Genomic DNA, 40,760 nt, shown 5'->3' with positions numbered 1-40,760 from the left:
GGCCCACCCCCCCCACCCAGCCTCCCATCAAAGGCACACTGAGTGGGAGGCCGGGCGGGGGAGCGGGCCGGTGCTGTACTCAGGCGGAGCTCAGGCCTTGGGCGCTTCGTCCACTTCGTCGGGCAGGTGGAACTCGTGCCACAGCCCGTTGAGGATTCCGAAGCCGACCGCGAGGCCGACGCCGAGCACCCAGCTGAAATACCACATGGCTTGATGCTCCTCAGTAAAAGTCGGGGTTGGTGGTGACTTCGGCGGTGGTCACGCGGCCCCACATCACCTTGTACGCCCAGGCGGTGTAGAGCAGCACGATCGGCAGCAGGATCGCGGTGACGATCAGCATCAGGAACAGGGTTCCGTGGCTCGACGACGCGTTCCAGACGGTCAGGCTGGAATGGGCATCGATGCTGGAAGGCAGGATGTACGGGAACATCGACAGGCCGATCGTCGAGATGATCCCCGCCGCCGCGGCGGATGAACCAGCAAAGGCCATCGCCTCCGAACGGCGCGCGATGCCGAGCAGCGCGAGCCCGGCGCCGAGGAAGCCGAGCGCGGGAGCGATGATCGTCAGCGGATGCGCGGTGAGGTTGGCGCTCCACGCGCCGGCGACGGGCACGCTGAGGCTGCGCAGTGGGTTGGACGGACCGAGCGGATCGACCGGGCCGGAGAGCTGATAGCCATAACCCTGCGCCAGCATCCCGCCGAGCGAGAACAGCACGATCACCGCGATGCCGGCGATCAGGCCGAAGCGCCGGGCGCGCTCGCGCACCACGCCGTCCTCGAGCTTGATCGTCAGCCAGGATGCGCCGTGAAGGACTATCATCGCCACCGACAGCAGGCCGCAGACCAGCGGGAGCGGGGTGAACAGGCCAAGAAGCGTGCCGTCGTAGAAAGCGCGCATGTCGCTGTCGATGCGGAAAGGAATGCCCTTCAGCACGTTGCCGACCGCGACGCCGAACACCAGCGCGGGCACGGAGCCGCCGACGAACAACGCCCAGTCCCACCGCGCGCGCCATGCCGGATCGGGCTTCTTCGAGCGATATTTGAAGCCGACCGGGCGCAGGATGAGCGCGGCCAGAACCAGGAACATCGCGAGATAGAAGCCCGAGAAGCTGACGGCGTAGACATAGGGCCAGGCCGCGAAGATCGCGCCGCCGCCGAGGATGAACCAGACCTGGTTGCCTTCCCACGTCGGGCCGACCGCGTTGATGACCATGCGCCGTTCGACGTCGGTCCTGGCGACGAAGGGCAGCATGGAGGCGACTCCGAGATCGAAGCCGTCGGTGAGGGTGAAGCCGATCAGGAGGACGCCGAGAAGCACCCACCAGATGACCCGCAACACTTCATAGTCGAGAAATTCCATGGCCATCACTCCTTTCAGGCGGCAGCCGCGTGGGTCTGGACGGCGGGCAGATCATCGGGATCGTCGTGATGCTCGGTCGGTCCGTGACGGATCGCGGCGAGGATCAGGCGAACCTCGATCACCGCCAGCGTCCCGTAGAGCAGGGTGAAGCCGACGATCGTGGTGATCAGCGCGGTCGTGGTGAGCGAGGATGCCGCGAGGAAGGTCGGCAGCACGCCGTCGACCGCCCAGGGCTGGCGCCCCATTTCCGCGACGACCCATCCGAGTTCCGCCGCCAGCCAGGGCAGCGGGATCGCGGCGACCGCGATGCGGAGCAGCCAGCGCTGCTGCGGCAGCGTGCTGAGGCTCGCATAGAAGAAAGCGGTGGCGAACAGCGCGATCATCGCGAAGCCGACAAAGGCCATGATGCGGAAGGCCCAGAACATCACCGGCACGTCGGGGACGGTATCCCACGCCGCGGCGACGATCTGGTCAGGCGTGGCCTGGCGTGGATCGGCCATGTAGCGCTTCAGCAGCAGCGCGAAGCCAAGGTCGCGCTTGTGAAGCTCGAACAAGGCACGCTGGGCGGCATCGTTCGGGTTGGTCTTCAGATGCTCGACCGCATTGTAGGCGACGAGGCCCGATTCGATCCGTTCCTGCGCACGCAGGACCAGTTCGGACATGCCCGTCACTTCCTTGTCGATGCTGCGCGTGGCGATCAGGCCGAGCACCCACGGCACGTCGACCGCATAATGGGTGGTCTTGTCCTTCATCGACGGGATGCCGAAGACGGTGATCCCGGCCGGCGCGGGCGCGGTGTGCCAGGCTGCCTCGATCGCCGCGAGCTTCATCTTCTGGTTGTCGGTGAGGGCATAGCCGCTCTCGTCGCCCAGCACGACGACCGACAGCGAGGAGGCGAGGCCGAAGGCCGCCGCGACCGCCATCGAGCGCTTTGCGAAGGCCGGCCAGCGTCCCTTGAGCTGATAATAGGCCGAGACGCCGAGCACGAGCACCGACGCGATGACATAGCCCGCGCTGACGGTGTGGACGAACTTGGCCTGCGCGACGGGATTGAAAAGCACTTCGGCGAAGCTCGACACTTCCATCCGCATCGTATCCGGATTGAAAGTCGCGCCGACCGGGTTCTGCATCCAGCCGTTGGCGATCAGGATCCACAGCGCCGACAGATTGGTGCCGAGCGCGACGAGGAAGGTGACCGCGAGGTGGCCGAGCTTCGACAGCCGATCCCAGCCGAAGAACATGATGCCGACCATCGTCGCTTCGAGGAAGAAGGCCATGAGGCCCTCGATCGCGAGCGGCGCGCCGAAAATGTCGCCGACATAGTGGGAATAGTAGGACCAGTTGGTTCCGAACTGGAACTCCATGGTCAGCCCCGTGGCGACGCCAAGGACGAAGTTGATGCCGAAGATCTTCGCCCAGAAGCGCGTGATCGTCCGCCAGATCGGCCGATCGGTCATCACGTAGATCGACTCCATGATGACCAGCATGAAGCTGAGCCCCAGAGTCAGCGGAACGAACAGAAAATGGTAAAGCGCGGTCAATGCAAATTGCAGCCGCGAAAGGTCGATTACCCCGGCGTCCATATGACGGTCTCCGTTGTGCCGGTCGCCCGGCCCCCTTGCCGCGATCAGCAGCAGTGAGAGTGCATCAACCCGATCGCCGGGGATAGCCATATTAGGGATTCCCCTTATTCTGCCTGCAGGGGCAGCCAAATAGGCATAGGGAATGACCACGCTGGCACTCTCCCGGACCCGCCGGAAGGCGCGCGCGCGGCGCACCGCGCCGATGGGCGGCGGCGCGCGCGGGGCGACCGCGCTGCTGATCGCCGACACGCTGGCCGCGATCGGCTTCGCGGCTGGCATTGCAGGCGCGGTGGTCGCGGTGCCCAAGGGGCTGGGGGCGATCCTGCCCTGGGCCGGGCTGATGCTGCTTTCGGGGGCGGCGCGCGCGCTGTTCTCGATGGCGGTGGCGCGCGCGGGCGCGCGGGCAGGACGGGCGGCAAAGCTCGGGCTGCAGCGCAAGGTGCTGGACGCGATATTGAACCGGTCCACCGGCGGGGCGGCGACGCCGGGCGCGCTCGTCAACGCCGCAGTCGACGAGGTCGAGACGATCGACGCCTATGTCGCGCGCTTCCTGCCCGCGCGCCGTGCGGCGGCTATCGCGCCGCTGATCGTGCTTGCAGCGACGGCGGTGGCGAGCCCGGTTGCGGCGCTGATCCTGCTGGGGACGCTGGTGCCCTTCATCTTCGCGCTGGCGCTGGCGGGCGGCGCGGCGGCGGATGAATCGCGGCGGCAGTTCGATGCGTTGTCGCGGCTTTCGGGCCTGTTCGCCGACCAGATCAGGGCGTTGCCGGTGATCCTCGCCTTCGGCGGGGGCGCACGTGAGGAAGCGCGGCTGGCGACGGCGGCAGGCGATGTGGCGCGGCGGACGTTGAGGGTCCTGCGCGTGGCGTTTCTCTCGTCCGCGTCGCTTGAGTTCTTCGCCGCGCTCTCGGTGGCGCTGGTCGCGGTCTATGCGGGGTTCAACCTGCTCGGGCTGCTGCCCTTTCCCGTTCCCGAGAAGCTCGATCTTGCGCGCGGCTTCTTCGTGCTGGCGCTGGCGCCCGAATATTATGCGCCGATGCGGCGGCTGGCGGCGGCCTATCACGAGCGGCAAGCGGCCGAGACGGCTACCGAGAGGCTGACGCCGCTGGTCGGAGAGACAGTGGCGACCAAGGCGCGGACGCTGGGCGCGCCGCCGGCGATCGGCTTCGTGGGTGTCGACATCCGCTATCCCGGCGCGGAGCGCGACGCGGTTTCGGGCGTGAGCTTCGACGTGGCGGCGGGCGGGATCGTCGCGCTGTTCGGCTCGTCGGGGAGCGGCAAGTCGAGCCTGCTGCGTGCGCTGCTGGGGCTGGCGCCGGTGACGGCGGGCGAGATCAGGGTGGACGGCATCGCGCTGGAACAGGGCGAGACGCTGGCGGGGAATTGCGCCTGGGCGGGGCAGTCGCCGCTGATCCTGCCGCGCAGCATCGCCGACAATATCGCGCTGGCGCGGCCCGATGCCGATCGTGCGGCGGTGGTCGCGGCGGCGAACGCGGCGGGGCTGGGGCCGATGCTGGCACGACGCAACTACGGGATCGACACGATGCTCGACCCGCGCGGTGGCGGGCTATCGGGCGGGGAGCGGCGGCGGATCGGGCTGGCGCGCGCGCTGCTCAGCGATGCGCCGCTGTTGCTGCTCGACGAACCGACCGCGCATCTCGATCCGGAATCGGAGGCGGCGATGATCGAGACGATCAGGCGCGCGGCGCGGGGACGGACGGTGCTGATCGCGACGCACAGCGCGCGGCTTGCCGAGATTGCCTGCAAGGTTGTCAGGGGAAACACAGGTTTATGAGCGGCGGGCTGCTCGACGCGCTGATGGACAGCGCTGGCAGAAGCGAGCGGAGGCGGTTCGCGCGCGCGCGGCTGCTGGCGGCGCTGGTCGCGATCGCATCGGTGCTGCTGCTGGGGCTGTCTGGGTGGTTCCTGACCGCTGCCGCCATTGCCGGGGCGGCGGGCGTCGCCGTCGCGCAGGCCTTCAACTATATGCTGCCGAGCGCGGGGATCAGGCTGCTCGCGATCGTCAGGACCGGCGCGCGCTATGGCGAGCGGCTGATCGGCCATGCCGGTGCGCTGCGGACGACGGCGAGGCTGCGGCCGGCGCTGTTCGGCGCGATCGCGGCGCTGCCTGCGCGCCGCGCGCTGTCGATCGGGCGCGGCGAGGCGGTCGCGCGCATCGTGCAGGATGTGAATGCGATCGAGGCGGGACTCGTGCGCGCATCGGCCCCATGGGGGGCGGTGGCGGGTGTCGGCGCGGGCTGTGCGATGGCGGCGGCGGCGAGCCTGTGGGCGGCGCTGTGGCTCGGGCTGGTCGCAGCCGCCTATCTGCTGGCCGTTCGCCGGCTTGCCGCGCGGCTGGGCGCGCCGGGCGCGGAAGCGCTGGCGGCGACCGGACGGATCAAGGAAAGCATCGCGACCTATGCCGAGGCGGCGCCGGAACTGCGCTGCTATGCGATCGAGACGGCGGCGGCCGGCGAGTTGATGCGGGAGGGGCAGGCGCTGGCTGCGATCCGGCTGCGCGCGGCGGATGCGGCGGCGTGGATCGAGTTTGCCGGGGCGACGGCGCTGGCGCTGGCAGCAGCGGGCGCGCTGCTGATCGCGTCACCGGCGGGCGCTGCGCTGGCAGCGCTTGCGGCGCTGGCGGGCGCGATGACGATCGATGCGCTGGCCCCGCAGGTCCGTGCGATGATCGAGGCCCCGGCCGAGGCGGAAGCGCGCGCGCGGATCGCCGACCTGATCGAGAATGAGGAGAAACCGGGTTTCCCGCTGACGCTGGGGCCGAGGCCGCTGATCGACCTGCCACCGATCGGGCTGGTCGGCGCGCCGCTCGCTACGCGCATTGCGATCAGCGGCGCATCGGGGATCGGCAAGACCAGCCTGATCGAGATGCTCGTCGGGCTGCGCGCCGCGACGCCGGGCCGGGCGCGGCTTGGCGGGGTCGACATCGCCTTCCTCTCGCCCGAGACGCTGCGCAGCCAGTTCGGCTGGATGCCGCAGGATGCGCAGCTGGTGACGGGCACGGTGCGCGACAATCTGCGGCTCGCGGCCCCGGACGCCAATGATGCGCTGCTGTGGGATGCGTTGACCGACGCCGGGCTGGACGGCGTGGTGCGCGCCCTGCCGGGCGGGCTCGACGGCTGGATCGGCGTCGACGGCGAGCGATTGTCCGGCGGCGAGCGGCGGCGGCTTGCCCTGGCGCGGGCCTATTGCTCGGACACACCGATGCTGCTGCTCGACGAGCCGCTGGAAGGGCTGGACGCCGCGTTGCGCGGCTTCGTCGCCGAACGGCTGATCGCGCGGCTCGATCGCACCGGGCAGGGCGTGCTGTGCGTCAGCCATGCCGGCGTGATCGAAGGGCTGGAGGCGCGCAGCTTCGCCCAGTGAGAGTGGCGGACTGTCACCATCGGCGGCGTCCGTCCGAACGAGGGGATGGTATTCATTCCCGAGAGGACTCAACCCATGCACGATTTTCTGCCGACCAGCCGGCGCGCGCTGATCGCGGGGGCGCTGGCCGGCGTGATGACGCGCGCCGCGCCCGCGCCGGCCGCGCCCGAAGAGGCCGTTCGCGCCATCGCCTTCGATGGCTTTCCGATCTTCGATCCGCGCGGCGTCTCCGCCGCCGCGACCGCAAGGCTGGGCGAGCGTGGCGCAACGCTCGCCGCGCAATGGTCCGCCAAGCTGTTCGGCTATAGCTGGCTGGAGACCGCCGCCGGGCAGTATCGCAGCTTCGACCTGCTGGCGGACGACGCCTTGCGCTTTACCGCCGAAGCGATGGGATTGCCGCTTTCGACCGAGGATCGCGCCGCGCTGGTCGGTGCCTATGCGCGGCTCGACATCTGGCCCGATGTGAAGCCGGGGCTCGAGCGGTTGCGCGATGCTGGCGTGCGGCTGGCCTTCCTCTCCAACCTCGGCGCGGCGACGCTGGAGGCGAATATGCGGCGCAACGACATCGCGGCCTATTTCGAGCCGCCGCTGAGTACCGATCGGGTCCGGCGCTTCAAGCCCGCGCCCGAAGCCTACGCCATGGCGATCGACGCCTTCGGCCTGCCGCGCGCGTCGATCGGCTTTGCGGCTTTCGGCGGCTGGGATGCGGCGGGGGCGGGGTGGTTCGGCTATCGCACGGCGTGGATCAACCGGCTGGGCGTGACGGCGGAGACGGTGGGGCCTGCACCCGCAATCGTCAGCCGGGGCATGGACGGCGTGCTCAGGCTGGCGGGGCTGGGCTGACGCGAAAAGGCCGGCGCCCCGCGCGGGACGCCGGCCTTTCGACGATGCTGGCTGGCGGGTTCAGCCGAGCTTGCGGGCCAGGAACTCGCGGATCGTCGCGCCGATTTCGACGGCGTGCGTCTCCAGCGCGAAATGGCCGGTGTCGAACAGGTGGATTTCGGCGTCGGGCACGTCGCGGGCGAAAGCCTGCGCGCCGGCCGGCACGAAGAATGGATCGCCCTGACCCCAGACCGCGAGCAGCGGCGGACGACGATCGCGCAGCGCCTGCTGGAAGGACGGATAGGCTTCGACATTGCCGCGATAATCGAGGAACAGATCGAGCTGGATGTCGGCATTGCCCGGGCGGGCGAGCAACGCGCTGTCGAGCCCATAGCTTTCGGGCGGGACAGTGAGGCCGGCGGGCACGCCATGTTCATATTGGAAGCGCGTCGTTTCGGGCGTCAGCATCTCGCGCAGTGCGTTGCGGTTGGCTTCGCTCGGATCCTGCCAATAGGCGCGGATCGGGTTCCAGGCGTCGCTCAGTCCTTCGACATAGGCATTGCCGTTCTGGCTGATCACCGCGCTGATCCGATCGGGCATGGCCCGCAACAGCCGGAAGCCGACGGGCGCGCCATAATCGAAGACGTAGATGGCGAAACGATCCAGACCGATCACATCGACGAAGCGCGCGATGACGGCCGCCAGCGCATCGAAGCTGTAGGTGAAGCCGGCGCGATCGGGCGCCGCGGAGAAACCGAAACCCGGCAGGTCGGGGGCGACGACATGATAGTCGGCGGCGAGTTCCGGCATGAGATCGCGGAACATGTGGCTGCTGGTCGGGAAGCCGTGGAGCAGCAGGATGGTCGGGCGGGCGGACTCTCCAGCCTCGCGATAGAAGATGTCGAGGCCGTCGACAGCGACATTTTTGGGGGTGGTGCGGATCGTCATGGCAAATCTCCTTGAGGGGGGCAGGAGACAGATAGTCGACACGACGATATGCGATAATCATCTATGATTGTCAGATATTATTGCGTAAATTGAAATAATGGACAGTCTGAACGCGATCCGCATCTTCGTGACGGTCGCCGACGAGGGCAGCTTTGCCGGGGCGGCACGACGGCTGCGCATCACGCCCGCCATGGTCACGCGCGCCGTGGCGGCGCTGGAAGGCAGGCTGGGCGCGGCGTTGCTGCGCCGGACGACGCGCGCGGTGAGCCTGACCGAGGCCGGCGCCGCCTATCTGCTGCGCGCGCGGCATGCGCTCGACGAGCTCGACGACGCGGCGCGCGAGCTTGGCGGCGGCAATGCCGAGCCGCGCGGCGCGCTGGTCATCACCGCACCGGTGCTGTTCGGTCGGCTCCACGTCCTGCCGATCGTCACCGGGCTGCTGCGACGCCACCCCGCGCTCGACATCAGGCTGACGCTCAACGACCGCATCGTCCGGCTGGCCGAGGAGGGCGTGGATATCGCGATCAGGCTCGCGCCCCTGCCCGACAGCGCCCTGCGCGCGGTGCGGCTGGGGACGGTGCGGCGCATCCTGGTGGCGAGCCCCGCCTATGTCGCGCGGCGCGGCACGCCGATGTCGCCGGCGGCGCTGTCCGGGCATGAGGCGATCGGATTCGAGAATGAAGCGCCGGGCAATGAATGGCGTTTCGGCGAGGGCGCGCGGCGTGCGGTGCGGCTGCGGCCGCGATTGACGCTCGACAATGCCGATGCGGCGATCGCGGCGGCGATCGAGGGCATGGGGATTACGCGCGTGCTCGACTATCAGGTGGCGGATGCGCTGCGGGACGGGCGGCTGATCGAGCTGCTGGACGAGCATGCGCCGAGCCCGGTGCCGGCAAGCCTGCTCTATGAGGCGCGGCGGCAGGGCAGCGCCAATGTCCGCGCCTTCGTGGCGGCGGCGCGCGGCTATTTCACTGCGTCGCCGCTGCCGGCGAGATAGGCCGTCCACACGCGCTTGCCGAGGCGGTGGTAGCGGTTCATCGCCGCGATCAGCGTGGCGAGGGGCTGCGAGGGGCAAAGCGCGTCGGGGAGCAGCGGATCGCGCATGATTGCGCGGATCGCCTGACGGCCGAGGAGCAACGTCTCGGCGGCGGCGGTGGCGAGGTTGGCGGTGTCGAGCGCGGCGGCGCTCTGATCGAGCTGGAGGGCGCGGCGGAGGTGCGCGGCGGCGAGCGTTTTGGCCGGCCACAGATCGGGGAAGCGCGATGCGCGATCCTCGTCCAGCCCGTCGGCCTCGACGACGAGCAGCGACGCAGCGCCGCCGAGCATGGCGAGTGCATCGCGCACGCCCGCGACGCCGCCCGTGAGATTGTCCGGGCGCGCCCAGATATTGGTCTCGGCCTCGGCAAAGCCCTCGAGTTCGAGCGCGCGCACCGTGCGGCGCCAGACGGTGCGGTCGGCGCGGTCGTGCGGGCCGGCGACGGCGATCAGCCATTTGCCTTCCCAGGCGCGGCGGCGCGCGAGGGCATCGCGCCAGCCGAGGATGCGGCGGCGCAGCGGCTCGCCCTCCGCACCGATCGCATAGCGGCCGCGCTCGGGCGTGCTGACGCGGCCCTCGGCCTTCAGGCGGGTGAGCGCAGTGCGGATGCCGGTCGGCTCGATCCCGAAGGCCGCGCCGGCGCGGACGAAGTCGCGCGTCGAGAAATCGAGCGGATCGCCGGTATCGAGCAGGTCGACCACCAGCGTGCGGGCGCTGAGCGTGTCGACGGCGTCGTCCAATAATATGTTGCGAATCTCGTCCATATCCGACATCAACTGTAACAAATAACCAAGGAGAGGAAAGATGCTCCCCCTCAAGGGCATCACCGTAATCGATCTGACCAGCGTCGTCGCGGGTCCGCTTGCGACGCAGCTTCTGGCGCAGCAGGGCGCGCGCGTGTGGAAGGTCGAGCCGCGCGAGGGCGACCGGGCGCGGATGCTGGGCGCGATCGCGGCGCCGGGGTTCAGCTCGGCGCATGTCGCGCTCAACGCCGGCAAGAAATCGGTGGGGATCGACCTTTCGACCGAGGCGGGGCGCGACTTGCTCAAGCGGCTGGTTCCCGAGGCCGACGTGCTGATCCATAATTTCCGGCCCGGCGTGATGGAGCGGCTGGGGCTTGGCGAGGATGTGCTCCACGCGATCCGGGGCGATCTGGTGATCGCGCGCATATCGGGCTTCGGGCAGGACGGGCCGATGGCCTCGGCGCGCGCCTATGATCCGATCGTGCAGGCCGAATCCGGGATGCTGAGCTGGGGCAGCGAAGGCCCGCTGCTCGCGCCGCAGTGGATCTGCGACAAGACGGCGGGGCTCTATGCCGCGCAGGCAGTGACGGCGGCGCTGGTCGCGCGCGAACGCGAGGGGCAGGGCTCGGTCATCGACATATCGATGCTCGAGGCGGCGGTGGCCTATGGCTGGATCGACCTGCACGGCGACCAGGCGTTTCCCGACACAAGTTCGCGCATGCCCAATATCGCTTCGGTCTACCGGCCCTGGCAGACGGCCGACGGGTGGATCGTCGTCGTCATGCTCTCCCAGGCCGAGTTCGAGGGGTGGACCAAGGCGATCGGCGCGCCCGAGCTGCTCGACGATCCGCGCTATGCCGACATGACCAAGCGCTTCCTCAACTGGAACGACCTGCGCGCCTTCTCCGCCCCGCGCGTTCAGGCGCTGAGCACGAGCGAAGCCGTGGCGCGGCTCGTCGAGGCCGGCGTGCCATGCGGCGTCGCCAATCCGTCCGATGCGCTGCCGGGCCATGCGCAGTTGGCGCATGACGATTTCATCGCGGTGACCGCGCATCCGCAGGCCGGCGCGGTGCGGCGCGCGCGGCCGGTGGCGCGTTTCGACGGCGCGCGCGCCGGGCTGGACGATCATGCGCCGCGTGTCGGCGAGCACAGTCGCGCGGTGCTGGCCGAAGCGGGGCTGGGCGAGGCCGAGATCGCCGAGGCTTTCGCGAGCGGCGCTGCGCATGCGCCGAAGGAGATGATGCCATGACCTACCGGACGCTGGCCTATGAGACGGGCAATCGCACCGCGACGATCACGCTCAACCGGCCCGACCGTTTCAACGCGATCGCCGACGGGATGCCGCGCGAGATCAGGGCGGCAGTCGAGCGCGCCGAGGCCGATCCCGACGTGCATGTGATCGTCGTGCGCGGGGCGGGGCCGGGCTTTTGCGGCGGATACGACCTGAAACATTATGCCGAGCGCAAGGGCGAGATCAGCGGTTCGCAGGACATGCCCTGGGACCCGACGCTCGATTTCCAGATGATGTGGCGCAACACGCAGGACTTCATGGCGCTGTGGCGTTCGACCAAGCCGACGATCGCGCGCGTCCACGGCGCTGCGGTGGCCGGGGGATCGGACATCGCCTTGTGCTGCGACTTCCTCATCATGGCCGAGGATGCGCGGATCGGCTATCCGCCGGCGCGCGTCTGGGGCGTGCCGACGCCTGCCATGTGGGTCTATCGGCTGGGGCCGCAAATGGCCAAGCGGATGATGATGACAGGTGACCTGATCGACGGGCCGGAGGCGGTGCGGATCGGGCTGGCGCTGGAAGCGGTGCCCGAGTCGGAGCTGGACGATGCGGTCGAGCGGCTGGCGGGGCGGCTGCGCGGGGTGCCGCGCAACCAGTTGATGATGACCAAGACCGTGGTCAATCAGGCCTATGACAATATGGGGCTGAACAATACGCAGATGTTCGCCACTTTCTTCGACGGCGTGTCGCGCCATTCCCCCGAGGGCATGTGGTTCCGCGAGCGCGCGCAGGAAGTGGGCTTCAAGCAGGCGGTGGCCGAGCGCGACAGCGGCGATCCGATCGCCAGCCAGGTCGCCAAGCGCCTGCCCGCCGACGATTGAGGAGATGAGGCGATGACCGCGATCCGCCCGATCGAAAGGCTCGAGACGCACGACGTGTTCAACCAGCCGCCGCCGCTGGAGGACAGCAACCTGTTCAGTGGCGACAAGGCGCTGGCCGATGCGGTGGTGAAGGCGGGCGGCAGCGGCCTCGCCGACCGGCTGTCGGCGCTCGGCGCGCGCTGCGGATCGGCCGAGGTGATCGAATGGGGCGTCGAGGCCAACCGGCAGGTGCCGGTGCTCGACACGTTCGACCGCTTCGGCCGGCGCGTCGACGAGGTGCGTTTCCACCCGGCCTATCATGAGCTGATGAAGCTCGGCCTCGACAGCGGCTTTGCCAGCGTGGCGTGGGACGGGACGCCGGCCGGGCATGTCGGCCACGCGGCGATCCTCTATCTGACCGGGCAGGCGGATTCGGGGACGAGCTGCCCGATGACGATGACCTATGCGGCGGTGCCTGCATTGGCCGCCAACCCGGCGGTCGCGGCCGTCTGGGCACCGCGCATCGCCGCCGGGCGCTATGATCCTGCGGCGCGGCCTGCGAGCGAGAAGGCGGGCGTCACCATCGGCATGGCGATGACCGAGAAGCAGGGCGGATCGGACGTGCGCGCCAACACGACGCGCGCCGAGGCGATCGGCGGGGAAGGCGACTGGTATCGGCTGACGGGGCATAAATGGTTCTGCTCGGCGCCGATGTGCGATGCCTTCCTGACGCTGGCCTATGCCGAGGGCGGGCTGACCTGCTTCCTCGTGCCGCGCTGGCTACCCGACGGCGAGCGCAATGCGGGGTTCCGCGTGATGCGGCTGAAGGACAAGATGGGGGACCGGTCCAACGCGTCGTCCGAGATCGAATATCATGGCGCGCTTGCCCAGCGGCTGGGCGACGAGGGGCGCGGCGTGGCGACGATCATCCAGATGGTCCAGCATACGCGGCTCGACTGCGTCGTCGGATCAGCGCAGCAGATGCGCGGCGCGCTGGCGCAGGCGCTGTGGCACACTGCGCATCGATCGGCCTTCCAGCGACGGCTGGTCGATCAGCCGGCGATGGCGGGCGTGCTGGCTGATCTGGCGGTGGAAAGCGAGGCGGCGACCGCAATCGGCATGAGATTGGCGCAGGCCTTCGACATCGACGATCCCGTGGCGCGGCTGCTGACCCCGCTTGCCAAATATTGGGTGTGCAAGCGGGCGCCGGGCCTCGTCTACGAGGCGATGGAGTGTCATGGCGGCGCGGGCTATATCGAGGCGGGGCCGATGCCGCGCCTGTTCCGCCAGTCGCCGCTCAACGCGATCTGGGAAGGATCGGGCAATGTCATCGCGCTCGACCTGCTGCGCGCGCTGGGGCGCGAACCCGAGGGGGTCGAGGCGCTGCGAGATTTCCTCGCCGCCGCGCGCGGGCGCTTCCATGCCTATGACGACTGGATCGACCGGATCGACCTGCGCACGGCGAGCGAGGCGAATGCGCGGCTGATCGTCGAGCGGCTGGCGCTTGCCGCGCAGGCGGCGGTGCTGATCGGCTGGGACAGCCCGGTTGCCGAGGCCTTCTGCCGGCTGCGGCTCGAGGAGCGCGGTTCGGCCTATGGCGCCTATGACGCGGCGATCGATACGCGCGCGATCATCGAGCGGGCGATGCCGGCATGAGCGTGCGGATCAGCGACGACGGACCGGTGCGCACCGTCACGATCGACCGGCCGCATTGCCGCAACGCCGTGGACCCCGAAACCGCGCTGGCGCTGCGTGCGGCCTTTGCCGCCTTCGACGCCGATGACGATGCGCGGGTGGCGGTGCTGACCGGGGCTGAGGGCAATTTCTGCGCGGGCTTCGACCTCAAGGCGGTCGGTACGGGCAGGGATGTGTATGAGCCCGAGGGCGAGGGGCCGATGGGGCCTTCGCGTATGTTGCTCGGCAAGCCGGTGATCGCGGCGGTCGAGGGCTATGCGGTTGCGGGCGGGCTGGAACTGGCCCTGTGGTGCGACATGCGCGTCGCCTCGGCGACGGCGGTGTTCGGCGTTTTCTGCCGGCGCTGGGGCGTGCCGCTGATCGATGGTGGGACCGTGAGGCTGCCGCGCATCGTGGGGCAGGGGCGCGCGCTCGACATGATCCTGACCGGGCGGCCAGTGGCGGCGGACGAGGCCTTGTCCTTCGGGCTTGCCAACCGCCTGACGCCGGCGGGGGGAGCGCTGGCCGAGGCGCAGGCGATCGCGCGGCAGATCGCCGCCTTCCCGCAACTGTGCATGAGGACCGATCGCATGTCGGCCTATCGCCAGTGGGACAATGAACTGGCCGACGCGCTGCGCTTCGAGGGGCGCGAGGGCGAGAAACCGCTGCGCGCCGAGGCCGAGGCGGGGGCCGGGCGCTTTGCCGACGGCGCGGGGCGCGGCGGAAGCTTCTAGGAGGGTTCGCGCTCGCGGATTTTGTCCGGGAAATGCCTTGTCGCTTCGCAGGAGCGCGGGGGTATGATCAGCACCGACCGGCCTTTGCCGTGCGGCCGGATATTCGGGAGCCCCGCGAGCGGGTTTCCACGTTCGAGCGAAGGGGGTGGGGCGCGCATGCGGAGCCCCTATCTGAACAGGTCGAGCGGGATGGCGTCGCCCATCGCGCGGTAGCCGGCCGGGCCGGGGTGAAGCCCGTCGCCCATGTCGTAGGCCTTCTTCATCCGCGTGGGATCGGCCTGATCGCGGGTGAGCGCGTCGAAATCGATCACTGCGTCGAAATGGCCCGGGGCGCGGATCCATGCGTTGACGGCCTGGCGATCGGCCTCGTTCAGCGCATCGGGATGATAATAGCCCGATCCGCCATCGGGGAGGATCGTCGCGCCATAGACCTTGATGCCGGCGGCATGGGCGCGCGCGACGATCTGGCGATAGGCGCCGGTCATCCGGGCGACGAGCGCATGGTGCGCCTCGGGCGTCGCCGGGGCGTCGCGGGTCAGCGTGCCGAGATCGTTGATGCCTTCCAGAACGATCAGATAGCGCACGCCGGGCTGGGCGAGCACATCGCGATCGAAGCGGGCGAGGGCGTTGGGGCCGATGCCGTCGAGCAGCAGGCGGTTGCCGCCGATGCCCTGGTTGAGCACGCCGACCGCGCGGGTGCGGGGATCGGCCTGGAGGCGTTCGGCGAGGCGATCGGGCCAGCGGTCATTGGCGTTGGTGGTCGCGCCGTGCCCGTCGGTGATCGAATCGCCCAATGCGACGACCGCGCGCGTCGCCGGGGCGGCGGCGACCGAGAGCCCGGCGAGCTGATACCAGTGGTCGACGGCCTTCGCGCCGGGAAGGTCGGCGTCGGCGACATGATTGCCTGCGAGGACATAGCTGGTCGCGCGCGAGCCTGGGTGGCTGGTCTGGCCTGCGGGCGCCGCCGGCAGATGGATGCTGACCGCGACCGAGGTGAGCGGCGCGGCGTCGAGCGCGACGGGATCGGACCAGTAGCTCGCGCCTGCGGGGATGGTGACGGCCGGCTTGCCATCGAAGCTGAGGGCATGGCCGCTGCCGGGGCGGATGCGCGGCGAAGCGGGCGTGTCGGCGAGTGCGACATGCGCGGCGTCGACGACCAGCGGCTGCGTGCCGAAAGCGTTGGTCAGCAGGATGCGGATCTGACCGCCCCCCGTGGACAGGCGGACGATCTGGCGCAGCGTCGCATCGGCGAGATCGGCGTCGGGAAGCGCATTCTGCGCGTCGGGGGCGATTTGCGCGCTGGCCCAGCTTGCGACCCAGCGTTCGCCCGGGCGGCCGGACGCTGGCGGCGACGCCGCGCCGATCGACAGCGCTGCGACGACGACAAGCCAGATCGCGCGAAATTGCCCCACAGCCGATCCCCTCTCCCAAGGTTCTTTATAGCACGCGCCCTTGACAGCGCTACGCCGCTGATATTGGTAGCGCTATCAAAAGCAGATGTCGAGGAGAGGGAAGGAAGCGCGGCGGGCGACAGCCCGGCCTGGACCGCCGATTTCCATTTTCCCGACGATCGGTTCAACAAGGTGTGTCGACATCGCGCGTAGGCAAAGTGCGCGCGGCGGACGAAAGATCGACCCGGCAAGGGCGATCGGGGAAGGAGCGAAGGGTAGGATGGCAACGGCGGCTGAGGCGGGCATGGCCCGCGTCAATATCGGCTTCATCGCCGCGATCGTGGCGGTGGCGACGATCGGCGGATTCATGTTCGGCTATGATTCGGGCGTGATCAACGGCACCCAGAAAGGCCTCGAATCGGCCTTCGACCTGGGCAAGCTGGGCATCGGCATCAATGTGGGCGCGATCCTGGTTGGTTCCTCGATCGGCGCGTTCGGCGCGGGGCGGCTGGCCGACATGATCGGACGGCGCAGCGTGATGATGCTGGCGGCGGCGCTGTTCCTCGTCAGCGCGATCCTGGCGGGCGCGGCGTCCAATTCCGAGATCTTCATCATCGCGCGCATCATCGGCGGCCTCGGCGTCGGCGCGGCGAGCGTGACGTCCCCCGTCTATATCTCCGAGGTGACGCCTGCGGCGATCCGCGGGCGGCTGTCGAGCGTGCAGCAGGTGATGATCATCACCGGCCTGACCGGCGCGTTCGTCGCCAATTTCGTGCTTGCGCGCTATGCCGGCGGATCGACGGCGATCCTGTGGGCGGGCGAGCCGGCCTGGCGCTGGATGTTCTGGCTGCAGGCGATCCCGGCGGCGATCTATTTCTTCGCGCTGCTCGTCATCCCTGAGAGCCCCCGCTACCTGATGGTCAAGGGGCAGGAAGCGCGCGCGCATGCGGTGCTCACCCGTCTGTTCGGCAGCGACGAGGCCGACCGCAAGGTCGCCGAGATCCGCTCGAGCCTTGCCGCCGATCATCACAAGCCCAAGCTCTCCGACCTGATCGACAAGACGACGGGCAAGATCCGCCCGATCCTGTGGGCGGGCATCGGGTTGGCGATCTTCCAGCAGCTCGTGGGCATCAATGTGGTCTTCTACTATGGCGCGACGCTGTGGGAGGCCGTGGGCTTCTCCGAGGATTATGCGCTGCAGACCAACATCCTGTCGGGCGTGCTTTCGATCGGCGCGTGCATCGTGACGATCGCGCTGGTCGACCGGATCGGGCGCAAGCCGCTGCTGCTGATCGGATCGGCGGGCATGGCGGTGACGCTGGCGACGGTGGCCTGGGCTTTCTCGACCGCCGTCACGGGCGCCGACGGCGGCGTCAGCCTGCCGGGCAATAACGGCGTGATCGCGCTGGTCGCGGCCAATCTCTACGTGATCTTCTTCAACATCAGCTGGGGTCCGATCATGTGGGTGATGCTGGGCGAGATGTTCCCCAACCAGATCCGCGGATCGGGGCTGGCGGTGGCCGGCTTCGCCCAGTGGATCGCCAACGCCGCGATCTCGGTCAGCTTCCCGTCGCTGGCGGTCTCGCCGGGGCTGGCGGTGACTTACACCGGCTATGCGCTGTTCGCGGCGATCTCATTCTTCTTCGTGCGCGCGATGGTCACCGAGACCCGCGGGCGCGAGCTGGAGGATATGGAGGGCTGATGACCGCAGCCGCAGGCGCGGCGCGGCGGCTTGCCATCCTGGCGGGGCTTGCCGCGATCGCCCTGCCGGCGCGGGCCGAGCCGCCCGCGCTGAAAAGGCAGGGCAGCGCGACCCAGCTTGTCGTCGGCGGCAAGCCGATGCTCATCATCGGCGGCGAGCTGGGCAATTCGAGCGCGTCGAGCGCGGCCTATATGGAGCCGCACTGGGCAAGGCTGGCCGCCATGCATCTGAACACGGTGCTGGCGCCGGTTTCATGGGAGCTGATCGAGCCTGCGGAAGGGCGCTTCGACTGGTCGTCGGTCGACGCCATGCTGAGCGCGGCGCGGGCGCATCGGCTAAAGCTGGTCATCCTGTGGTTCGGGGCGTGGAAGAACTCCATGTCCACCTATGCGCCCGCCTGGGTGAAGCGCGATCAGGCGCGCTTCCCGCGCGCCGAGACGCCCGACGGGCTGGGCGTCGACATATTGTCGGCCTTCGCGCCCGGGACGCTGAAAGCCGATCAGCGCGCCTTCGCGGCCCTGCTCGCGCACCTGAAGGCCGTGGACGGCAAGGACTCCACCGTGCTGATGGTGCAGGTGGAGAATGAGATCGGCATGCTGCCGGTCGCGCGCGACCATGGCCCGCTGGCCGATGCGGCCTTCCGCCAGCCGGTGCCGCAGGCGCTGATCGACTATCTGGCGGCGCATCGCGACACGCTGGTCCCCGCCATGCGCGACATGTGGGTGGCGCGCGGCGCGAAGAGTGCAGGATCGTGGGAAGAGCTGTTCGGCCCCGGCGACGCGGCGGCCGAAGTTTTCACGGCCTGGTATTATGCACGCTTCGCCGACCAGCTCGCGGCGGCGGGGAAGGCGGCCTATGCGTTGCCGCTCTACGTCAATGTCGCGCTCAACCGGCCCGCGCGCGCGCCGGGCGAATATCCCAGCGGCGGACCGCTGCCGCACCTGATCGATGTGTGGAAAGCCGGCGCGCCGACGATCGACCTGATCGCGCCCGACATTTATTTCCCCAATTTCGTCGATCTCGCGGGCCGCTACAAACGGCCCGACAATCCGCTGTTCGTGCCCGAGGCGAACAATGCCGATGCGGCCGAAGTGCCGTCCAACGCGCTCTACGCGATCGGCCAGCTCGACGCGATCGGCTTCAGCCCCTTCTCGATCGAGTCGATCGACGACAAGCCGGGCGTGCTGGCCGATGCCTATGATCTGCTGACGCAATTGTCGCCGCATATTCTGGCCGCGCAGGGGCTGGGGCGCATGGCGGGTTTCCGGCCGCCCGCGCTTTACGACGGCACGCTGATCTACGAACCCCAGACCGCGACGATCGGCGGCTATCGCTTCACCGTCGCCTTCGCCGATATCCAGCGTCCCCAGGCGACGCCCGAGACCGCGACCTATGGCGGGATCATCATCCAGACCGGCCCCGAGGACTATATCATCGCGGGCAAGGGCATGAAGGTGAGCTTTGCGCCGGTGGGCGAAGGGCCGCCGCTGGCGGGCATCGACAATGCGTGGGAAGGCCGTTTCGACGCCGCCGGGCGCTGGACGCCGGGAAGGCTGATGAACGGCGACCAGACGCACCAGGGACGGCTGATCATGCTGCCCGCCGATAGTTACAGCATCCAGCGCGTCCGGTTCTATCGATACGAATAGAGCGCCGCGCAAAGAACGCCGAAGCTGGTCCTCTGGCGTCTGGGCCGGCCTCCTCGAGGGAGGCCGGCCCTTTTTTCCGCTCAGCGCGGAGAGGCCTCGCGCTTGCCGTCGACCCGGCGCGCGATGCCCCAGGGGTTGGCGTCCTGAACGGCGGGAGGCAGGAGCCCCTGCGCCATGCTCTGGAAGCTCACCGGGCGCAGGAAGCGGTAGATAGCGAGCGTGCCGACCGAGGTGGTGCGGCCGTCGCTGGTCGCCGGGAAGGGGCCGCCATGCACCATGGCAGGGGCGACCTCGACGCCGGTCGGCCAGCCGTTCGCAAGGATGCGGCCGACGCGCTCGGCGAGCAACGGGACGAGCTTCGCTGCCTCGGCCTCGTCGGCCGGATCGGTCTGGAGCGTGGCGGTGAGCTGGCCTTCGAGGCCGCGGACCACCTGACCGAGCTCGGCGAAATCGCGGCAGCGCACGACGACCGAGGAGGAGCCGAACACTTCGTTGCCGAGCGCATGATCGGCGAGGAAGCTCTGCGCATCTGTCTCGAACAGCGCGCCGACGGCCTGGTTGACGCCCTTGGCGGGGCAGCCGCGCGCGACGGTGCGGACATTCTCATGCCCCTCAAGCGCGGCGACGCCCTTTTCGAAGGCGGCGTGGATGCCGGGGGTGAGCATGGTCAGGCCCTGGCTTTCGGCGAGCGCCGCGCCGGCGGCCGCGACAAAGGCGTCGAGATCGGGGCCGTCGACCGCGAGGATCAAGCCCGGATTGGTGCAGAACTGGCCCGCGCCCATGGTCAGCGAGCCGACGAAGGCAGTCGCCATCGCCGCGCCGCGCGACGCGAGCGCCGCCGGGAAGAGGATGACCGGGTTGATGCTCGACATCTCGGCGTAAACCGGGATCGGCTCGGGGCGCTGAGCGGCGATGCGCATCAGCGCGAGGCCGCCGCCGCGCGAACCGGTGAAGCCCACCGCCTTGATGCGCGGATCGGCGACGAGCGCGCCGCCAAGCTCGATCGTCTCGCCCGGCAGGTAGGAGAAGGTGCCGGCGGGCAGCCCCGACGCCTTGACGGCGTCGGCGATGGCTCGTGCGACGAGCTCGCCCGTGCCCGGGTGCGCGGGGTGGCCCTTGACGACGACGGGGCAGCCGGCGGCGAGCGCCGATGCGGTGTCGCCACCCGCGACCGAGAAGGCGAGCGGGAAGTTGGATGCGCCGAAGACGGCGACCGGGCCGATCGCGATGTTGACGCGGCGGAGATCGGGGCGGGGCAGCGGCTGGCGATCGGGAAGCGCGGGATCGATCGTCGCATCGAGCCAGTCGCCCTGGCGGACGACCGAGGCGAAGAGGCGAAGCTGGCCGACGGTGCGGCCGCGCTCACCCTCCAGCCGGGGGCGGGGCAGGCCGCTTTCGGCCATGGCACGCTCGATCAGCGCATCGCCGATGGCGACGATATTGTCGGCGATCGTCTCAAGAAAGGCAGCGCGCGTCTCGGGATCAGTCGCGGCATAGACGGGGAAGGCGGCATCGGCCAGCGCCGCGGCTTCGGCGACGGCATCGACGCCGGCCGAGGAAAAATCGGGCGACAGCGTCTCGCCGGTGGCGGGGTTCACCGAAGTGAAACGGGCATCGGCTTGGCGCGCCTCGGCGCCGATCAGAATCGCACCATCAATCACGGGATTTTCCTTCGGATGGGAGGTTGAGCAAAAATAGGGGGCGCCCGCCGGCCTCGCAAGGCGAAGCGGCGGACGCCCCCATGCAATTGACATCAGATGAAGCGGTTGACCAGATTCTCGATCCGTTCCTGCCGGCCCGAGCGCGGCTTGGGATCGAACGCCTTCTCGACCGCGAGATCGGCGATGCCGGCGAGATCGAGCGTGCCGATCTGCTCGCCGAGCGGGCCGGTCCAGCCGGCATAGCGCTCGGCCTTGATCGCATCGAGACGGCCGTCCTCGATGATCGCGGCGGCGTTGAGCAGGCCGCGCGCCACCGTATCGATGCCGCCGATATGGCCGTAGAAGAGGTCGACCGGGTCCATGCTCTGGCGGCGGACCTTGGCGTCGAAATTGAAGCCGCCGGTGGTGAAGCCGCCCGCGCGCAGGATCTCGACCATCGCCAGCGTCAGCTCCTCGACCGAATTGGGGAACTGGTCGGTATCCCAGCCATTCTGGTGATCGCCGCGATTGGCGTCGATCGAGCCGAAGATGCCGAGTGCCGCCGCAGTCGCGATCTCATGCTCGAAGGTGTGGCCGGCGAGCGTGGCGTGGTTTGCCTCGATATTGACGCGCACCTCGTTCTCGAGGCCGTAACGCTTGAGGAAGCCGTAAACGGTCGCGGTGTCGAAATCATATTGGTGCTTGGTCGGCTCGTGCGGCTTCGGCTCGATCAGGATGGTGCCGGTGAAGCCGATCTTGTGCTTGTGCTCGACGACGAGGCTGAGGAAGCGGCCGAAATTGTCCAGCTCGCGCTTCAGATCGGTGTTGCCGAGATTCTCATAGCCTTCGCGGCCGCCCCACAGCACATAGTTGCTGCCGCCGAGGCGCTTGGTCGCCTCGAGCGCGTCGCGGACCTGCATCGCGCCGAAGGCATAGACTTCGGGATCGGGGCTGGTCGCGGCGCCGGCGGCGAAGCGCGGGTGGCTGAACAGATTGGCGGTGCCCCAGAGCAGCTTGCGCCCCGATGCGGCCTGGAGGCGTTCGAGATCGTCGACGGCCTCGGCGAAATAGCGGCGATGCTCGGCGACATCATGCGCCTCGGCCATCACATCGACGTCGTGGAAGCAATAATAGGGGATGTCGAGCTTGGTGAAGAAATCGAAGGCGACCGCGCGCTTCTCGGCGGCGGCCGCGCTGTCGTTCGCGCCGCGATGCCAGGGGCGGTTGAACGTGCCCGCGCCGAACACGTCCGAGCCCGGCCAGCAGAAGGTGTGCCAGAAGCAGGCGGCGAAGCGGAGATGATCCTCCATGCGCTTGCCGAGGACGACGCGATCCTTGTCATACCAGCGATAGGCAAGCTCGTCGTCGCTGTCGGGGCCTTTGTAGCTGATCTGCGGAATCTGGGCGAAATAGTCGGTGGCCATCAGGCGCTCCTTGCGGGATTGAGGGGAGGGGCGGGATTGAGAGGAGTGATGCGGGGATAGGCGTCGCGGAAGGCGGCTAGCTTGGGCGCGAGGCGATCGGCGAGTGCGGCGTCGGGCGCGATGACATGCGCCACCGGAGGCGCGACGCAGACCTCGGCCGGGTTGCCGCCGTCGACGGCAAGCTGGGCGAGGCGGGCGGCGCCGAGCGCGGGGCCGACTTCGCCGCCCTGGAGATAGACGAGCGGCACGTCCATCGCGGCGGCGAGCGTCTGGCCCCAGTAGCGCGAGCGCGCGCCGCCGCCGATCACCGCGAGTTCGGCGACCTCGGTGCCGGCCTCGCGCAGCACGGCGAGGCCATCGGCGAGCGCGAAGGCCACGCCTTCGAGCACGGCCTGCGCCAGCCGATCGGGCGTGGTGTCGTTATCGAGGCGGAGGAAGGCGCCGCGCACCTGCGCGTCGTTGTGCGGCGTCCGTTCGCCCGACAGATAGGGCAGGAATATTTCGGGGCCGCTGGCCGGACCAGCGGCCTCGGCGCGGGCGAAGAGATCGGCGGCGCCCGCCGCACCCGTCAGCCGCGCCACCCAGTCGATGCACGATGCCGCGCTCAGATGCACCGACATCTGGTGCCACATGGCGGGCAGGCAGTGGCAGAAGGCGTGGACCGCGCGCGCCGGATTGGGGCGGAAGCGATCATTGGCGACGAAGATCACGCCCGAGGTGCCGAGCGAGAGCAATGCCTTGCCGTCGCTGACCACGCCGACGCCGGTGGCGCCCGCCGCATTGTCGCCCGCGCCGCCGGCGACGGGGACTTCGCCCATGCCCCAGGCCTCGGCGACTTCGGGGAGGAGGCGGCCTGCCTGCTCGCTGCCCTCGACGAGGCGGGGCATCTGATCCTTCGTCAGGCCGCAGGCGGCAAGCAGCGTCTCGCTCCAGTCGCGCGCGGCGACGTCGAGCCAGAGCGTGCCGGCGGAATCGGACATGTCCGAAGCCTTCTCGCCCGTCATCTTCAGCCGGACATAATCCTTGGGAAGAAGGACGGTGCGGACCCGCGCGAAGATGTCCGGCTCATGATCGCGGACCCAGCGGAGCTTGGGTGCGGTGAAGCCGGGCATCGCGATATTGCCCGATATGGCGCGGAGATCGGGAACCTCCGCCTCAAGCGCCGCACATTCGGCGAAGGAGCGGCCGTCGTTCCACAGGATGGCGGGGCGGATCGGCCGATCGTCCGCGCCGAGCAGCGTCGCGCCGTGCATCTGCCCCGCGATGCCGACGCCGCGGACGGCGCGACGGATCGCGGGGTCGATCGAGCGGACGGCGGCGGTCGTCGCCTTCCACCAGTCGGCCGGGTCCTGTTCGGACCAGAGCGGCTGGGGGCGCTGGACGGTGAGCGCGGCGACGCCTTGCCCGACGACTGCGCCATGCGTGTCGAGCACCACCGCCTTGACGCCCGACGTGCCGATATCGATGCCGAGAAACATGCTAAGGCCGCGTTACTTGACGAAGGGATCGATGGTCTGGATCGAGCCGTCCGCGTTGAAATGAAGCTCGGTCACCTTGACGTTGCGCAGGTGATTCTTCCCGCTGAGCTGGGTGTCGGCATAGAAAAGCCAGGTCTTGCCGCCCCAGTCGATGATCGAATGGTGGGTCGTCCAGCCCTGCACGGGCAGCAGGAAATGGCCCTTGTAGGTGAAGGGGCCGTAGGGATTGTCGCCGACGGCATAGGCGAGGAAATGCGTGTCGCCGGTCGAATAGGTGAAATAATATTTGCCGTCGCGCTTGTAGAGCCACGATGCCTCGAAGAAGCGGCGATCATGATCGCCGCCGAGCAAAGGCTTGCCGGCTTCGTCGAGGATCACGACGTCGCGCGGGGCCTCGGCAAAGCTCTTCATGTCAGGCGAGAGCAGCGCGACCTTGGCGCTGAGCGCGGGCTGATCGTCCTGCTTCAGATCGGTTTCGCCGATCGACGGATCATATTTGCCGGTCGCCCATTTCTGGAGCTGGCCGCCCCAGATGCCGCCGAAATAGATATAGCTCTTGCCATCCGCATCGGTGAACACGGCGGGGTCGATCGAGAAGCTGCCGGGGATCGGCTTGGGCTCGGCCTTGAACGGGCCCATCGGCGACTTGGATGTCGCGACGCCGATGTGGAAGACGCCGTCCTTATCCTTCGCCGGGAAATAGAGATAATAGGTGCCGTTCTTGTAGGCGGCGTCGGGCGCCCACATCTGCTTGCCGGCCCAGGGCACCTGCTTCACGTCGAGCGCGACGGGGCCGACCTTCACCTTGCCGCCGATCTTGTCCATCTCGAGCACGCGATAGTCGCGCATCGCATATTGGTTGCCGAGATCGTCGTCGGGGATTCCCGCGTCGATATCGTGGCTGGGATAGACGTAGATCTTGCCATTGAAGACGTGCGCCGAGGGATCGGCGGTGAAGATCGAGGTGACGAGCGGCTGGGAGAGATAGTGGCGGCCATCGGGCGAAACCTGCGCCATGACCGAAGCCGAACCGGCGGCGAGCAAAGCTCCGCCAGCGACCAACCAACCACGATGAATCATGTTCACTCCTCTCCGACTCCGCGCCTGCAGGCGTCTCGAAGACGGAAAGTTAGCGCTAACATCGACTCGGGACAAGAGGGCGGGGGCATCGCCGGACGGAGAAATGCCGTTCGGGCGATCCCCCCGCGCGATCATTTGCCGGCGTTGGCGGCGAGCCGGTCCAGCGCGAGGTTGAGCGCGAGGACATTGACGTGCGCATCGCCGAGGATGGGGAGGAGCGGACGCTCCACCGCGCGTTCGACGAGCGCATGGACCGCGGCTTCGGGAAGGTCGCGCGCCCTGGCGACACGGGCGACCTGATAATAGGCGGCCGCCGGGCTGATGTCCGGATCGAGGCCCGATGCCGAGGTGGTCACGAGATCGACCGGCGGCGCGCCCGCGCCGGTTGCTTCCAGCTTCGCCACGTCGCCCTTCACGCGATCGGTGAGTGCCTGCGCGGCCGGGCCGAGATTGGAGCCCGACGAAGCCAGCCCGTCATAGCCCTTGCCGGCGGCCGAGGGGCGCGAGGCGAAATAGCGGTCGCTCGCGAAGCCCTGGCCGATCAGCGCGGAGCCGATGGGCTTGCCGTTCGCGACGATCAGGCTGCCATTGGCCTGGCCGGGGAACAGCCCCTGGCCGATACCGGTCAGCGCCAGTGGGTAGGCGATGCCGAGCAGCAGCGAAAAGAGGATGGTCAGCACGATCGCCGGGCGAAGTGCGGTCAATATATCCTTGGTCATCGTCATTCTCCTCAGGCCAGGCCCAGCCCGTTCACCGCCAGATCGATCAGCTTGATGCCGACGAAGGGCGCGACGAGGCCGCCAAGCCCGTAGATTGCGAGGTTGCGTGCGAGCAGCGGGCCGGCACCCATCGGGCGATAGGTGACGCCCTTCAGCGCGAGCGGCACGAGCAGCGGGATGATCAGCGCGTTGAAGATGATCGCCGACAGGATCGCGCTTTCCGGCGTACCGAGACCCATGACGTTGAGCACCGACAGCCCCGGATAGAGCGCGACGAACATCGCCGGGATGATCGCGAAATATTTGGCGACGTCGTTGGCGACCGAGAAGGTGGTCAGCGCGCCGCGCGTCATCAGCAACTGCTTGCCGAGGCCGACGACCTCGATCAGCTTGGTCGGATCGCTGTCGAGATCGACCATGTTGCCGGCTTCGCGCGCCGCCTGCGTGCCGGTGTTCATCGCGACGCCGACATCGGCCTGCGCGAGCGCGGGGGCGTCGTTGGTGCCGTCGCCGCACATGGCGACGAGCTTGCCGCCCTGCTGTTCGCGGCGGATGAGTGCCAGCTTGTCCTCGGGCGTGGCCTGCGCGAGGAAATCGTCGACACCAGCCTCGGCCGCGATGGCGGCGGCGGTGAGGGGATTGTCGCCGGTGATCATCACGGTGCGGATGCCCATCGCGCGCAGTTCGCCGAAGCGCTCGCGGATGCCCGCCTTGACGATGTCCTTCAGGTAGATGGCGCCGAGCAGGTGGCCATCGCGGGCGACGGCGAGCGGGGTGCCGCCGGCGCGGCCGATCTCGTCGGTGATGCGGCGAAGCTCGGTCGCGGCGGGGGTGTCGCCAAGGCCGGGATTGGCCTTGAGCACGGAGTCGACCGCGCCCTTCTGGATGACCGATCCGTCCATCTTCACGCCCGAAATGCGAGTCTGCGCGGTGAAGGGGATGATCTCGGCGCCGGCGGGGAGGGCCGCCACCGTCTGGCCGAAGCCCGAGCGCGCGAGTTCGACGATCGAGCGACCCTCGGGCGTTTCGTCGGCGAGGCTGGCGAGGAGCGCGGCCTCGGCAAGCTGCTCCACGCTCGCGCCGCCGACGGGGCGGAACTCGGTCGCGTGGCGGTCGCCGATCGTGATCGTGCCGGTCTTGTCGAGCAGCAGCACATCGACGTCGCCGGCCGCCTCGACCGCGCGGCCCGACTTGGCGAGCACGTTGAAGCGAACCAGCCGGTCCATGCCCGCAATGCCGATCGCCGAAAGCAGGGCTGCGATCGTCGTCGGGATGAGGGTGATGAGCAGGGCGGCGAGGATCGCGACGGGCACCGAGCCGCCGGCATAGCTGGCGAAGCCGGGAATGGTCGCGACTGCGATCAGGAAGATGATCGTCAGGCCGACGAGCAGGATGGTCAGCGCGATCTCGTTGGGCGTCTTCTGGCGCTCGGCGCCTTCGACGAGCGCGATCATGCGATCGAGGAAGCCCTGGCCGGGGCCGACGGTGACGCGGACGCGAATCTCGTCGGAGATGACGCGCGTGCCGGCGGTGACTGCCGACCGGTCGCCGCCCGCCTCGCGGATCACGGGCGCGCTTTCGCCGGTGATCGCGGCCTCGTTGACCGAGGCGACGCCCGAGACGACTTCGCCGTCCGCCGGGATCAGGTCGTTGGTCTCGACCAGCACGACATCGCCGAGGCGAAGTTGGCTGGCCGGGACGATCTCGACCTGGCGGCCTTCGCCCTTCAAGCGCTTTGCCGAGAGCTCGGCGCGGGTGGCGCGGAGTGCGGCGGCCTGCGCCTTGCCGCGGCCTTCGGCCAAAGCCTCGGCGAAGGTGCCGAACAGCACGGTCAGCCACAGCCACACGACAAGCTGGAGCTTGAAGCCGAAGCCGAGCGGATCGTGCCCGACGACGAGCAGGATGGTGAGGAGGCTCGCCACCACCGCCGTGGTGAACATCACCGGATTGCGGATGAGCTGGCGAGGATCGAGCTTCAGGAAGGCGTCGCGGATCGCAGGTGCGATCAGTTCCGCCGTGAAGATTGATTTCTGGTTGGACCGGGCCATCGGACAGGTTCCCTGGATCAGAAGAGTTGGCCGCGGATCATCGCGAGATGATCGGCGATCGGGCCGAGCGCGAGGCTGGGCAGGAAAGTGAGGCCGCCGACGATCAGCACGATGCCGATCAGCAGGCCGGTCCACAGCGGGCCGGTGGTCGGGAAGGACCCGGCGGTCTCGGGCGTATATTTCTTCGCCGCGAGGCTGCCGGCGATCGCCAGCATCGGCACGATCACGAAGAAGCGGCCGATCCACATCGCGACACCCAGCATGCCATTGTAGAATGGCGTGTTGGCGGTGAGGCCGGCGAAGGCGGACCCGTTATTCCCCACGGCCGAAGTGAAGGCGTAGAGAATCTCGCTGAAGCCGTGCGGTCCCTTGTTGAGCGGACCGGCAAGGCCTGCGGGCAGCACCGATGCGATGGCGGTGAAGCCGAGGATGATCAGCGGCAGCACGGCGATGGCGAGCACCGCCAGCTTAACTTCCTTGCCCTCGATCTTCTTGCCGACATATTCGGGCGTGCGGCCCACCATCAGCCCGGCGACGAACACCGCGAGGATGGCGAAGAGCAGGAAGCCGTAGATGCCCGCGCCGACGCCGCCGACCACGACTTCGCCGAGCTGGATGTTGAACAGCGGGATCATGCCGCCGAGCGCGGTGAAGCTGTCGTGCATCGCATTGACCGCGCCGCACGAGGCCGCCGTGGTAACGACGGCGAAGAGTGCGCTGGCGGCGGGACCGAAGCGGACTTCCTTGCCCTCCATATTCGCGCCTGCGACGCCGAGATTGTGGAGGATCGGGTTGCCCGCCGCTTCCTGCCAGTAAGTGACGCCGACGCCGACGAGGAAGATCGCGATCATCGCCGCGAGGATCGCCCAGCCCTGGCGGGTATTGCCGACCGCCTTGCCGAAGGTCCAGGTGAGCGCGAAGCCGATCGCGAAGATCGACAGCATCTGGACGAAGTTGGTCAGCGCCGTGGGGTTCTCGAAGGGATGCGCGCTGTTGGCGTTGAAGAAGCCGCCACCGTTGGTGCCGAGCATCTTGATCGCTTCCTGCGAGGCGACGGGGCCGAGGGCGAGCGTCTGCTTCGCGCCTTCGAGCGTGGTGACGTCGACCGAGCCGGCCAGCGTCTGCGGCACGCCGCTGGCGATCAGGAAGACCGCGTAGACGATGCAGATCGGCAGCAGCAGGTAGAGGGTGACGCGCGTGGCGTCCGCCCAGAAATTGCCGATCGTCGCCGCGCTGCGCCGCGCGAAGCCGCGGAAGAAGGCGAAGGCGAGCGCGATGCCCGTCGCTGCCGACATGAAGTTGTGGATCGACAGGCCGAGCATCTGGCTGAGGTTCGACATGGTCGATTCACCCGAATAGCTCTGCCAGTTGGTGTTGGTGGTGAAGCTGACCGCCGTGTTGAAGGCGAGATCGGGCGAAAGCCCCGCATAGCCCAGCGGGTTGAAGGGGAGCACGCCTTGCAGCCGCAGGATGGCATAGGTGAGCGCCATCAATGCGACGTTGAAGATCAGCATGTGGACGGCGTAGCGGCGCCAGCTCTGCTCGGCGGTGGGGTCGATACCCGCAAGCCGGTAGAAGCCGCGCTCGACCGGGCCGAGCACGGCATGGAGCGGCGTGCGCCGCCCCTCGTAAAGCGCGTGGAGCCAAAGGCCGAGCGGCCTGGTGATCGCCAGCAGCACGCCGACGAAGGCGATGATGAGGAGCCACCCCTGGATGGTCATGGCGTTGTCCCTGTCAGAAGCGTTCGGGCCGCACGAGGGCGGCGACGAGATAGATGAGAAGGCCGGTGGCGGTGATCGCGGCGAGCCAGAGTTCGATCGTCATGGCGCCGATACCGTCAGGCGTTGTCGCACAGCCGGGCGTAGGCAAGCGTCGCCGCCGCCAGCCCGAGGGCGAGGAGGATCCAGAGAAAATCCTGCATGGTTGCACACTCCCGCATGGCGTCGGCCGCGGGATGTGCGGCGCGATTCGTCTGCGGTGGCGCAATTAGGCCCTGTGGCCGTTTGAATGCGACGGCGCGGGGTGCGGCCCCGCATATGAATCGCATATGAATCGCATATGTTCGGATATTGTGCCGGGGCAGGCCGGCTTATGCGCGATCCTGCCCCGGCGACCCGCGACCCGGCGGGCTGTTCGTGCGGTTCAGCCGGGCTGAACCGCGATCGGCACCGGCCCTCTCCCCCTCCTGACTTCCTACTCAGGATAGTCTGGATGGGAGAGAGGGCCGGTGCCGCGCAACATCAATAACGCGCGCGGATGGCGGCGAAGAGCGTGCGGCCGGGCTCGGGGAAGCCGTCGGTCAGCACATAATATTTGTCGAACAGGTTGCGCCCGCCGACACTGAGCGTGACCTGCGGCAACACGTCATAGTCGATGCGGAGGCCCGCCGTCGCATAGCCGCCGGTCTTGTAATAGACGGGCGCGAGGCCGTTGGCGCTTGCCGGGGTGACCGTCACGCGCTTCGACGCGAAATCGAGGCTGGGGGTGAAGTTGAGCTTCTCGATCGGCTTCCACGTCACATAGGCGAAGCCCTTGTGGCCGGGGACGTCCGTGAGCTCGAACGGCCGGATCAGGCCGCCCGGGGGCGGCGTTCCGACGTTGAAGTCACGATGGATGTAGCCGTAGTTGAGGCCTGCCTGCAGCGTGCTGGAGATGGTCGCGTCGAGCGAAAGTTCGGCGCCATAATAGTTGGCCGACCCCAGATTTTCGCGCTTGTTGAGGTTCGCCGTGGTGCGGACCGAGACGAGCGCATCGGTCAAGTGGCTGTAGAAGGCCGCCGCCGTGACATGCAGCGGACCGAAGGTACGGCTGCCGCCGACCTCGACATTGGTCGCGCGCTCGGCCTTCAGATCCGGGTTGGGCTCGGCGGTGCCGAACTGGCTGCTGAACCGCTCGAACAAGGTCGGGAAACGCGCGCGTGACGAGACGCTGACGTGCAGGCTGGTGGCATCGTCGGGCGCCCACTGCAGGCGGCCCTGCGCATTCCAGGCGGACGCGTTGCTGAGCGGGTAGCTAAACAGGCGGTTCGCGCCGCTGCCGCCCGGAGGCACGCCATATTCCTGCGCGGAATCGAGATCGCGCCAGTCGAAGCTGCCACCGACCGTCAGGCTGAGCGCGGGCGTGAAGTTGAAGACGTTCTGCGCCGCGATGCTCCAGGTGCGCTCGGCGCTTTTCTGGACGGGCTCGGCAACGCTGGTCGGCAGATCGGGCCGGCTGGTCTGCGATTCCTTATGCTCGTCGCGGCGATAGTGGAATGCGAGGCTGAACATGTCGGCCGGCGCGAGCGCAACGTCGAGCTGGGCCGAGCCGCCATAGGCATTGTCGTGATAGGGGCTATTGAAGGCGCGCGGCAGCGCCTGCGTCGTCTGGCTGCGATTGTCGAAGGACTGCAGCAGGTTGTCGAGCTTGTTGTAATAGACGCGGGTCTTGAGCGTCGCATTGTCGCCCAGCGCGGTCGTCGACAGGAAATAGACGCTCTGGATGTTCCAGTAAGGCCATGCCCAGTTGCGCAGCGACACGTTGCTGGTGTCGGTGATGTGGAGCGGCGCGTTCTTCGAGCCTTCCTGCCGCGTGTAGCTGACCGAATATTCGTCGGTTTCGTTGGGCGTGAAGCCGATCTTGGCGTTGACGCGCCAATCCTCGGTGCGGCTGAAATCCCGGTCCCCGCCATTTTCGTTCACGGTCGGCTTGAAGCTGCCCGGCAGGTCCCAATGATCCTGGAAATTGCGGGCGTAGCTGGCCTGCGCATACCATTTGTCGTGCTTGGTGCCGACAAGCCCGAACAGCGTATAGCCGTTATAGTCGGCGTCGCGGCCGAGGTTGAGCTGGCCGCGCACCTCGAGATCGAGATCCTTGGTCGGCTTGCGCGTCACCAGATTGACCGCGCCGCCCATGCCGCCGGGGCCGTCGAGCACCGAGGCATAGCCCTTCGCGACCTGAATCTCGGCAATGTCCGGTGTGAGGAAGCGGCCATAGTCGAGCCGGTTGTCGGCAGGCAGATAGACGCGGATGCCGTCGATCGACAGCGGCACCTGAAAGCGATCGAAGCCGCGCACGAACAACAGGCGTTCGTTGCGCGAGCCGCCGCTATTGCCCGCAGTCACGCCGGGAATCAGGCTGGCCGCATCGTCGAGCGTGTTGCGGTTGAAGGTGAAGATCGCATCCTGGCCAAGCGTATCGCTGCCGACCGAAAGCCCCGCGCCGCGCTGTCCGGTGACGACGATCTCGCCGAGGCCGAAGCGCGCGTCGCTCTGGTCCTGAGCTTGCTGGGCGCGAGCCGGAATCGCGGAAAGCGCCGCCGAGCAGGCGGTCGCGAGGAGAATGAAACGCATGAGAACCCCTTTGTCCCGGCAATTGCCGATGGTCTTTCGGGCCGTATATGGCAGAATATAGGTCGCAATATCCAGTGGGATATAATGAGGGAGTTTTCATGACCTTTCCGATCCGCGCGGCATTGCTGGCTTTCATGGCGCTTCCCGGTGCGGCGGCGATGGCGCAGGAAGCCGAGCCCGTCTGCCCGCGCGACGCTCAGCCGCTGCCTGCGCCGCTTGCCGGATGGGCGCAGCGCGCGGCGCTTGCAGCGGGCGCCAAGGCGGATGATCTGGGGGCTGCGACATTGACGCCGGGCAGGGGCGTCGACCTGGCGCTGCGCCCGACGCCCGAGGTCAGCTATGCGCTGCGCCCCGAGCGGCCGGGCGGATCGGTGAGCCATGGTGGCATGGTCGCCTTTGTGGTGCCCGAAGGGGGGACATACCGCGTCGCGCTGGGATCGGCGGCGTGGATCGACGTGGTGCGTGACGGGCAGGCGATGACGTCGGTCGCGCACGGGCGCGGGCCGGCCTGCTCGGGCGTGCGCAAGATGGTGGACTTCGCGCTCCAGCCCGGAACCTATGTGCTCCAGATCGTGGGGAATGGATCGGCCGCATTGCCGGTGATGGTCGCGCGGCTGCCCTGACCGCGATGCCGGTGCTGACGCGCCTCTGCCTGTTGCTGGCTTGCGCCGGGCTGCTCGTCGCGGCGGGGAAGGGCGTGTCCGGCGGAAATGCTGAGGCGGCCCGGATCGAATTGGGGCGGCGGCTTTTCTATGACGCCGATCTGTCGGCGGACGGGAGCATGGCCTGTTCCTCCTGCCATGTGCAGCGCCACGGCTTTGCGGACAGCGTGGCGACGCATCCCGGCGTGCATGGCGAGCCGGGCAGGCGCAACGCGCCGGGGCTGGCCAATGTCGTGCGTGCGCGCAGCCTGACCTGGGGCGATCCGCGCGTGCGGACGCTGGAAGCGCAGGTCTCGATCCCCGTGCTCGGCGACGATCCGGTCGAAATGGGGATGAAGGGGCAGGAGCCGGAGATCGCGCGGCGGCTGGGGCGGGATAGCTGTTACGTCGAGATGTTCCGGGCCGCTTTTCCCGACATGGGCGGTCGGATCGACATGACGACCGTTGCGCGCGCGATCGCCGCCTTCGAGCGCAGCCTGATTTCGGACGATGCGCCGATCGACCATTGGCGGCGCGGCATGCGCGATGCGCTGACGCCGGCGCAGCGGCAGGGAGGAGTCCTATTCGCGCGCAATTGTGCTTCTTGCCATGCCGGGCCGGACATGAGCGACGGGCGCTTCCATGCAATCGAAGCCGTGGGGCGGGACAAGGGATTGGGCGCGGTGACGGGCAAGGCCAGCGACGACGGGCATTTCCGGACGCCGATGCTGCGCAATGTTGCGCTGACTGCGCCCTATCTCCATGACGGGTCGGCGGCGACGCCGGGCGAGGCGATCGCGCGGCATCGGGGCGTCCGGCTCGATACGGGGCAGATGGCGGCCATCGTCGCCTTTCTCGATGCGATGACCGACCGGACCTTCGTGTCGGACAGGCGCTATGCCTTGCCGGACTCCGCGTGCGGGCGGACGTTGTAATGCGGCGGCTCCGGCATGGCGCGGAGCAGGCTCTGCAACTCGGCCAGCGGTCCGTCTTCGAGCGCCTTGTCCATGTCGCGCTCGATCGCGCGGTAGAGGGCGAGGATGCGCGCGCCGAATTCGGTGAGCCGCGCGCCGCGGTTGCGCGCGCCGCCGGGTGAGGTCTCGACCAGCCGCTGCGCCCAGCAACGGTTCATCGCATCGACGAGCAGCCAGGCGCGGCGATAGCTCATGCCGAGCGTCCGCCCGGCGCCGGATATCGATCCGTCGCGCGCGATCGCCTCGAGCAGATCGGCCTTGCCCGGCCCCATCGCGATCTCGCTGCCGCAATAGATCTGCGCCTTGAGCTTGAGCGGGCCGATCAGCATGGCGAGGCGTTCGGGGTCATGATGGGCTTTCCGGCGGCGGTGAAGCCAAAGCTAAGACCGCGCGCCGGAAAGTTGCAAGGTCGCTCGAAAGGGAATGCCCTGTCATTGCGAGGAGGTGGAGCCGACGAAGCAATCCAGGGCGATGTCCGGTATCGGTCTGGATTGCTTCGCTTCGCTCGCAATGACGGGGGCTGGTGCGGATGTCAGGGACGGGGATCAGGCGCTGGCGAAGCGGCGCTCGCCCCAGCGCACGTCGAGCGCCTTGCTCGTCACGCCGCTGGTCGAGCGGGTGAGGATCGTGTCCATGAAATGCCATTCGCCATGGACCTTGTCCGCCGTCAGCTGGAGCGAGACATAGCCGCGCTTGCTGGTGTCGGAGAAGATGATGTCGGGATTGGTGGTCTGGAGTGCTTTGGCGACATCGGCCGGGGCGGTTTGGGGCACATAAGCCTCGAAACCCGGCGAGGTCACCGAATGGCCGGCGAACTCGACGCCCGCAGGGCGCCCGCCCTGCGATAGGTTGTTGCCCCAGGCATTGTGGCTGTCGCCCGACAGGACGACGAGATTGCTGCCGCTTTCGAGCGCGGCATCGAGCAGTCTTGCACGGGCCGCAGGATAGCCGTCCCACGAATCGAAGTTGAAGGGCAGGCCGACCTTGGCGGCCGCGACGCCGGCCATCGCAACCTGCCGGGCCTTGGGCGGGCCGTCCGCGGGGAACCAACTGAGCGCGGCTTCGGGGAAGCGGACGGGGGCCATGACGATTTCCTGCGCCAGCACCTGCCAGCGCGTGCCGGCCTTCACCGACTTGCCGAGGCCGTCGTTCAGCCATGCTTCCTGCTCGGCGCCCATGAGCGTGCGGTCGGCGGCCTGCCAGGGGCCATCGCGGAAGGCGACGAGGGCCTGCATGAGATCGCCGCGCCCGGCGAGCGCCTCGGCCAGCTCGAGCTGCTTGGTGCGCGCGGTGATGCGCGTTTCGGGGCGGAAGATCGTCGCGAGCGAGCCGATCTGGAAACTGTTCCAGCGCTGGCCGGAGACGGGCATCCATTCGTCATAGACGCGCTCGGCCGCCGCCTTGCGCACCGACCAGGGGCCTTCCTTCGCGGGATCGTGATTTTCCGCGCCGCCCTGCCAGGCATCGTTGGCGAACTCGTGATCGTCCCACTGCGCGATCATCGGGAATTGCTGGTGGAGGCGGCGCAGATCGGGGTCGGCGCGATAGGCGGCGTAGCGCAGCCGGTAATCGGCAAGCGTCACCATCTCGTTGGGCGGCTGGACCTCGCGCCCGGGGACGGCCTTTTCAGGGTAAGTGCCGGGGCCATATTCGTAGAGATAGTCGCCGACATGGATCATCAGATCGAGGTCGCTGCGTTCGGCGGCATGCGCATAGGCGTTGAAATAGCCGAAGGGCATGTTCGAGCAGGAAAAGAGCCCGATGCCGAAGCGCTTCACGTTGCCGGTGGGCAGCGTGCGGGTGCGGCCGATCTCGCTGATCGTGCCGTCGGGCGCGATGAAGCGGTAATGATACCAGCGATCGGGCTGGAGGCCGTTGACGACCAGCTTCGCGCAATGATCATGCTCGCCGCTCGCCACGACGTCGCCACCCGAGACGATGCGGGTGAAGGCGTCGGTCTCGGCAACCTCGCAGCGCAGCTTCGTGTCGCCCGATCCGACATAGCGGATCCAGAGCAGCACCGAGCGAGGCCCCGGCTCGCCGCTCGCGACGCCGTGGGTGAAGCCGCGCGCGGCAAGCAGTTGCGCGGCGCCGGGCGTGGCAAGCGCAGCGATGCCGAAGGCGCCGGCTTTCAGAAGAAGGCGGCGGTCGATATGGAAGGTCATGGCGTTCGTCCTCTCCCGGGGTCAGAAACGCGCGCTGAGCTGAACGCCGTAGAGGCGCGGCTCGGCGGGGATGAAGGTGGGGTAGCCGAATGACCCCCCGGTGTTGCCCGCATCAAGCAGATAATGCCGGTTGAACAGGTTGCGCGCAAAGGCCGAGACTTCATAGCGGTCGTCGGCGAAGGACAGGCCTGCGCGGACATTGGCGAGCGTCACCTTGTCCTGGCTGATCGCGGGCGTGTTGGGCAGCTCGAAATAGATGCGACTGCGATAGGTGACGCTGGGCGTCGCAAAGACGCGCATGGCGTTGCCCAGCGGCGCATTGATCGTGAAGCCGGCCGAGGCCTGCCAGCGCGGCTGGAGGCGGAACTGGTTGCCGGCGAAGCGCCCGTTGGACGGCTTGTCGTCGATGCCGCCGTCTATGAAGCCGACATTGCCGAAGGCGCGGAACCAGTTGGTGAACCGCGCCTCCAGCTCCGCCTCGACGCCGAGATTGCTTGCCGAGCCGGCGCTTTCGGTGACGGTCGAGCCGTCGTCGCGCCGGACGCTGACCTGGAAATTGTCGTACTTCTGGTAATAGACGCCGAGCGAACCCGAAAAGATGCCGACGCGGCCCTTGATGCCGCCTTCATAGTTCCAGACATTTTCCTCGGGGATCAGGTTCACCGCAGCGACCGCGCCGCCCGCCGAAGCGGCGGCCGAGACGTCGACGGTCGGCGAGCGCCGGCCTTTGGAGACGGTCGCATAGAGGCTGACGTCGGGCGTCAGGTGATAGAGCGCGTTGAAGCGCGGCAGCACGGCCGCGTAGGAACGCTGCGCCCAGAAGAAATTGCCGTTGGTCGTCACCTGCGACGGGATGAGCGGGCCGCCGGTCAGCACCGATTTCGGCGCATAGGAGGCATAGCCCGAACGGCGCTGCTCGATGAGGACGCGGACGCCGGCGGTGAGCTCGAGCTGCTCGACGGGCAGCCAGGTGCCATCGGCGAACATCGAATAGCTCTGGTTGTTGCCCTTATTCTCGAACCAGCCGCTGTAGGGGAGGACGGTTGCCAGCCCGCGGGTGAGCAGCGCGGTGGCGCGAGAAGCAGTGACGGTGCCGTCGGCCGCGATGCAGCCGAGGCCGGGGATCACATTCGCCGCACATTGCAGGAAGGTGCCTTCCTCCGACGAGAAGGGGACATATTGATCGCCCTTCTCGGTGAAGAAATTCCAGCCGAACGAACCGCGGAACTTGTCGGCCGCGTAAGCGAAGCGGCTTTCATGGTTGAACTGCCAGCCTTTCGCATTCTCGGCGAATTCGAGGAACCAGGCGCGCGAGCCGTCGGCATCGAAAATCTCGAGCGAGTCGAACTTGCGGTAGCCGTTGACGGTGGTGAAGCTCCACCCGTCGCCCATGTTCCAGTTGAGCGTCAGATTGCCGTCATAGACATGGCGATCGAGCCCGAGCCTCGGGGCGCCCAGTGCCTGTTCCGAATAAGGCGAGCCGCCGAGCCACGCGCCGTCGTAGATGGTGCCGCTGACCGACGCGGGTGGCAGGCGCTTGCTGATGAAGGCGGTGCCGGGATTTTGTTCGCGATCATAGGTGAAGATCAGGTCGGCGGTGAAATCGCTCGACGGGGTGAAGCGGAGCGAGCCGCGCACGCCGACTTCGTCCTGCCCGTTGAGATCGCGCTGATCGGGCGCGAAATTCTTCACATAGCCGTCGCGCTTCTTCCATTCAAAGGCGACGCGGCCGGCGATCACGTCCGAGCCGGCATTGAGATAGCCGCTCAGCAGCCGCTGGTCGTAATTGCCGATGCCGCCGGTCAGGCTCGCCGACAGGCCGGGCCTGGGACGGGCGGAGACGATGCTGATCGCGCCGACGGTCGCGGCGGTGCCGAACAGTGTCGCCTGCGGACCCTTCACCACTTCGATCCGGTCGAGGTCGTAGACGCCCTGATAGGCGCCGCGCGAACGCGAAATGTCGACGCCGTTATAATAGAGCGTGACGCGCGCGGCCTGCTGCGCCGATCCGCTGTCCGACGTGATGCCGCGGATGACGATGCCAGGATTGTTGGCGCTCTGTTCCTGGATGTTGAGGCCGGGGACATAGTTGGACAGTTCGTCGAGATCGTTGACGCCCAGCGTGCGCATGCGATCGTTGGTCATCACCGAGATGGTGATCGGCACGTCGACCAGCCGCTGCTCGATCTTCTGGGCGGTGACCAGAATTTCTTCATTCTCGCCGGGGTCCGGCACCGGGGGCAGGGCGTCGGCCGCCATCGCAGCCGTATGAAAGGCGAGAACGCTACAGCTCGCCGCCAGCAGTGCGGCGGTCGAAAATCTACGGAACATTTGGTTTCCCCGTGCAACCCGGTTTGGTCGGCCGGCTAGTGCCAGTGTGATGTGACGCTTTGGCGCAACGGGTATTGCGATGAAGTTACAAGGGAAAATCGGCCGCCTGCCGGTGCGCGGGAGGGCGGGGACCGACGATTTCCTGCCCCGGGCGAGCCTGATCCGGAGTTGTTGGACAGATGGATAATAATGCTTGACGACTGTCTAGTCGCGTGGGAGCATGAGTCATAATTCTGAAAAATCCGGGGCGGTTCTCTCGACGACAAAGGGGTCAGGCGATGCGATGTAAAAATGGTCGTGGATCGGGGCTTTGGCGGTTTGCCGGCGTCATGCTGGGGTCGACCGCATTGGCGGGAAGCGGGACGGCGTTTGCCCAGCAACAGGCGCCTGATTTTTCGTCTTCGAGTGACATCGTTGTCACAGCGACAAAGCGTGCCGAGCGCCTGCAAGACGTTCCGCTGAGCATCCAGGCCCTGGGCAATGCGACGCTCGAGCAGCATCAGGTGCAGAGCTTCGACGACTATGCCAAGCTGCTGCCCAGCGTCAGCTTCCAGTCCTTCGGCCCGAGCCAGAGCCAGATCTACTTCCGCGGCGTGACCAGCGGCGGCGACGGCCTCCACGGCGGCTCAGCCCCGGCGAGCGGCCTCTATCTCGATGAGATTCCGCTCACCACCATCGCCAGCAACGTCGACTTCCACGTCTATGACATGGAGCGCGTCGAGGCGCTGTCAGGCCCGCAGGGCACGCTCTACGGCGCGAGCTCGCTTTCGGGCACGCTCCGCCTGATCACCAACAAGCCCGACGCCAGCAAATTTTCGGCCGGCATCGATCTCGACGCCAACAAGTTCGGCAAGGGCGCCGCAGGCGGCACCGCCGAGGCCTTCGTCAACATCCCGCTGGGCGAGAAGGCGGCGATCCGCCTCGTCGGATTCTACGAGCATGACGGCGGCTATATCGACAATACGCCGGCGACCCGCACCTACACGCTCAACGACGACGATCCCTCGACCAACGTCACGATCAACAACGACAAGTTCGTCAAAAAGAATTTCAACGATGTCGATACCTATGGCGGACGCGCGGCGCTGAAGCTCGACCTGTCCGACGACTGGACGGTGATGCCGGCGTTCATCTACCAGCGCCAGGTCGCGCACGGCAATTTCCTCTATGATCCGCGCGCGGGCGACCTGAAGGTCCATGACTTCACGCCCGACATCAACAAGGATCGCTGGTATCAGGCCGCGCTGACCATCCAGGGCAAGCTGTCCGACTGGGATATCACCTATGCCGGCGGCTATTTCGAGCGGAAGACCGAGAACCAGACCGACTATAGCTATTACACCGTCGCCTATGACGGCGGCTCGCATCAGGGCAGCTTCTACTATACCTATTTCCCGACGGGCGACGGCGGCTTCCTCGACCCCACGACCTACCAGTATCTCGCCGACCGCTATACGAAGCAGACGCATGAGCTGCGCATCTCGTCGCCGGCGAGCGAGCGGCTGCGGCTGACGGCGGGGCTCTTCTACGGGCGTCAGACCGACTATATCCAGGCGGACTATGTCATCCCCGGCATCTCCCAGATTCCGCAGGACGGATTCTACTATCCGACGCCGATTCCCGGTTTCGGCGATTCCACGTTCCGCACGCGCACGCGTCGCGTCGACCGCGATTATGCGGCCTTCGCCGATGCGGCGTTCGACATCACCCCGAAGCTGACGCTCGACCTCGGCATTCGCGGCTTCATGACCAAGAATACGCAGGTCGGTTTCTCGGGCTTTGCCTATAATGCCGCGGATCCGAGCTGCCTGGCGACGACGGCGACCGATCGGCCCTGCACCAATATCGACGGCAAGTTCGACGATTCCGGCGAGACGCACAAGGCGACGCTGTCGTGGAAGTTCGCGCCGGGCAAGATGATCTACGCGACCTATTCGACCGGCTATCGGCCGGGCGGCCTCAACCGCCGGCAGGGCGTCGACGCCTACAAGGCCGACACGCTCGACAATTACGAGATCGGCTGGAAGACGAGCTGGCTCAACAACACGCTCAACATCGGCGGCGCGGTCTTCATCGAGAAGTGGAAGAAGCTGCAGTTCGGCCTCAGCCCGATCGGGCAGGCGGGCGTCACCAACATCTACAATGCCGGCGACGCGCGGGTACACGGCGCAGAGGCCGATTTCGACTGGCGGCTGGGCGGATTCCAGCTTTCGGGATCGGCGACCTATGTCGACGCGAAGCTGACCACCAATTTCTGCCAGGTCGACGAGACGGGCAACAGTGTCTGCGATCCTGGCGTTCCGCCGGCCGCGCCCAAGGGTACGCGGTTGCCGATCCAGCCGCGCTTCAAGGGCACGGCGACCGCGCGCTACAATTTCCTGGTCGGCGACGTGAAGGCCTATGTGCAGGGGACGGTGCTGCATCAGAGCAATACCCGCACCTTCCTGACCAATCTCGAATATGACGCCGTCGGGCCGACGCCGGCCTTCACCACGGCCGATTTTGCGGTCGGCGGGCAGTTCGGCCAGACCACGTTCCAGCTCTATATCCAGAACGCCTTCGACGAACGCGGCGAACTGAGCCGGAACACGGCGTGCGCCCCCGCCTTCTGCGGCCCCTATTATCGCGTTTACCCGATCAAGCCGCAGATATTCGGCCTCAAGGTCGGCCAGCGTTTCTGACAACTGAAAAGCGGGCGTCGCTGCGGCGACGCCCGACCCTCAAGGTGGAGTTTTATGAAGACGAGAGCGGCGGTAGCGTTTGAGGCGAAGCGTCCATTGGAGGTTGTTGAGCTGGATCTTGAGGGTCCGAA

General features: G+C 67.8%; 31 protein-coding genes. 13 read left to right on the top strand and 18 right to left on the bottom strand.

The genetic code is table 11. The features are described from left to right. Window positions 1–90: 90 nt before the first annotated feature. From cydX to AC3WT0_RS18605, 3 genes are read right to left on the bottom strand one after another with little or no spacing between them, the layout of a single operon-like run. Window positions 91–207: a cytochrome bd-I oxidase subunit CydX gene (gene cydX / locus AC3WT0_RS18615; protein ID WP_492754918.1), complete on the bottom strand. Its 117-nt coding sequence runs from the start codon at window positions 205–207 to the stop codon at window positions 91–93. Window positions 208–220: 13 nt separating this feature from the next. Continuing rightward, window positions 221–1,360, bottom strand: coding sequence for a cytochrome d ubiquinol oxidase subunit II (cydB, locus tag AC3WT0_RS18610; RefSeq protein WP_492754917.1), 1,140 nt, complete (start codon window positions 1,358–1,360; stop codon window positions 221–223). 14 nt (window positions 1,361–1,374) lie between these two features. Further along, window positions 1,375–2,943: a cytochrome ubiquinol oxidase subunit I gene (locus tag AC3WT0_RS18605; RefSeq protein ID WP_492754921.1), complete on the bottom strand. Its 1,569-nt coding sequence runs from the start codon at window positions 2,941–2,943 to the stop codon at window positions 1,375–1,377. Between the two features lie 142 nt (window positions 2,944–3,085). On the opposite strand from AC3WT0_RS18605, the gene cydD reads away from it, so the two are divergent. From cydD to AC3WT0_RS18590, 3 genes are all read left to right on the top strand, one after another. Next, window positions 3,086–4,738 (top strand): thiol reductant ABC exporter subunit CydD, encoded by a 1,653-nt coding sequence (gene cydD, locus AC3WT0_RS18600; protein ID WP_492754916.1) that lies wholly within the window; start codon window positions 3,086–3,088, stop codon window positions 4,736–4,738. After that, window positions 4,735–6,327: an ATP-binding cassette domain-containing protein gene (locus tag AC3WT0_RS18595; RefSeq protein ID WP_492754915.1), complete on the top strand. Its 1,593-nt coding sequence runs from the start codon at window positions 4,735–4,737 to the stop codon at window positions 6,325–6,327. The genes cydD and AC3WT0_RS18595 overlap by 4 nt, the downstream gene beginning before the upstream one ends. Before the next feature lie 75 nt (window positions 6,328–6,402). Further along, window positions 6,403–7,170 (top strand): haloacid dehalogenase type II, encoded by a 768-nt coding sequence (locus AC3WT0_RS18590; protein ID WP_492754914.1) that lies wholly within the window; start codon window positions 6,403–6,405, stop codon window positions 7,168–7,170. A 60-nt stretch (window positions 7,171–7,230) separates the two neighbouring features. On the opposite strand, the gene AC3WT0_RS18585 is transcribed toward AC3WT0_RS18590, so the two are convergent. Further along, on the bottom strand, window positions 7,231–8,097 hold the full coding sequence (locus AC3WT0_RS18585) for an alpha/beta fold hydrolase (RefSeq protein ID WP_492754913.1): 867 nt from the start codon (window positions 8,095–8,097) through the stop codon (window positions 7,231–7,233). Window positions 8,098–8,194: 97 nt separating this feature from the next. Here AC3WT0_RS18585 and AC3WT0_RS18580 point away from each other — a divergent pair, with 97 nt between their 5' ends. After that, complete coding sequence (locus tag AC3WT0_RS18580) at window positions 8,195–9,094, top strand: LysR family transcriptional regulator (protein WP_492754912.1); 900 nt, start codon at window positions 8,195–8,197, stop codon at window positions 9,092–9,094. Here AC3WT0_RS18580 and AC3WT0_RS18575 read toward each other — a convergent pair. Next, on the bottom strand, window positions 9,061–9,897 hold the full coding sequence (locus AC3WT0_RS18575) for a hypothetical protein (protein ID WP_492754911.1): 837 nt from the start codon (window positions 9,895–9,897) through the stop codon (window positions 9,061–9,063). The genes AC3WT0_RS18580 and AC3WT0_RS18575 overlap by 34 nt on opposite strands. A gap of 40 nt (window positions 9,898–9,937) precedes the next feature. On the opposite strand from AC3WT0_RS18575, the gene AC3WT0_RS18570 reads away from it, so the two are divergent. Genes AC3WT0_RS18570 through AC3WT0_RS18555 form a run of 4 tightly spaced genes read left to right on the top strand, consistent with a single transcriptional unit; the run spans window position 9,938 to window position 14,375 of the window. Next, window positions 9,938–11,125: a CaiB/BaiF CoA transferase family protein gene (locus AC3WT0_RS18570; protein WP_492754910.1), complete on the top strand. Its 1,188-nt coding sequence runs from the start codon at window positions 9,938–9,940 to the stop codon at window positions 11,123–11,125. Continuing rightward, window positions 11,122–11,988, top strand: a complete 867-nt coding sequence (locus tag AC3WT0_RS18565; protein WP_492754909.1) for a crotonase/enoyl-CoA hydratase family protein — start codon at window positions 11,122–11,124, stop codon at window positions 11,986–11,988. The genes AC3WT0_RS18570 and AC3WT0_RS18565 overlap by 4 nt, the downstream gene beginning before the upstream one ends. 12 nt (window positions 11,989–12,000) lie before the next feature. Further along, window positions 12,001–13,623, top strand: a complete 1,623-nt coding sequence (locus AC3WT0_RS18560) for an acyl-CoA dehydrogenase family protein (protein WP_492754908.1) — start codon at window positions 12,001–12,003, stop codon at window positions 13,621–13,623. Further along, entirely contained in the window at window positions 13,620–14,375 is a 756-nt protein-coding gene (locus AC3WT0_RS18555; protein WP_492754907.1) for a crotonase/enoyl-CoA hydratase family protein, read from the top strand. The genes AC3WT0_RS18560 and AC3WT0_RS18555 overlap by 4 nt, the downstream gene beginning before the upstream one ends. Window positions 14,376–14,542: 167 nt before the next feature. Here AC3WT0_RS18555 and AC3WT0_RS18550 read toward each other — a convergent pair whose 3' ends face one another. Further along, window positions 14,543–15,787, bottom strand: coding sequence for an SGNH/GDSL hydrolase family protein (locus AC3WT0_RS18550; protein WP_492754906.1), 1,245 nt, complete (start codon window positions 15,785–15,787; stop codon window positions 14,543–14,545). Window positions 15,788–16,070: 283 nt separating this feature from the next. Here AC3WT0_RS18550 and AC3WT0_RS18545 point away from each other — a divergent pair, with 283 nt between their 5' ends. Together AC3WT0_RS18545 and AC3WT0_RS18540 are read left to right on the top strand one after the other, a co-directional pair. Then, a complete protein-coding gene (locus AC3WT0_RS18545) occupies window positions 16,071–17,468 on the top strand; it encodes a sugar porter family MFS transporter (RefSeq protein ID WP_492754920.1) in 1,398 nt (465 codons plus the stop codon). Beyond that, window positions 17,468–19,117, top strand: a complete 1,650-nt coding sequence (locus AC3WT0_RS18540; protein WP_492754905.1) for a GH35 family beta-galactosidase — start codon at window positions 17,468–17,470, stop codon at window positions 19,115–19,117. Before AC3WT0_RS18545 ends, AC3WT0_RS18540 begins: the two co-directional genes overlap by 1 nt. An 80-nt stretch (window positions 19,118–19,197) precedes the next feature. On the opposite strand, the gene AC3WT0_RS18535 is transcribed toward AC3WT0_RS18540, so the two are convergent. From AC3WT0_RS18535 to AC3WT0_RS18495, 9 genes are all read right to left on the bottom strand, one after another. Continuing rightward, window positions 19,198–20,778 carry an aldehyde dehydrogenase (NADP(+)) gene (locus AC3WT0_RS18535; RefSeq protein ID WP_492754904.1) on the bottom strand — a complete coding sequence of 527 codons (1,581 nt, stop codon included), beginning with the start codon at window positions 20,776–20,778 and terminating at the stop codon, window positions 19,198–19,200. A gap of 92 nt (window positions 20,779–20,870) precedes the next feature. Continuing rightward, window positions 20,871–22,181: a xylose isomerase gene (gene xylA, locus AC3WT0_RS18530; RefSeq protein WP_492754903.1), complete on the bottom strand. Its 1,311-nt coding sequence runs from the start codon at window positions 22,179–22,181 to the stop codon at window positions 20,871–20,873. Further along, entirely contained in the window at window positions 22,181–23,659 is a 1,479-nt protein-coding gene (gene xylB / locus AC3WT0_RS18525; RefSeq protein ID WP_492754902.1) for a xylulokinase, read from the bottom strand. The genes xylA and xylB overlap by 1 nt, the downstream gene beginning before the upstream one ends. Window positions 23,660–23,671: 12 nt before the next feature. After that, window positions 23,672–24,676: a glycoside hydrolase family 43 protein gene (locus AC3WT0_RS18520; protein ID WP_492754919.1), complete on the bottom strand. Its 1,005-nt coding sequence runs from the start codon at window positions 24,674–24,676 to the stop codon at window positions 23,672–23,674. Between the two features lie 194 nt (window positions 24,677–24,870). After that, the gene (gene kdpC, locus AC3WT0_RS18515; protein WP_492754901.1) at window positions 24,871–25,458 is read right to left on the bottom strand and encodes a potassium-transporting ATPase subunit KdpC; all 588 of its coding nucleotides are present in this window, start codon (window positions 25,456–25,458) and stop codon (window positions 24,871–24,873) included. An 11-nt stretch (window positions 25,459–25,469) separates the two neighbouring features. Next, the gene (kdpB, locus tag AC3WT0_RS18510; protein WP_492754900.1) at window positions 25,470–27,506 is read right to left on the bottom strand and encodes a potassium-transporting ATPase subunit KdpB; all 2,037 of its coding nucleotides are present in this window, start codon (window positions 27,504–27,506) and stop codon (window positions 25,470–25,472) included. 17 nt (window positions 27,507–27,523) lie between these two features. Continuing rightward, window positions 27,524–29,227, bottom strand: coding sequence for a potassium-transporting ATPase subunit KdpA (gene kdpA / locus AC3WT0_RS18505; protein ID WP_492754899.1), 1,704 nt, complete (start codon window positions 29,225–29,227; stop codon window positions 27,524–27,526). 13 nt (window positions 29,228–29,240) lie between these two features. Further along, window positions 29,241–29,330, bottom strand: coding sequence for a K(+)-transporting ATPase subunit F (kdpF, locus tag AC3WT0_RS18500; RefSeq protein WP_492754898.1), 90 nt, complete (start codon window positions 29,328–29,330; stop codon window positions 29,241–29,243). A gap of 416 nt (window positions 29,331–29,746) precedes the next feature. Beyond that, entirely contained in the window at window positions 29,747–31,837 is a 2,091-nt protein-coding gene (locus tag AC3WT0_RS18495) for a TonB-dependent receptor plug domain-containing protein (protein ID WP_492754897.1), read from the bottom strand. A 98-nt stretch (window positions 31,838–31,935) separates the two neighbouring features. Here AC3WT0_RS18495 and AC3WT0_RS18490 point away from each other — a divergent pair, with 98 nt between their 5' ends. Both AC3WT0_RS18490 and AC3WT0_RS18485 read left to right on the top strand, forming a co-directional pair. After that, window positions 31,936–32,460: a homogentisate 1,2-dioxygenase gene (locus tag AC3WT0_RS18490; protein ID WP_492754896.1), complete on the top strand. Its 525-nt coding sequence runs from the start codon at window positions 31,936–31,938 to the stop codon at window positions 32,458–32,460. Between the two features lie 11 nt (window positions 32,461–32,471). Next, a complete protein-coding gene (locus tag AC3WT0_RS18485; protein WP_492754895.1) occupies window positions 32,472–33,413 on the top strand; it encodes a cytochrome-c peroxidase in 942 nt (313 codons plus the stop codon). Here the strand turns inward: AC3WT0_RS18485 and AC3WT0_RS18480 are convergent. From AC3WT0_RS18480 to AC3WT0_RS18470, 3 genes are all read right to left on the bottom strand, one after another. After that, the gene (locus AC3WT0_RS18480) at window positions 33,374–33,781 is read right to left on the bottom strand and encodes a winged helix-turn-helix domain-containing protein (protein ID WP_492754894.1); all 408 of its coding nucleotides are present in this window, start codon (window positions 33,779–33,781) and stop codon (window positions 33,374–33,376) included. The two genes, AC3WT0_RS18485 and AC3WT0_RS18480, sit on opposite strands and share 40 nt — an antisense overlap. A 216-nt stretch (window positions 33,782–33,997) precedes the next feature. Then, window positions 33,998–35,617, bottom strand: a complete 1,620-nt coding sequence (locus AC3WT0_RS18475) for an alkaline phosphatase D family protein (RefSeq protein WP_492754893.1) — start codon at window positions 35,615–35,617, stop codon at window positions 33,998–34,000. 21 nt (window positions 35,618–35,638) lie between these two features. Beyond that, entirely contained in the window at window positions 35,639–37,948 is a 2,310-nt protein-coding gene (locus AC3WT0_RS18470; protein WP_492754892.1) for a TonB-dependent receptor, read from the bottom strand. A gap of 278 nt (window positions 37,949–38,226) precedes the next feature. On the opposite strand from AC3WT0_RS18470, the gene AC3WT0_RS18465 reads away from it, so the two are divergent. Beyond that, window positions 38,227–40,629, top strand: a complete 2,403-nt coding sequence (locus tag AC3WT0_RS18465) for a TonB-dependent receptor (RefSeq protein ID WP_492754891.1) — start codon at window positions 38,227–38,229, stop codon at window positions 40,627–40,629. The last annotated feature ends 131 nt before the right edge of the window (window positions 40,630–40,760 follow it).

The organism is Sphingomonas sp. EU05-FHT14C10, assembly GCF_058790595.1.
This window is presented reverse-complemented; position numbering and strand designations above follow the sequence as displayed.

Bases quoted from the DNA above. Each gene is read 5' to 3' on its own strand.
- cydX (WP_492754918.1), bottom strand. From the start codon at position 207: ATGTGGTATTTCAGCTGGGTGCTCGGCGTCGGCCTCGCGGTCGGCTTC.
- cydB (WP_492754917.1), bottom strand. From the start codon at position 1,360: ATGGAATTTCTCGACTATGAAGTGTTGCGGGTCATCTGGTGGGTGCTT.
- AC3WT0_RS18605 (WP_492754921.1), bottom strand. From the start codon at position 2,943: ATGGACGCCGGGGTAATCGACCTTTCGCGGCTGCAATTTGCATTGACC.
- cydD (WP_492754916.1), top strand. From the start codon at position 3,086: ATGACCACGCTGGCACTCTCCCGGACCCGCCGGAAGGCGCGCGCGCGG.
- AC3WT0_RS18595 (WP_492754915.1), top strand. From the start codon at position 4,735: ATGAGCGGCGGGCTGCTCGACGCGCTGATGGACAGCGCTGGCAGAAGC.
- AC3WT0_RS18590 (WP_492754914.1), top strand. From the start codon at position 6,403: ATGCACGATTTTCTGCCGACCAGCCGGCGCGCGCTGATCGCGGGGGCG.
- AC3WT0_RS18585 (WP_492754913.1), bottom strand. From the start codon at position 8,097: ATGACGATCCGCACCACCCCCAAAAATGTCGCTGTCGACGGCCTCGAC.
- AC3WT0_RS18580 (WP_492754912.1), top strand. From the start codon at position 8,195: ATGGACAGTCTGAACGCGATCCGCATCTTCGTGACGGTCGCCGACGAG.
- AC3WT0_RS18575 (WP_492754911.1), bottom strand. From the start codon at position 9,897: ATGGACGAGATTCGCAACATATTATTGGACGACGCCGTCGACACGCTC.
- AC3WT0_RS18570 (WP_492754910.1), top strand. From the start codon at position 9,938: ATGCTCCCCCTCAAGGGCATCACCGTAATCGATCTGACCAGCGTCGTC.
- AC3WT0_RS18565 (WP_492754909.1), top strand. From the start codon at position 11,122: ATGACCTACCGGACGCTGGCCTATGAGACGGGCAATCGCACCGCGACG.
- AC3WT0_RS18560 (WP_492754908.1), top strand. From the start codon at position 12,001: ATGACCGCGATCCGCCCGATCGAAAGGCTCGAGACGCACGACGTGTTC.
- AC3WT0_RS18555 (WP_492754907.1), top strand. From the start codon at position 13,620: ATGAGCGTGCGGATCAGCGACGACGGACCGGTGCGCACCGTCACGATC.
- AC3WT0_RS18545 (WP_492754920.1), top strand. From the start codon at position 16,071: ATGGCCCGCGTCAATATCGGCTTCATCGCCGCGATCGTGGCGGTGGCG.
- AC3WT0_RS18540 (WP_492754905.1), top strand. From the start codon at position 17,468: ATGACCGCAGCCGCAGGCGCGGCGCGGCGGCTTGCCATCCTGGCGGGG.
- xylA (WP_492754903.1), bottom strand. From the start codon at position 22,181: ATGGCCACCGACTATTTCGCCCAGATTCCGCAGATCAGCTACAAAGGC.
- xylB (WP_492754902.1), bottom strand. From the start codon at position 23,659: ATGTTTCTCGGCATCGATATCGGCACGTCGGGCGTCAAGGCGGTGGTG.
- AC3WT0_RS18520 (WP_492754919.1), bottom strand. From the start codon at position 24,676: ATGGCGCAGGTTTCGCCCGATGGCCGCCACTATCTCTCCCAGCCGCTC.
- kdpC (WP_492754901.1), bottom strand. From the start codon at position 25,458: ATGACCAAGGATATATTGACCGCACTTCGCCCGGCGATCGTGCTGACC.
- kdpB (WP_492754900.1), bottom strand. From the start codon at position 27,506: ATGGCCCGGTCCAACCAGAAATCAATCTTCACGGCGGAACTGATCGCA.
- kdpA (WP_492754899.1), bottom strand. From the start codon at position 29,227: ATGACCATCCAGGGGTGGCTCCTCATCATCGCCTTCGTCGGCGTGCTG.
- kdpF (WP_492754898.1), bottom strand. From the start codon at position 29,330: ATGACGATCGAACTCTGGCTCGCCGCGATCACCGCCACCGGCCTTCTC.
- AC3WT0_RS18495 (WP_492754897.1), bottom strand. From the start codon at position 31,837: ATGCGTTTCATTCTCCTCGCGACCGCCTGCTCGGCGGCGCTTTCCGCG.
- AC3WT0_RS18490 (WP_492754896.1), top strand. From the start codon at position 31,936: ATGACCTTTCCGATCCGCGCGGCATTGCTGGCTTTCATGGCGCTTCCC.
- AC3WT0_RS18480 (WP_492754894.1), bottom strand. From the start codon at position 33,781: ATGCTGATCGGCCCGCTCAAGCTCAAGGCGCAGATCTATTGCGGCAGC.
- AC3WT0_RS18475 (WP_492754893.1), bottom strand. From the start codon at position 35,617: ATGACCTTCCATATCGACCGCCGCCTTCTTCTGAAAGCCGGCGCCTTC.
- AC3WT0_RS18470 (WP_492754892.1), bottom strand. From the start codon at position 37,948: ATGTTCCGTAGATTTTCGACCGCCGCACTGCTGGCGGCGAGCTGTAGC.
- AC3WT0_RS18465 (WP_492754891.1), top strand. From the start codon at position 38,227: ATGCGATGTAAAAATGGTCGTGGATCGGGGCTTTGGCGGTTTGCCGGC.